The organism is Spirosoma utsteinense (genome assembly GCF_014282275.1).
Classification (GTDB): Bacteria; Bacteroidota; Bacteroidia; order Cytophagales; family Spirosomataceae; genus Spirosoma; species Spirosoma utsteinense.
In genome coordinates this window covers 1-57,671 of the sequence record NZ_VFIA01000017.1, presented here as the reverse complement: position 1 = coordinate 57,671, position 57,671 = coordinate 1, and the positions used below count along the sequence as shown (strand labels likewise).

Annotated in this window: 54 protein-coding genes (1 of these 54 running past the window's edge); 20 read left to right on the top strand and 34 right to left on the bottom strand. The window is 51.4% G+C overall.

Annotation, left to right across the window (positions count from 1 at the left end):
* Positions 1–904, top strand: the 3' portion of a protein-coding gene (locus FH603_RS14915; protein ID WP_186738330.1) for a GH3 family acyl-acid amido synthetase. It extends 617 nt beyond the left edge of the window; 904 of the gene's 1,521 nt are visible here — the last part of the coding sequence; its start codon lies beyond the left edge, outside the window; its stop codon occupies positions 902–904.
* Here the strand turns inward: FH603_RS14915 and FH603_RS14910 are convergent.
* Positions 899–1,531: an ImmA/IrrE family metallo-endopeptidase gene (locus tag FH603_RS14910; protein ID WP_186738329.1), complete on the bottom strand. Its 633-nt coding sequence runs from the start codon at positions 1,529–1,531 to the stop codon at positions 899–901. The genes FH603_RS14915 and FH603_RS14910 overlap by 6 nt on opposite strands.
* Positions 1,532–1,803: 272 nt before the next feature.
* Positions 1,804–3,294: an aminotransferase-like domain-containing protein gene (locus FH603_RS14905; protein WP_186738328.1), complete on the bottom strand. Its 1,491-nt coding sequence runs from the start codon at positions 3,292–3,294 to the stop codon at positions 1,804–1,806.
* 83 nt (positions 3,295–3,377) lie between these two features.
* Between FH603_RS14905 and FH603_RS14900 the strand changes: the two genes are divergently transcribed.
* The 4 genes from FH603_RS14900 to FH603_RS14885 all read left to right on the top strand — a co-directional run bounded on the left by FH603_RS14900 (position 3,378) and on the right by FH603_RS14885 (position 5,682).
* On the top strand, positions 3,378–4,007 hold the full coding sequence (locus FH603_RS14900; protein ID WP_186738327.1) for a pyridoxamine 5'-phosphate oxidase family protein: 630 nt from the start codon (positions 3,378–3,380) through the stop codon (positions 4,005–4,007).
* A gap of 253 nt (positions 4,008–4,260) precedes the next feature.
* Complete coding sequence (locus FH603_RS14895; protein WP_186738326.1) at positions 4,261–4,710, top strand: GNAT family N-acetyltransferase; 450 nt, start codon at positions 4,261–4,263, stop codon at positions 4,708–4,710.
* A 38-nt stretch (positions 4,711–4,748) separates the two neighbouring features.
* Positions 4,749–5,369, top strand: coding sequence for an FMN-binding negative transcriptional regulator (locus tag FH603_RS14890; RefSeq protein WP_186738325.1), 621 nt, complete (start codon positions 4,749–4,751; stop codon positions 5,367–5,369).
* Between the two features lie 7 nt (positions 5,370–5,376).
* Complete coding sequence (locus FH603_RS14885; RefSeq protein WP_186738324.1) at positions 5,377–5,682, top strand: DUF3817 domain-containing protein; 306 nt, start codon at positions 5,377–5,379, stop codon at positions 5,680–5,682.
* A gap of 46 nt (positions 5,683–5,728) precedes the next feature.
* On the opposite strand, the gene FH603_RS14880 is transcribed toward FH603_RS14885, so the two are convergent.
* From FH603_RS14880 to FH603_RS14865, 4 genes are all read right to left on the bottom strand, one after another.
* Complete coding sequence (locus FH603_RS14880) at positions 5,729–6,586, bottom strand: universal stress protein (RefSeq protein WP_186738323.1); 858 nt, start codon at positions 6,584–6,586, stop codon at positions 5,729–5,731.
* Positions 6,587–6,719: 133 nt separating this feature from the next.
* On the bottom strand, positions 6,720–7,454 hold the full coding sequence (locus FH603_RS14875) for a universal stress protein (protein ID WP_186738322.1): 735 nt from the start codon (positions 7,452–7,454) through the stop codon (positions 6,720–6,722).
* A 362-nt stretch (positions 7,455–7,816) separates the two neighbouring features.
* The gene (locus tag FH603_RS14870; RefSeq protein ID WP_235985245.1) at positions 7,817–8,320 is read right to left on the bottom strand and encodes a MarR family winged helix-turn-helix transcriptional regulator; all 504 of its coding nucleotides are present in this window, start codon (positions 8,318–8,320) and stop codon (positions 7,817–7,819) included.
* 162 nt (positions 8,321–8,482) lie between these two features.
* The gene (locus FH603_RS14865) at positions 8,483–9,445 is read right to left on the bottom strand and encodes an SPFH domain-containing protein (RefSeq protein WP_186738321.1); all 963 of its coding nucleotides are present in this window, start codon (positions 9,443–9,445) and stop codon (positions 8,483–8,485) included.
* Between the two features lie 167 nt (positions 9,446–9,612).
* Here FH603_RS14865 and FH603_RS14860 point away from each other — a divergent pair, with 167 nt between their 5' ends.
* Positions 9,613–11,142 (top strand): M20/M25/M40 family metallo-hydrolase, encoded by a 1,530-nt coding sequence (locus tag FH603_RS14860; RefSeq protein WP_186738320.1) that lies wholly within the window; start codon positions 9,613–9,615, stop codon positions 11,140–11,142.
* A gap of 153 nt (positions 11,143–11,295) precedes the next feature.
* Here the strand turns inward: FH603_RS14860 and FH603_RS14855 are convergent, their stop codons facing one another.
* Together FH603_RS14855 and FH603_RS14850 are read right to left on the bottom strand one after the other, a co-directional pair.
* Positions 11,296–12,495, bottom strand: coding sequence for an MFS transporter (locus tag FH603_RS14855; protein WP_186738319.1), 1,200 nt, complete (start codon positions 12,493–12,495; stop codon positions 11,296–11,298).
* Between the two features lie 362 nt (positions 12,496–12,857).
* On the bottom strand, positions 12,858–14,600 hold the full coding sequence (locus tag FH603_RS14850) for a serine hydrolase (protein ID WP_186738318.1): 1,743 nt from the start codon (positions 14,598–14,600) through the stop codon (positions 12,858–12,860).
* Between the two features lie 217 nt (positions 14,601–14,817).
* On the opposite strand from FH603_RS14850, the gene FH603_RS14845 reads away from it, so the two are divergent.
* Positions 14,818–15,474 (top strand): class I SAM-dependent methyltransferase, encoded by a 657-nt coding sequence (locus tag FH603_RS14845; RefSeq protein ID WP_186738317.1) that lies wholly within the window; start codon positions 14,818–14,820, stop codon positions 15,472–15,474.
* Positions 15,475–15,579: 105 nt separating this feature from the next.
* On the opposite strand, the gene polA is transcribed toward FH603_RS14845, so the two are convergent.
* The 4 genes from polA to FH603_RS14825 form a co-directional block, all read right to left on the bottom strand.
* Positions 15,580–18,681, bottom strand: coding sequence for a DNA polymerase I (gene polA / locus FH603_RS14840; protein ID WP_186738316.1), 3,102 nt, complete (start codon positions 18,679–18,681; stop codon positions 15,580–15,582).
* 274 nt (positions 18,682–18,955) lie between these two features.
* Positions 18,956–19,939 carry a fasciclin domain-containing protein gene (locus FH603_RS14835; protein ID WP_186738315.1) on the bottom strand — a complete coding sequence of 328 codons (984 nt, stop codon included), beginning with the start codon at positions 19,937–19,939 and terminating at the stop codon, positions 18,956–18,958.
* Between the two features lie 156 nt (positions 19,940–20,095).
* Complete coding sequence (locus FH603_RS14830; protein WP_186738314.1) at positions 20,096–21,088, bottom strand: fasciclin domain-containing protein; 993 nt, start codon at positions 21,086–21,088, stop codon at positions 20,096–20,098.
* A 187-nt stretch (positions 21,089–21,275) separates the two neighbouring features.
* Positions 21,276–22,124 (bottom strand): sterol desaturase family protein, encoded by an 849-nt coding sequence (locus tag FH603_RS14825; protein WP_186738313.1) that lies wholly within the window; start codon positions 22,122–22,124, stop codon positions 21,276–21,278.
* A 207-nt stretch (positions 22,125–22,331) separates the two neighbouring features.
* Between FH603_RS14825 and FH603_RS14820 the strand changes: the two genes are divergently transcribed.
* Positions 22,332–22,850 carry an acyl-CoA thioesterase gene (locus tag FH603_RS14820; RefSeq protein ID WP_186738312.1) on the top strand — a complete coding sequence of 173 codons (519 nt, stop codon included), beginning with the start codon at positions 22,332–22,334 and terminating at the stop codon, positions 22,848–22,850.
* A gap of 106 nt (positions 22,851–22,956) precedes the next feature.
* Here the strand turns inward: FH603_RS14820 and FH603_RS14815 are convergent, their stop codons facing one another.
* The 6 genes from FH603_RS14815 to aat all read right to left on the bottom strand — a co-directional run bounded on the left by FH603_RS14815 (position 22,957) and on the right by aat (position 28,583).
* Positions 22,957–23,433, bottom strand: a complete 477-nt coding sequence (locus tag FH603_RS14815; protein ID WP_186738311.1) for a nuclear transport factor 2 family protein — start codon at positions 23,431–23,433, stop codon at positions 22,957–22,959.
* Positions 23,434–23,535: 102 nt separating this feature from the next.
* Positions 23,536–24,858: a serine hydrolase domain-containing protein gene (locus tag FH603_RS14810; protein ID WP_186738310.1), complete on the bottom strand. Its 1,323-nt coding sequence runs from the start codon at positions 24,856–24,858 to the stop codon at positions 23,536–23,538.
* 36 nt (positions 24,859–24,894) lie between these two features.
* Positions 24,895–25,389: a hypothetical protein gene (locus FH603_RS14805; protein WP_186738309.1), complete on the bottom strand. Its 495-nt coding sequence runs from the start codon at positions 25,387–25,389 to the stop codon at positions 24,895–24,897.
* 125 nt (positions 25,390–25,514) lie between these two features.
* Positions 25,515–26,765, bottom strand: coding sequence for a glutamate-5-semialdehyde dehydrogenase (locus FH603_RS14800; RefSeq protein WP_186738308.1), 1,251 nt, complete (start codon positions 26,763–26,765; stop codon positions 25,515–25,517).
* A gap of 37 nt (positions 26,766–26,802) precedes the next feature.
* The gene (gene proB, locus FH603_RS14795) at positions 26,803–27,837 is read right to left on the bottom strand and encodes a glutamate 5-kinase (protein ID WP_186738307.1); all 1,035 of its coding nucleotides are present in this window, start codon (positions 27,835–27,837) and stop codon (positions 26,803–26,805) included.
* A 116-nt stretch (positions 27,838–27,953) separates the two neighbouring features.
* Complete coding sequence (aat, locus tag FH603_RS14790) at positions 27,954–28,583, bottom strand: leucyl/phenylalanyl-tRNA--protein transferase (protein ID WP_186738306.1); 630 nt, start codon at positions 28,581–28,583, stop codon at positions 27,954–27,956.
* Positions 28,584–28,785: 202 nt separating this feature from the next.
* Between aat and FH603_RS14785 the strand changes: the two genes are divergently transcribed.
* The 3 genes from FH603_RS14785 (at position 28,786) to FH603_RS14775 (ending at position 32,246) form a co-directional block, all read left to right on the top strand.
* A complete protein-coding gene (locus FH603_RS14785) occupies positions 28,786–29,403 on the top strand; it encodes an LEA/WHy family protein (protein ID WP_186738305.1) in 618 nt (205 codons plus the stop codon).
* A 32-nt stretch (positions 29,404–29,435) separates the two neighbouring features.
* On the top strand, positions 29,436–31,136 hold the full coding sequence (locus tag FH603_RS14780) for a hypothetical protein (protein WP_186738304.1): 1,701 nt from the start codon (positions 29,436–29,438) through the stop codon (positions 31,134–31,136).
* Positions 31,137–31,208: 72 nt separating this feature from the next.
* Positions 31,209–32,246 (top strand): DUF6807 domain-containing protein, encoded by a 1,038-nt coding sequence (locus tag FH603_RS14775; protein WP_186738303.1) that lies wholly within the window; start codon positions 31,209–31,211, stop codon positions 32,244–32,246.
* A 109-nt stretch (positions 32,247–32,355) separates the two neighbouring features.
* On the opposite strand, the gene FH603_RS14770 is transcribed toward FH603_RS14775, so the two are convergent.
* The gene (locus tag FH603_RS14770; RefSeq protein WP_186738302.1) at positions 32,356–32,751 is read right to left on the bottom strand and encodes a hypothetical protein; all 396 of its coding nucleotides are present in this window, start codon (positions 32,749–32,751) and stop codon (positions 32,356–32,358) included.
* 228 nt (positions 32,752–32,979) lie between these two features.
* On the opposite strand from FH603_RS14770, the gene FH603_RS14765 reads away from it, so the two are divergent.
* Both FH603_RS14765 and FH603_RS14760 read left to right on the top strand, forming a co-directional pair.
* Entirely contained in the window at positions 32,980–34,488 is a 1,509-nt protein-coding gene (locus FH603_RS14765) for a 4Fe-4S binding protein (RefSeq protein WP_186738301.1), read from the top strand.
* A gap of 100 nt (positions 34,489–34,588) precedes the next feature.
* Positions 34,589–35,281, top strand: a complete 693-nt coding sequence (locus tag FH603_RS14760) for a type 1 glutamine amidotransferase domain-containing protein (RefSeq protein WP_186738300.1) — start codon at positions 34,589–34,591, stop codon at positions 35,279–35,281.
* Positions 35,282–35,342: 61 nt separating this feature from the next.
* On the opposite strand, the gene rfbC is transcribed toward FH603_RS14760, so the two are convergent.
* Complete coding sequence (gene rfbC, locus FH603_RS14755) at positions 35,343–35,888, bottom strand: dTDP-4-dehydrorhamnose 3,5-epimerase (protein WP_186738299.1); 546 nt, start codon at positions 35,886–35,888, stop codon at positions 35,343–35,345.
* Positions 35,889–36,001: 113 nt separating this feature from the next.
* Between rfbC and pyrF the strand changes: the two genes are divergently transcribed.
* The gene (gene pyrF / locus FH603_RS14750) at positions 36,002–36,886 is read left to right on the top strand and encodes an orotidine-5'-phosphate decarboxylase (RefSeq protein WP_186738298.1); all 885 of its coding nucleotides are present in this window, start codon (positions 36,002–36,004) and stop codon (positions 36,884–36,886) included.
* 4 nt (positions 36,887–36,890) lie between these two features.
* Here pyrF and FH603_RS14745 read toward each other — a convergent pair whose 3' ends face one another.
* The gene (locus tag FH603_RS14745; protein ID WP_186738297.1) at positions 36,891–37,211 is read right to left on the bottom strand and encodes a heavy metal-binding domain-containing protein; all 321 of its coding nucleotides are present in this window, start codon (positions 37,209–37,211) and stop codon (positions 36,891–36,893) included.
* Between the two features lie 342 nt (positions 37,212–37,553).
* Between FH603_RS14745 and FH603_RS14740 the strand changes: the two genes are divergently transcribed.
* Positions 37,554–38,063, top strand: coding sequence for a lipocalin family protein (locus FH603_RS14740; protein WP_186738296.1), 510 nt, complete (start codon positions 37,554–37,556; stop codon positions 38,061–38,063).
* Positions 38,064–38,111: 48 nt separating this feature from the next.
* Here FH603_RS14740 and FH603_RS14735 read toward each other — a convergent pair whose 3' ends face one another.
* From FH603_RS14735 to FH603_RS14715, 5 genes are all read right to left on the bottom strand, one after another.
* Entirely contained in the window at positions 38,112–38,828 is a 717-nt protein-coding gene (locus tag FH603_RS14735; RefSeq protein ID WP_186738295.1) for a uracil-DNA glycosylase family protein, read from the bottom strand.
* A complete protein-coding gene (locus tag FH603_RS14730) occupies positions 38,825–39,628 on the bottom strand; it encodes a serine hydrolase (protein ID WP_186738294.1) in 804 nt (267 codons plus the stop codon). Before FH603_RS14730 ends, FH603_RS14735 begins: the two co-directional genes overlap by 4 nt.
* A 246-nt stretch (positions 39,629–39,874) precedes the next feature.
* Complete coding sequence (locus tag FH603_RS14725) at positions 39,875–40,978, bottom strand: vWA domain-containing protein (protein WP_186738293.1); 1,104 nt, start codon at positions 40,976–40,978, stop codon at positions 39,875–39,877.
* A 173-nt stretch (positions 40,979–41,151) separates the two neighbouring features.
* Positions 41,152–43,053: a CocE/NonD family hydrolase gene (locus FH603_RS14720; protein ID WP_186738292.1), complete on the bottom strand. Its 1,902-nt coding sequence runs from the start codon at positions 43,051–43,053 to the stop codon at positions 41,152–41,154.
* A 321-nt stretch (positions 43,054–43,374) separates the two neighbouring features.
* Complete coding sequence (locus FH603_RS14715) at positions 43,375–44,298, bottom strand: aspartate carbamoyltransferase catalytic subunit (protein WP_186738291.1); 924 nt, start codon at positions 44,296–44,298, stop codon at positions 43,375–43,377.
* A 172-nt stretch (positions 44,299–44,470) separates the two neighbouring features.
* On the opposite strand from FH603_RS14715, the gene FH603_RS14710 reads away from it, so the two are divergent.
* Positions 44,471–44,839 (top strand): DHCW motif cupin fold protein, encoded by a 369-nt coding sequence (locus FH603_RS14710; protein ID WP_186738290.1) that lies wholly within the window; start codon positions 44,471–44,473, stop codon positions 44,837–44,839.
* 50 nt (positions 44,840–44,889) lie between these two features.
* Here FH603_RS14710 and FH603_RS14705 read toward each other — a convergent pair whose 3' ends face one another.
* On the bottom strand, positions 44,890–45,321 hold the full coding sequence (locus tag FH603_RS14705; protein ID WP_186738289.1) for a DUF1810 domain-containing protein: 432 nt from the start codon (positions 45,319–45,321) through the stop codon (positions 44,890–44,892).
* Positions 45,322–45,372: 51 nt separating this feature from the next.
* Positions 45,373–46,860, bottom strand: a complete 1,488-nt coding sequence (locus tag FH603_RS14700; RefSeq protein ID WP_186738288.1) for a helix-turn-helix domain-containing protein — start codon at positions 46,858–46,860, stop codon at positions 45,373–45,375.
* Positions 46,861–47,006: 146 nt separating this feature from the next.
* Here FH603_RS14700 and pckA point away from each other — a divergent pair, with 146 nt between their 5' ends.
* Both pckA and fbp read left to right on the top strand, forming a co-directional pair.
* A complete protein-coding gene (gene pckA, locus FH603_RS14695) occupies positions 47,007–48,623 on the top strand; it encodes a phosphoenolpyruvate carboxykinase (ATP) (RefSeq protein ID WP_186738287.1) in 1,617 nt (538 codons plus the stop codon).
* Complete coding sequence (fbp, locus tag FH603_RS14690; protein WP_186738286.1) at positions 48,620–49,639, top strand: class 1 fructose-bisphosphatase; 1,020 nt, start codon at positions 48,620–48,622, stop codon at positions 49,637–49,639. Before pckA ends, fbp begins: the two co-directional genes overlap by 4 nt.
* A 117-nt stretch (positions 49,640–49,756) precedes the next feature.
* Here fbp and FH603_RS14685 read toward each other — a convergent pair whose 3' ends face one another.
* The 5 genes from FH603_RS14685 to accC all read right to left on the bottom strand — a co-directional run bounded on the left by FH603_RS14685 (position 49,757) and on the right by accC (position 55,188).
* Positions 49,757–50,365, bottom strand: coding sequence for a YceI family protein (locus FH603_RS14685; RefSeq protein WP_186738285.1), 609 nt, complete (start codon positions 50,363–50,365; stop codon positions 49,757–49,759).
* A gap of 49 nt (positions 50,366–50,414) precedes the next feature.
* Positions 50,415–50,870: a MarR family winged helix-turn-helix transcriptional regulator gene (locus tag FH603_RS14680; RefSeq protein ID WP_186738284.1), complete on the bottom strand. Its 456-nt coding sequence runs from the start codon at positions 50,868–50,870 to the stop codon at positions 50,415–50,417.
* Between the two features lie 81 nt (positions 50,871–50,951).
* On the bottom strand, positions 50,952–52,916 hold the full coding sequence (locus tag FH603_RS14675; protein ID WP_186738283.1) for a BamA/TamA family outer membrane protein: 1,965 nt from the start codon (positions 52,914–52,916) through the stop codon (positions 50,952–50,954).
* A gap of 167 nt (positions 52,917–53,083) precedes the next feature.
* Positions 53,084–53,611: a GNAT family N-acetyltransferase gene (locus tag FH603_RS14670; RefSeq protein WP_186738282.1), complete on the bottom strand. Its 528-nt coding sequence runs from the start codon at positions 53,609–53,611 to the stop codon at positions 53,084–53,086.
* 71 nt (positions 53,612–53,682) lie between these two features.
* A complete protein-coding gene (gene accC / locus FH603_RS14665) occupies positions 53,683–55,188 on the bottom strand; it encodes an acetyl-CoA carboxylase biotin carboxylase subunit (RefSeq protein ID WP_186738281.1) in 1,506 nt (501 codons plus the stop codon).
* Between the two features lie 244 nt (positions 55,189–55,432).
* Between accC and FH603_RS14660 the strand changes: the two genes are divergently transcribed.
* Complete coding sequence (locus FH603_RS14660; protein WP_186738280.1) at positions 55,433–56,737, top strand: aminotransferase class I/II-fold pyridoxal phosphate-dependent enzyme; 1,305 nt, start codon at positions 55,433–55,435, stop codon at positions 56,735–56,737.
* A 145-nt stretch (positions 56,738–56,882) separates the two neighbouring features.
* Positions 56,883–57,068, top strand: coding sequence for a histone H1 (locus tag FH603_RS14655; RefSeq protein ID WP_186738387.1), 186 nt, complete (start codon positions 56,883–56,885; stop codon positions 57,066–57,068).
* 80 nt (positions 57,069–57,148) lie between these two features.
* Here FH603_RS14655 and FH603_RS14650 read toward each other — a convergent pair whose 3' ends face one another.
* A complete protein-coding gene (locus FH603_RS14650; protein ID WP_186738279.1) occupies positions 57,149–57,562 on the bottom strand; it encodes a MaoC family dehydratase in 414 nt (137 codons plus the stop codon).
* Positions 57,563–57,671: the final 109 nt, after the last annotated feature.

Below are 57,671 nucleotides of genomic sequence, written 5' to 3'. Positions count from 1 at the left end.
ACCCAACTGGGATATTGGAAGCCTGAGCGGAATTCCTTCCTGGATTGAGATGATGCTCAAAGAAGTAATCGCCCACAACCGGCTTTCAACTATCCACGACATCTGGCCAAATCTTCAGGTGTATACCTCAGGTGGGGTGGCATTTGAGCCCTATCGGAAAAGTCTGGAAACCCTGCTGGCCCGGCCCCTGACCTATATTGATACCTACCTGACGTCTGAAGGCTATCTGGCTACGCAGAAGCGGCCTGATACATCGTCGATGGCGCTGATCGTAGACAATGGGATCTTCTTTGAATTTGTCCCTTTCATTGATGAGAACATGGATGAAGACGGGCGGGTGAGGCCCGAAGCCGGGGTTCTTTCGCTGGAAGCGGCAGAAGAAAATGTGAACTACGTTTTGCTGATCTCCACCGTTTCCGGAACCTGGCGGTATATGATTGGCGATACCGTAATGATTACCGATAAGCAACGGGCCGAAATAAAAATTACCGGTCGGACAAAGCACTTTTTGAATGTTGTAGGTGAACAGTTGTCGGTTTATCAGATGAACCAGGCAATGCAGGTCATGCAGCAACAGTTCGATATAGAAATCAAGGAGTTTGTGGTCTCGGCAATCCGTAAAAACGGCGAGTATATTAACAAGTGGGTTATTGGCTCCAATAAAACCGTTGACAATCATGCCTTTGCTCTTGCGCTCGATCGGGAGTTATGTGAGACCAACAAGAACTACAACGTGGCGCGCAGCAAATCGTTGAAGGGTGTAGAAGCGGAGGTCATGCCTGTTGCGAATGTGTATCGATGGAGTGAAGAATTTAAAAAGCTGGGTGGTCAGGCAAAGATTCCGCGGGTAATGAAGGAAGAAGACTTTCTTGAATTCGAGCAGTACGTCACCGGGCTTTTATAAATCGGGTTTCGGCTTCAGCCGTTCCTCTTCCAGTTTTTTCACCTGGTCTACAATCGCTTCCGGAGACACATACAACCGGGCAATCTTGTCTTTGTACGCCTGGGGCAGGTGGGCATGATTGAGAATAAACCGTTTTGTCTCGATCAGGTACTGGCCAAGGCCGTGATCGACAGCGAACTTATCGGCTATTTGTTCAACGCTTTTTACGTAACTGGGGGAGAAGACATACCCGATGCCAAAGCCGATCATTCCCATATTGCTTCGACGTTCGTAATCCATGATATGACCTAACTCGTGACCAATCCAGCCAATCATGATCGTATCGGGAATTTGATGGATGGGAATCGCGGTATGCGTCAGTTTGAACAACGAACTGATGTTAATGCGGTACGTTCGGTGCTTCCGTTGATTCAATAAAGTACTGAAAACAGGCTGGGCCTGCATCACCGACGATTTGATGGAGCGTTTGAAAATAAAATCAATATACGTTTCTTTTAACTCCGGATAAAACGATAAAGCAGTCAGGGTATTTTTCTCAATAACTGCCGGTATTTTTTTATTTGTCCTAAACTCGTCAAGCTCGGGTGTTACACCGAAATTCTGGGTATTCGTGTTGAGTGTAGACATAAATAATACAGGAGAATTCTGCGAAAAACTATATGTATTGACAACGCTTCATTTAGTAATTAGTTTGGGCAATGACAGGCTATCGATGGATTCGTCGGCAACCTTCAGCACCGTGAACAAGTCGGTACCGACTTATTCACGGTGCTGAAGGTTGCACACTCTACAAGTATAGTCAATGAGCGGCCTTTACAAAACGGTATGCCCTGAACGACTTACGGAGGACGGCGCTGTCAGGCTAGGCGGACGGCTTTGACGACAAAAGTAGTAGATCACTAAAGTGATAGAATAGCGGTCTTTAGAATGGATACACTTCGTTCCAGTTCATCCTCCGTACTCGACGCAAAGCCAAGCCGGGTGCCATTCAGGGCTTGGCCCGGGGGATTGTGGGTCAGTCCATTTGACAGATAAAGCCCGCTTCGACCGGCCCGATCACTTAAGGTGGTCATGTCGATAGCCGGATCGAATGTGGCCCACACGGCCAACCCCCCATCCGGTTTCGTAAACTGTATCACATTGCCAACTTCTGTAGCCAGCAGGTCGCAGAAGTGGTCGCGCCGGGCGTGGTATGTACGTAACGCTTTGCGAAAATGCCGCTTGAGATCGCCGGTCTTGAATAAATGTCCCACGGCAAATTCGAGCATCGTATCGCCCTGGCGATCGATGATGCGCCGAAGCCGCGCCAGCTCGTCGATCAGCTCGGTTGGCGCTACCACATAGCCGATCCGAAAGGCGTGTGCTACCGACTTTGTGAGCGAGCCAATATAAACGACCATACCCTGATGATCGCTACTGGCCAGGGGCAGGATCGGGCGGCTGAGGTAATGAAAATCGTAGTCATAATCATCTTCCAGGATAGCGAAGCCGTATTGTTCGGCTAGTTGCAACAAGCGAACGCGCCGGTTTGGCCGTAGTGTCACTGTAGTAGGGTAGTGGTGATGGGGCGTTACGGCTACAAGTCGGATCGGCATTTTCCCGGCCAGCGCAGCTAGTGCGTCAACATCAATACCGTGCTTATCAACCGGAATTGACAGGACCGTAGCGCCTGCTTTCCGAAAATTCATGGTGCCCCCCGCCCAGGTGGTTTCTCCCGTTACGACCACATCACCGGGCCGTAATAACACCTGGCTGGTGAGATGCAGGCCCATAATGCTGCCTCGTGTGATGAGTATGTTATTGGGTGTGGTATGCAAACCGCGTGTTTCGTTCAGGTACATCGACAACTGTTCCCGTAGGAGCAAATGTCCCTTGGTGTCGGCGTAGCCAAAATGCTGTTGCGGATTGCCCCATCGGAAATAGGAACGATAGGCCCGGCCCAGTTCGGCGAGTGGGGCCAGGCGGACATCCGGAAAGCCATCGTCCAGCCGAAGCCCTCCCGTATTGGTCAGCACTGGCCGGTTTAAAAACGATACTGACTCAAAGGCGTAACCGGGTCGACGGGTACCCGTCGCCTGACCGACATGGGGATCACTGGCCAGGTCAGTTGGGAGGGCCTGTAGATTGACCTCCGGCAGATGGCTGGCGACAAACGTGCCGCTACCGGGCTGACTCTCGAGCCATCCCTGCGCGACCGCTTCGTCATAAGCGGCTACGATGGTTTGCCGGTTAACCGAAAGCAGGCTGGCTAACTGGCGACTCCCCGGCAAACGCTGTCCAGCCGACAACGTGCCCGCCCGGATCAGTTGGGCAAACTGATCGCTCAGCTGAAGAAACACGGGTGTGTCTGACGACTTGTCGACGATGAGCAGCGACTTATACGGAATCATAACCGGACTAGCTAGTTTGTGAGAACTGGATGGTTCAGGCAGGCCGGTAAAACACAACATTTGTGCTACCAAAAGCAACACTTATGCAAACATCCCGTACCATTCCCAGTCGGCTAGCCAAACGGGCTCACTATGATGCCGACACCGTCCATGCCATTCTGGACGAGGCTTTGTTCTGTACCGTTAGCTACGTGATGAACGATCAGCCAATGGCTATCCCCACCGCCCACGCCCGAAAGAACGACGAAATCTACATACACGGCTCGGTAGGCAGTCATTTTATCCGACAGATTCAGCAGGGTGGAACCGTCTGTATCTCGGTTATGCTGACCGACGGACTGGTGCTGGCCAAATCGGCTTTTCATCACTCGGTTAATTACCGGTCTGTCATTCTGTTTGGTACCGCCCGCACCGTGACCGGGGAGGCCGAAAAAATGGAGGCCCTCGCCCTTATTACCGATCACCTTGTTCCGGGACGCTGGGACGACCTGCGCCCGACCACCGATAGCGAACTGCGAAAGACAACGGTGCTGGCTTTTTCGCTGGCCGAGTCGTCGGCCAAAGTCCGTACGGGTGGCCCCAGCGACGATCCTGAAGATGCCGACCTGCCAACCTGGTCGGGTGTGGTTCCAATGCAAACCGTCCGGCTGGCACCCGTTCCGGCCACCGGGAGTGAACCGCCTGTGGCCTTGCCTGCTTATCTTCAGTCCTGAAGTTTTAGGCATCGAACCTGTGTAGGATTTCACGTTGGCCCGTGTTTCATTCAGCCAGGCGGTCGGTAGTAGCCTGGACGGCCACGTCCGGGTAAGCTTATTCCCAGTTCATTCCCGGACGTAGCCGTCCAGGCTACTACCGACCTCGTCCTGCCAGTAATCCTAAACAGATTCATCTATTGGGTGTACTCTTTTGAGGAATGTTATCCCGTATTCAGACCAGACAACAACAACTTGACCTGAGGAAATGAACATGCATATAAGACCGTATAGGCCCGGTGATGCCGACCCATTATTGGCCATCTTCCGGAAAAACATACCTGAATCATTCGGACAGAATGAAATTGATGCCTATGCGACCTTTCTGCCAGTCAATACCGATCCGTATTTTGTGGCTGAGTACGAGGGCGAGGTGGCCGGTGCCTGTGGGTACTACCTGATCCGGGAAGGTAACGTAGCCCGAATCTGCTGGATTCTGGCCGACCCTTACCGGCGGGGATCAGGGGTGGGCAGTGCGCTGCTACGACATGTTCTGAACCAGATTTCGACGCATCCAGCGGTGAACTTGATTGAGTGCGAAACGTCGCAGGTTGCGTACCGGTTCTTCGAGAAGTTCGACTTCACGCTCCACTACGCCAAGCCAGATCACTGGGCACCCGGCCTCGATTTATACTTCATGTCGCGGGAGCCAAAAGGCGTTTGAACAGTTTCCCCTTATGTTAGCTTGCTTACCAGTCAGTTATGTACATACCCAACCAATTTCAGGAGACCGACCGTACTGTATTGTACCAGTTTATTCGTGACAATCCGTTTGCGCTGCTGGTCGCCAACGGCTCCACCAACGAAGCCCCCCTGGCCACGCATCTGCCCATCGAGCTTCATACTGATGCAAGGGGTGAATGGCAACTGGTTGGTCATCTGGCAAAAGCAAACCCGCAGTCGAAACGGCTGGGTAGCGAAACACCGGCACTGGCCGTTTTTTCGGGACCGCATGCCTATATTTCTTCGTCCTGGTACGACCACGTCAATGTGCCAACCTGGAACTACCTGTCCGTACAGGTCACCGGCCTAACCCGCTTGCTCGACAGCGATGAAACCCTGGAGTTACTGCGACAACAGGTGGATCGGTATGAGGTTGATTCCCGGTGTCCGGTATCAGTAGCGAGTATGACCGAAGCGTATGTCCGAAAAGAAATGCGGGGCGTCGTAGCTTTCTCGATGCAGATCGGCACTATTCAGGGAGCAGCCAAACTGAGCCAGAACCGCGATGACAAAAATCACGCAGCTATCGTCGATGCCTTGACGCAGCAGAACGACTTCAATGCAAATCGGGTTGCAGAAGAAATGATCAAACGACGGTAATTATACTATGAATTTACTCAGCACCCAGCTGGGCCGTTTACGGCTTCTGGCCTTTACCGAAGGCGTTTCCTTTCTAATTCTGCTTTTTGTGACGATGCCACTGAAATACGCTTTTGGAACGCCTGGTCCCAACAAAGTATTTGGCATGGTACATGGATTGCTGTTCGTACTGTATGTACTGGCCGTTGTTCAGGTGAAAATCGAAAAAGACTGGTCAATAAAAAAAACCTTGCTGGCCCTGGTCGCTTCTGTCGTTCCGTTCGGCACCTTCTGGGCCGACGTAAAGCTGTTTCGCGAGGAAGAACGATCGTAAGCCATTATAAGGTGAATCTGGGCAATGCATACCAGACTCCCTCAGGCTATAAAACCGTTTCTGCATGAAAAACCAGGACGGGTATATGAAGGTGCGTTAGCATCCGGTCGGTCAGGCTTGGATTCAACAGTCCGGAAAGAAAGTCCCGTTCACGGGTAGTCATCACGAGCAGGTCGGCGGGGTGAGTGGTTAAGTAGGTCTCAATACCACCGCTTACCGTACGGGCATCAACAGTGTCGACCGGCAGGGGAGCAGTCCCGTACGCTTCCTGTAACTGCTGAAGCAGTGGCTCGTCGGCATTGATATTAGGTTGGTTTTCGGCTTGTACCCGCAAAACCCGTAGCGTCGCCCCAAAGGTGTTGGCTATTTCCACTACCTGACCAAACGTTTCCTGCTGGTCGAACTCCAATGGTGTAGTAAACACAATTGTTTGTAGCTGGGCCAGATGCCCGGCCGCTTCAGTTTCCCGGGCGGGAACGACCAGCACCGGACAGTTGGCTCCCCGGGCTACGCTGGTCGCTGCGGTCCCGACAATTCGATCGAAGAAATTCGTCAAATGACCGCGCCCCGTAATGATCAGATCGGCGTTGTAGGTGTCAGCTGCCGACAAAATCGCTTCTTTAACTGCCCCCCTCAATAAGTCGGTCTGGCAGTTGATGCCTTCTGCTTGTAGCTGATGGGCCAGTTTGGTCAACTGGTCGTGGCTGATGGGTTCCAGATCCAGACTGGCACTGGAACCCATACCCAATTCGCCTGCAACGGGCAATGTTGTGTCGGGAATAGCCAGTTGCTGTACGTGTACTACGACCAGGGTTGCGTTATACTGCCGGGCGAACAAGCGGGCCCAGTTGAGCGCAGCAACCGTTGACTGGCTAAAATCGGTTGGAAAGAGGATGGTTTTCATGATGGTGGAAAGTTTGCCTTAAGCGGTAAAACAAAAACAACAGGCCAGTCTACCCAGACAGCCTGTTGTCTATTTATTATCAGTTGTAGGGACCTGTTCACACAGGCACACAGGACGCATTCGTCCCTGTCCGCTACTTGGGTGTTGGATAGACCAGCACAGGAATATCGGATTTTTCGACCAGTGCGGTAGTCCGGTTGGGGTGGAGCAGATTGTCCAGAAAACCCGACTGTGGATAAAGCTGCATCACGATCAGGTCGGCCGTAGCGTTTTCCAGCCGGTCGTCGGTCAGAACCGTCAACGTAGCATCGAAGGCCTCCACCAGCGAGTCTGTCTGGGCCGATACATCGCTTTGCGTAGTTCGTGACTGCATGGCATAGGCAATTGTCCGTACCTGTGCGGGTATAGTAACCGTCTGGTCGCCAATAGTACGCGTGGGTACCACCAGAACCGGGCAAAGAGCTTCGCCTGCCACGTCGGAGACGGCGCTGCCCGCCAGCCGGTCGAAAAACGAGCTCAGGTCAGAACGGCCCATGATGATCAGATCGGCGCTACTGGCACGGGCTACCTCCAGAATTTCGTCTTCGGCCGAACCAATGCGCCAGTCGGTTAAAACGGATAGTCCCTGCTCCTGCAATTCGGCTGCGAGTTCGGTCAATCGCTGTCGGCTGATTTCTTCAATTTCCTGCGAAGCGGCAATACCCATTCCTGGATCGCCGAGCGTTGGCAGGGTCGAATCGGGTATCATGGGTTGAAACACATGCAGTAAGGTAATTGTCGCGCCGGTTTTGCGCGCAAAAAGCCGTGCCCAGCTCAGAGCAGTAGCATTGTTGGACGAAAAGTCCGTGGGGAAAAGCAGGTTAGTCATTGTTGATTTGGTGGTATAATAGACCGAACTACAAATTACAACCTGTAAACGGCGAACAATGTTAGCGTATAGTTAGCCAGGATGGCGGAAGGCACCGGTTAAAATGAATAAATACGGAGAATAAGATGAATCTATGCTTTCGTTCACCTTCCGGGTTGATTGGCTATTAGTAACGATACGGGAAATTATAGGTGTATGTACTACTAACTACCTGCCGAGGAAGTTTGTAACGCAGTAATGTTCTGGCGGTACAGGTAGCTTTCGCTGAGGCCTGAGGGTAATACGTATCTGTCAGGGAGTACAGTCGGGCTTATTCAGAGAAGGTGTACGTACGTGGATAAATCCGAGAAGCTGGACTTGTCTTATTGGGGAAAGTGGGTGCCTGTATTTCTGACCTTGTCGAGTAAAATATTGAGTAATACGAGTTCGCTGGGTTCCAGATGAGCGAGAAGATTATTGATTTCTGAGACTCGTTCTTCTATTCTGGCCAGCAAATCAAGTCCTTTTTGAGTGATGTTCACATCGACCGATCGTTTGTCAATGGCCGATGGCTGACAGTCGATCAGTTTTTTCTTTTGAAGCTTTTCGGTGATCCGCGACACGTTCGATGATTTGTCCATCATACGCTCTCTAATGGTGTTAAGGCTAACTGCGTTGCCTTTTTGCCCGCGTAGAATACGGAGAATGTTGTGCTGAGGCCAGGTAACCCCGAAGGATTTAAAGAAATCGCTATGCCGTGTCTTGAGCCAGGTAGCTGTATAGATCAGGTTTATGCCTGCTTTCGACAGTTCATTCCGAAACGTAGCCTGTTGGATATCGTCTTCAATGCGATGATACTGATCATTGATGCTCATTGGATAAGCCATGCCTCATTAGCGGATAGAAATTAAGCACACAAACTTACTGTTTATAGAAACGTTTTGCCAGTTGTGTATATATAGACTGGTACATAATTGACGCAAAAGGGGCATAAATGAAATGAAAATCAACTTAATTCCCTTTTGCGTCAATATACTTACGGACATCGATCAGGTGTTGCGGGATGTGGCCGGGTTAGTGAGGGAAGCTACTTCGGGTACTTTATTGAGCTTTTCTATCGCCAGAAGCTGCTTCATCGTTTTCTCCATACCATCGGTTGAGCCATCCAGAAAAATAACGTTGCCTTTGCTATTTTCGGCAAAGTGCTTCACCGCTTCGGTCCAGATCGAGAACAGAATCAGCGACGCGTCAAGGTCAGCTTCGTTCATTACTTTAGCTGATTCGGCCATACCTTTTGCCACTTCTTCGCGGAACAGTGCCACACCTTGCCCACGAAGCTGGGCCGCCGTTTTTTCGGCTTCGGCGGAGATCTTTATGGCGTTTCCTTCGGCTTCGGCGGCTTTCGTTTTCGTAATCAGCAGTGCCTGACCTTCGTTCTCGGCGGCAGCTTTCAGGTTCGACGATGCTACCACCTGCGCCATCGAACGCATAATGACCTCGTCGAACGCAATGTCGTTCAGTTGCAGGTCGGTCAGGTGATAGCCCCAACTCTCCAGCAGTGTATCGAGCTGGTACTTCACGTGTTCGATGATTTCAGAGCGTAGGGCCAGAATTTCGGACTGTCGTTTGGTGGCTACAAAGCTACGGATCGAGCCTTCGATGGTTCGGATAAGGGCCTGCATGAAGGAGGCTTCATCGATGAATTTAAACGCCACATTCTTGATCGTCTCTTCGCCCTGGTTCAGCACCGAATACACCAGCATCGCCTTGAAATTTACGTTGGCCTGATCGGCCGTGATGGCCTGAAAAGCCAGCTCAACGGATCGGTTCTGGATCGAAATACGCCGGTAGATCATTTCAACGAACGGGATCTTGAAATTCAGGCCCGGACCCATGACGCGGGTATACTTCCCGAAAATAGTTATGACCGCTACTGTGCCCTGCTGAACAATGGCAATAGACAGGAAGAGAACTAGTAATCCCAGTACCAGGAAAACAACCGTAAGAATCATTGTACAATTTAGTTTAGGATGGTAATGCCAACCTACGTCCTTTTTTGGACACCGCCTTATAAAACCGGATGACCGGTCGTGAATCTGTAGTAGGGGCTTTTTTTAAGGGTATTATGTCGAATCATGGCCCTGAGTGTGTACATTCGGTTTCAACCTGGATACGATACATGAGGAACACCGCTTTACTTCTTATTACTTTATTCATTGTGGGTAAAGTACACGCCCAGAGCGAACTTACGCTGAAAACCCGCACGTACCGCCAGCAGAACGAACGGAAACTGATGGATGAGTTTTTAGGCCTGCTCGCCATACCGAATGTTGTGTATGACACCGCAGGCATTCAGAAAACAGCTGCTTACATAGCCGATATGCTGAAGCGACGCGGTATAGAGCCGCAATTGCTCGAAGGCCGGACCAAAGGCGTACCGCCAGCCGTTTATGGCGAAGTCAGGGTGCCCGGCGCTACCAAAACCATCGTGTTCTACGCGCATTACGATGGTCAGCCGGTGAATCCCAATCAATGGGCCGATGGCCTCAAACCGTTCGAACCAGCCTTGTATAGCGACGCACTGGATGCGGGCGGACAGCCGGTAGCCATGCCTAAAGCTGGCGACCCCATCAACCCGAACTGGCGTTTGTATGGCCGCAGCACCTCCGACGACAAGGCAGGGGTCTTCACCATTCTGGCCGCTTACGATGCGCTGAAGAACATGAATAGCAAGCCTACCGCCAACCTCAAGTTCTTCTTTGAAGGGGAGGAGGAAGCGGGTTCCACTCACTTGAACGAGATTCTGGAACGGCACAAAGAAAAATTGAAAAGCGACCTATGGATCATCTGCGACGGGCCTGTGCATCAGACAGGCCGTAAACAGGTGCTTTTTGGGGTGCGGGGCGACGTGAATATGGAGCTAAAGGTATATGCTTCCAAACGCCCCCTTCATAGCGGCCACTATGGTAACTGGGCTCCCAACCCGGCTATGATGCTGGCAAAGCTGCTGTCATCGATGAAAGACGATGATGGAAACGTGCTCATCAAGGGTTTCTACGACGATGTAACCCCACTGACCGATCTGGAAAAACAGGCATTGGCCCGGATACCGGCGGTCGACGAGCAGCTACGTCAGGAGTTGGGCTTTACCAAAGCCGAAGGGGGTGGTAAAACCCTGGCCGACCTGCTCATGCGGCCATCGTTGAATATCAACGGCTTCTCGAGCGCTAATGTCGGTAAACTGGCGGCCAACGTCATTCCCATCTCGGCAACGGCAGCGCTCGACCTCCGGCTGGTACTGGGGAACGACGCCCAGCGGCAGGTCCAGAAAGTAATCGATCACGTTAAAGCACAGGGATACTACGTCACACAAGCAGAAAGTATAACCGACGAAGAGCGGGCCAGGTATCCAAAAATTGCCCGGATCGTTGCCAAATCGGGCTACAACGCCCAGCGGACGCCCATGAATTTGCCAATTGCGCAGACCGTTGCCAAAGCGGTTCAGTCGACAGTGAAAGGCGATATTGTGTTACAACCAAGCCTGGGTGGAAGTTTGCCCCTGTACCTGTTCGACCAGATTCTGAAAACGCCGACGATTACTGTTCCTATTGCCAACCACGACAATAACCAGCACGCCGAAAACGAAAACCTTCGCATCCAGAACCTGTGGGACGGTCTGGAAACGTACGTGGCGCTGATGAGGCTGTGAGGAAAAAAAGTCGTAGTAGTCAGTAAGTCGTAAGTGGCAGGGTAGCCAGAGCAAATCGGCAAACCGGCGCAATGGGGTAAGCCTGGGTTGAGTGAGTAATGCTAAGGGAAACTTGTCCATCAGCATTACTCACAGGAAAAATCCAGCACTCGCCTACTGTTCGGCAACCAGTTCATAACTGGAAACTTCTTCTTTTTCTGTAACGCCTTTTTCTTTCTGCCGGAAGTAGACAACCATAGCCAGCAGAAAACCGGCAAAGGCCAGCGCAGCGCCCACCCACTCAGGCGAGGCATAACCCAGGCCAGCGGCAATCGGCAATCCGCCCAGGTAAGCACCCAGCGCGTTGCCCATGTTAAATCCGGCCTGACTAACCGACGACGCCAGCATTTCGGAGCCCTTTGCCGCCCGGATCATTAAAATCTGTATCGGTGCGCCCAGCGAGAATGCAATGGCACCGGTAATGAAGGTCATGATCAGCAACGGTATTTGATACTGAGCCACAAAATAGACACCGATCAGGCTAAAGGTCATCAGCAATAAAAATAGCGCCGTTGCTTTACTGGGTGAAATCAGGTCGGCGGTTCGGCCAGAGATCAGGTTACCGGTTGCCATGCCCAGACCCGCCAGAATCAGTATCCAGGTAATCTGGCTGCTGCCAAAATGAGCTACTTCGGTCAAAAGGGGAGCGATGTAGCTGAACCAGGCAAACAAACCGCCGGTGCCGATGGCCGTAATACCCAGAATAAGCCAGGGCTCTACCCGCGCAAAAAGTTTCAGGTCTTTGCGCAGATTGGATTCCCCCACCACCGGCATCACTGGAAGCAGTTTCTGGATACAAAACATAGTAGCCAGGCCCACAGCGGCAATGATGATAAACGTTATGCGCCAACTCATCGTGTGGCCAATATAAGTACCCAGTGGCACGCCAATGATATTGGCCACGGTAAGTCCGGCAAACATCATCGAAATGGCATAGGCTTCTTTTCCTTTACCCGCCAACCGACTGGCAACTACAGCCCCGACACCAAAAAACGCCCCATGCGGCAACCCGGACAACAGGCGGGTAAGCATCATGATTTCATAATTGGGTGCGAAGGCTGACAACGCATTGCAAAACGTAAACAGAGCCATCAGACCCAGCAGAATTTTCTTAGGCGGATAATTCCCGGCAATACCAACCAGCAAAGGAGCGCCCAGCACCACACCCAGTGCATAGGACGAAATCAGATGACCAGCAACGGGAATAGAAATTTGGAGGGAACTGGCCACATCGGGCAATATGCCCATGATGACAAACTCGGTCATGCCGATACCGAAGCCCCCAATGGCGAGAGGTAACAGACTTTTTTTCATTTGCAGCGTACTATTTACTGTCAGCGCGTGAGTTCTTTCAACAGCGAAAGCTCACTGTAAGCCACCGTTGAGAATTGCTTACTCTATCATGCAAATAGAAAAAGTGCAAAAATGTTCCCTATTCTCTAAATGTTCTAATTTATTAGCCAGTCGGTACAATTTATAGCTGATGACTAACTAGTAACACGCCCCCGTTTGCTAAATGCCCTGTTTAAACGTTTAAATGGATACATAAAAAATGAGATCGAACCATATCGGAGCTCTGCTGAGGCTATTGACAATGACCAAAAAAATAACGGCGAATACTATTTCTATTAAATAGTATTCGCCGTTACCTTAGAATTATTCAATTTATTAAACAATCAGCGAAGTCGCTTACCGGGCATATCCTGCCCGTTCTGGTGCAGAACAAGTTGCTCTACCTCGCCTTTTTCATTACTGGAAAAAGTCACCTGAGCCTCAACGACTTTCAGGTAGAATTTGGTTTTTGACTCGGGAAACAGCTCGAACATGGGTTGCCCGGTAGCCTGCCCGAACAGTTTATCACCTTTTTTGATAATCGCAATGGAGAAGGCGGGAGACAGCTGATAGTTACCGACATACGACGCTAACGTTGCCGAATCGACCGCAACAACAACCTCTTTAGGAGCCTCTACAGATTCCCCTAACTCCTTCAACATATCGAAACCATTGGTATTGCGGGGGTTGAGTGCCACCGATTTCTTATAATCCTGTATAGCAGCATCTTTATCACCCATTGCCTTATACGCTTCGCCCCGGCTGTCATACACGTTGTAGGAGTTTGGGTAGGCTTCTGCATTAAGGGTAAAAACGGCAAGAGCCTCTTTGGTTTTCCCGTCGCGCAGTAACTCATACCCCACACCATTGACGGCCTCCTCACTCACACTATATGCTTTATCGGCCTTCCAGGCTGTGAATTTCTGTTTCGTTTTTTCCAGTGGATCTGATTGTAATGACTGCCGAAGCAAGTCAGCAATGGGCTTTTTGGGAGCTACGATCGGCTGGTCATACAGGATGCGAAGAATGTTCCGGCGTATGTCGCTGAGAGGAGCGCCCCCGGTATTGTTCAGCAGTACAACCAGCTGTTTGTCTTTTGGAAGGCGACTGATTATTGTGTTGAAGCCGTTGATACCGCCCGTATGTTCAATGAGCAACAGGCTGTCTTTCAGCTCTCCTATCTTCGCATTTTTAACGCCCCAGCCGTAGGCATAATAATCCAGAAACGGCGTGTACATGGTTGCTTTTGCGCTCGCCGACAGCAGTTTATCTGTATACAGCGCCTGATCCCACCGGTACAGATCCTCTACGGTCGAGTACATAGAACCGGCGGCATACGGAATCGTCATATCCAGGTAAGGTGAATTGACATAGCCACCATTTTTCTTTTCATAACCCGTTGCCCGTTTTGGTAATATAGGACTGAATAAATCGTAGCCGGTATTCGACAGTTGAGCGGGCTTAAGAATGTTCTCGGTGAGCGCATCGGCGTAGGATTTCCCCGTCACTTTTTCGATGATAACGCCTAATAAAAAATAACCGGAGTTACTGTACGAAAACTTGGTGCCAGGCTCAAAATCCAGCGGCATGCTATCAAATTTCTTCGCGAAGCCTTCGGGCGTAACCGGGTCGCGGCTCAGGGTCTCGAAAAACTTCGGTAAGTTGGTGTAGTTGGGAATACCTGACGTATGGGTCAGTAACTGGTGAATAGTAATCTTGTCGCCCGTTGCTTTCGGGTAGTCGGGCAGATAATCTGTGACTTTTCCGGCTAGTTTTAGCTTGCCTTTCTCGACCAGTTGCACGATGAGCATAGCCGTAAACTGCTTGGTAACGGAGCCCAGCCGGAATTTGGTATCGGGCGCATTCGGGATGTTCCATTCCATGTTAGCCATCCCGTAACCTTTCTTAAAAATCACCTGTCCTTTTTCGGCTACCAGCACCGAACCGTTAAACTGACGGTTGGTAACGTATTGCTGAACGAGCGCATCAATTTTAGCCGCTTTGCTTTGGGCAAACGTCGTTGACGTAGCTAGCAGGATGACCATAATGGCCAGACTTATAGCCCTTTGTATGGGTGTACATTTCATAAAAAATGAGGGAAAGGTGATCTTTTGTCAAGATTAGCACTTTCTATTCCTCGACTTTAAGAAAAGTGATTTGTCGGTTTATTGCCCGGATAAATGGCAAGACCAGGCCGGGGTTATATGGCGACAGAAAAGCCGGTAGTGACTTGACCAAAATGCTCTCGTCTGACAAACGGCTTATATTAAATACACCTCATTTGGTCTTGTTTCTTTTTTATTCATGGAAAACCACACCTTGGTAGAGCAACTGTACGATCAAACGTATTTCGATTATCAACGCGAAATGGGAAAATTTGGCGGCTGGGCCAACGCATCCATTTTTGCTTCTTATATAAAACCCACAGACAAACTAATCGACTTTGGCTGTGGGGGGGGGTATCTGTTGCAGCAGCTAACTTGTGCCGAAAAAATTGGTATCGAAATCAATGAGCAAGCCCGTCAGATAGCGACTGAAAATGGCATATCTACGGTTCATTTTATTAGTGATGTGGCCGATGGCTGGGCTGATGTGATCATTTCCTGCCACGCCCTGGAACATACCTCACGCCCGCTGGACGAAATTACCTTTCTTAAAGAAAAGCTTAAACCGGGTGGATTGATTGTATTTGTAGCTCCTTCCGAAGGTGTTTATAATGCGTTCGATCCGCAAAACCCCGACCATCATTTATACACCTGGAGCCCGATGTGCCTGGGTAATCTATTTCAACAGGCCGGTTTTTCTGTGCTCGAATCCAAAGCGATTATCCACCTCTGGCCGCCCCACTACAGACTTATCGCGAAAATGGGCAGAGCTGTATTTGATATTTGTTGTCGGATCTATGGCTTTCTCAAGTCGCCGAAACTGTCGCAAAGTCGGGTGGTAGCCCGAAAAGTATAGCTTTTGGGTGAAGGGATGGAATTCCGTCCCTTCACCCAAAAGCTATTATTGCCTTGGCAATATGATGATCACATATTCGCACTATAACACGCAATATCTTTATCATTAATGCGCTACCAGCCAGTTTTCGCCGGTACCGATACCTGTATCCATTTTAACACCCATTGGAATGGCGTTCTTCATGATACGGTCCACATTTTCCCGCAGGAAATCAAGCTCATCGCGGTGGGCGTCGAAGACGAGTTCGTCATGCACGGTCAGGATCATTTTTGACTTCAACTGCTCCCGGCGCATGAACTCGTGAATCTGGATCATGGCGATCTTGAGCATATCGGCTGCGCTGCCCTGGATGGGGGCGTTGACGGCATTTCGTTCGGCAAACATCCGGTCGGTCACGTTGCGCGAATTGATATCGCGCAGGTACCGGCGTCGGCCCAGAATCGTCTCGGCATAGCCAAATCCGCGCGCCTTTTCAACGCATTGGTCGATGTAGTCTTTCACCGCCGGGAAGCCGGCAAAATACTCGTCGATGATCGTCGCTGCCTCTTTGCGGGGAATCTTCAGCCGCTGACTGAGGCCGAACGAAGAAATACCGTAGATGATGCCGAAGTTGATGGTCTTGGCCTTCCGGCGCATGTCGCCGGTCACCTCTTCCAACCCGACATGGAATACCTTGCTGGCCGTCTGGGTGTGAATATCGACGTTGTTATTGAAGGCGTCGAGCATGGTCTGATCACCACTGAAGGCGGCCATGATCCGTAATTCGATCTGCGAATAGTCGGCCGACATAATCAGAAATTCTGGTCCTCGGGGGACAAACGCTTTCCGTATCTCCTGACCACGGATTGTCCTGATCGGAATATTCTGCAGGTTCGGATTCGCCGATGATAGCCGCCCCGTAGAGGCTACCGCCTGGTTAAATGAGGTATGAATTCGGCCGGTACGCTTACTGATCAGCAGGGGCAGCGCATCGACGTAGGTATTTTTAAGCTTGATCAGTTCGCGGTAATCCAGAATCTTACGGGCAATCTCGTGTTCGGCTTCGAGCTTCGACAAAATCTCCTCCCCCGTAGCGTATTGGCCGGTTTTGGTCTTTTTTGCGTTCTTGTCAAGCTTGAGTTTGTCAAACAGAATCTCACCGAGTTGCTTTGGCGAACCCACATTGAACGATTCGCCCGCGATGTCGAAAATCTCCTGCTGCACCAGCCGCATGTCGGTTTCAAGCGTTGCCGACAGTTCAGCCAGGGCGTTGGTATCCAGGGTAATCCCTTCGAGTTCGAGGTCGGTCAGCACCTGAACGAGTGGCATCTCAACCTGATCGAAGAGTTTATGAAGGTTATCTTTTTCAAGACGGGGTGCAAACGCTTCTTTCAGCTGTAGTGTAATATCGGCGTCTTCGCCCGCATACTCCACGACTTTTTGGACATCTACGTCGCGCATAGTCAGCTGACCTTTCCCTTTTTTTCCAATCAGGGACTCAATCTCAACCGGACTATAGTTGAGGTAAGTCATAGCCATCATGTCCATGTTATGGCGCATTTCGGGCTCTATCAGGTAGTGGGCAATCATGGTATCGAACAGTTTCCCCTGTACTTCCACGCCGTACTTTTTCAGCATCAGCAAGTCGTACTTTAAATTCTGTCCGATCTTCTCAATCGCGGGGTTTTCGAAAACAGGCTTGAACTGATCGACAATCGCCTGGGCTTCAGAACGGTCGGCAGGAACCGGCACGTAAAAGGCTTCGCCCACCCGGTACGAAAAAGACATGCCTACCAGGTCAGCTTCGACGGGGTCAATGGCTGTCGTTTCTGAGTCGAAGCAAATACTTGTTTGCAGAGACAGGTACTCGATCAGACTAGCCCGTAGGTCGGGGGTATCAATAAGCCGGTAGTCGTGCTTGACCGATAGTATCGTTTTCCGGCGCTCAGGCTGGTTCTCATCAATTTCGTAGTCCGGATAAACGTCCAGATAGGCCGGGGCCTCAGTCTCTGTAACCTCTTTGCCAACGGCATCGTCGGTGGCAACGGTGTCGGTTACCTCATCAGGCGTTGCTGCTGTAGCCGAAGCGGCCGGGGTTGTGACCTTTGTTTTCCGGGGCTTCTTTGCTTTGTCTCCAGTGACTGCGGACGGGTCAGGTGTAATCGCTGAAGCCGGGCTGGCTGCCGAATCGAAATCGAACGGTAAATCGTCGGCACCCGATGGTTTAGCCGCGCTCATGTTCGGGAATGGCAGGAACGCCGGCGTATCACCACCTGGCGAGTCGAACAGGTTCATCTGAGACGGTTGCCCGTTCTGAAACGCTTCGGGTAGGGGCTTCTCGTCATAGGTGCCACCCAGCAACCGTGTTTTCATCTGCCGAAACTCCAGTTCATCCAAAAGGGCCGCCAGGCGGGGTTTGTCGTATTCGGTATGGCGCAGGCGGTCCTCTTCGAACGCGACAGGCACATCCAGATGGATCGTTGCCAACTGCTTCGACAGCATACCCTGCTGCCCGAAGTTGATGACGTTCTCTTTCAGTTTACCCTTCAGCTGATCGGCATTGGCGATCAGGTTCTCGACCGAGCCGAAGTCAGCGATTAATTTCTGAGCGGTTTTTTCGCCAACCCCGGGTATCCCCGGAATATTATCGACCGAATCGCCCATCAGTCCAAGCATGTCAGTCACCTGCTCGATTCGTTCGATCTGCCACCGTTCCAGTATTTCCTGAACGCCCAGTTTCTCCGCCGGTTTGCCCATGAAGGCAGGCTTATAAATATGGACGTGCTCTTCAACCAGTTGCCCATAGTCTTTATCAGGTGTCATCATATACACCTCAAAACCGGCCATGGATGCTTTCTTGGCAATAGTCCCGATAATATCATCGGCTTCGTAGCCGTCCATAATCAGCATCGGAATGTGCATGGCCTCGATGATCTGCTTGATGTAGGGGGTGGCTATGCTGATATCCTCGGGCTGCGACTGCCGGGTAGCTTTGTACATTGGGAACTGCTCGTGCCGGAACGTTTTTTTTGACGAATCGAAGGCAACGCCAATGTGGGTGGGTTTTTCTTTGGTGAGTACCTCGATCATGGCATTCATGAAGCCAAAAACGGCTGAGGTATTCAGCCCGCGCGACGAGACACGGGGGGATTTGCTGAAGGCAAAATGAGCGCGGTAAATGAGGGCCAGCGCATCTAACAAAAACAGTTTCTTGGTTGGTTTAGCCATTCGATGGAAGCAGAAATCAAGGGGCAAAGGTCGGCAGTTCGACGCACAAAAACGTCCCTGAACGTGACAAATTAATCGTACACTGGGGTCACGATTTACTATAAACACAACAGCCCGGCCAGGGTTTTGATTCCGGTCGGGCTGATGGAGAAAACCTAAACCCTGCCAGTGGTCGAAGACCCTGGTAGTGGTTGATTAGTATACCATACGCTATCACTACCTCAACCACTACCAGGGTCTTCGACCACTGGCAGGGTTTACTGTATCAACTAATTTAGGGTAGCAATACCCGGTCAATCTTGTGAATGACGCCGTTGGTAGCGCTGATGTCAGCCGTTGTTACGTTCGACGCGGTTCCGTTATTCCCCCGGCCGGTAACCGTTACCGCCGTTGGCGTAACGCCTACTGCCACCGTTCCTGTCTGGAATGTCGTGATAGTAGCTCCATTGGTGAGCGTTGGCGAGTAGGCACGGACACCGGGTATAACGTGATAAGTCAATATGCTGGTCAATGTGGCTTCTGGCGCGGCACTGATGGATGCTATAGTTGGAAAGCCGGCCGCCCGAAACGCACTATTCGTTGGGGCAAAAACCGTTAGTGCCGTTGTACCACCCAGCGCTCCTGTTACAGCCGGACCACCGCGCAAGGCAGCGGCTACCAGATAACTCAATGTTGTGTCGGCTTGAGCAACGGCCAGAATGCTGCCCGCTGGTGGCATAAGCACCCGGTCAATAACATGGATAATGCCATTGCTGGCCTGTACGTCGGCTAATACTACGCGTGCTCCGTTTACCGAAACACCTGTTCCTGAAGTCGACGTAACCTTGCTAACATAGGCCGTACCGTTTGCCGTAAGGGCTGTTGGCTGCGCCGTTTGTCCGGCAGAGATAGCTGAAGCAGACAATGACCCGCTTGCCACATGGTAAAGCAAGATATTGGTTAGCGTAGCTACTGGTACGGCATCAAATGCAGCTGCGTTGGCAAAACCGGCTGCCCGGAAAGCATCATCACTAGGGGCAAACACCGTGAAAGGACCTGTACCTGACAGGGTGCTGCCTAACCCCGCCCGCGTAACGGCGGCAGAAAGCAGTGTGAACTGAGGGTTCGATGTAACCAGCTCTGTAATGGTCTGCGCGGTCGGTACTGTTATCGGATTTTCCTCGTCTTTACAGGCTGTAAAGGCCACCGTCAAGGCGAAGAATGAGGCAATAAGGAGGCCAGGCGTCCGGCGATTGCTTGATGGATGATTGATAAACATAATAGTTTGAGTTGGTTTATTGAAAGAACGTGCAGTTGTAGCTGCCATTGTACTTATTTTCCAGAACCTACTATTAGCTATTTTGTTTAACAGAAACCATGCAAACTTCCACAAAAATAATTATCCTGGTTAAATGACTGTGTAGGTGAACAACAACTAGGGAAGAAGTACCCGGTCTATTTTATGAATGACGCCATTGGTAGCGTTGATATCGGTGGTGATCGTTCGGGGTATTTCTGTTCCATTGCCCCGGCTCTTGATCATCAATGAATTAGTAGTGCTGCTGGTAACGGTTAACGAACTGCCGCCAACAGTAGACACAATGGCTCCCCGGACTAGTGTTGGCGAGTAGGCACGGGCATTGGGCAGTAAGTGGTTGGTGATGATACTCGTTACCGCTGCTACGCTAGCCAGCCTGATAGCGGTTGTATCTGATACACCAGCCGCTCGAAAAGCAGCATTGGTAGGCGCAAAGGCCGTTACCGGTGTTGTTCCTGTTCCACTCAGGGAACTCGTAACTGTAGGCCCGGCCCGCTCGGCCAGCGCAACGAATAAACTGAGCGACGTATCAGCCCGGGCAATGGCCAGAACAGAACCCGCCGGTTGTGCCAACAGTTTGTCGATAATGTGAATGCGTCCATTTCTGGCCAGGACGTCCGTTTGCAGAATCCGTGATCCGTTAACCGAAACCCCTGTCCCTGTTGTGGATGCCACCCGGCTGGTGTAAACTGTGCCATTGACAGAAAGCGATGTCGGTTGCGCGAGTTGTCCAACCGCGATCGCCGACGCCGGTACAGAGCCGTTGACCACGTGGTACTGCAAAAGTTGACGCAGTGTCGTATCCGGAGTCGCATTGATTGCAGCTACGGTAGCCAGGCCAGCTGCCCGGAAGGCGTCGTCACTTGGCGCAAAGACGGTGTAGGGACCTGTTCCTGATAGCGTCGTAGTCAGGCCAGCCCGGTTCAGAGCCGCGGTAAGTAAAGTAAACTGGCTGCTCGTCGAAAGCAGTTGAGCGATGGTCTGGGGCGTAGGTAAGGTAATTGGGTCCTGCTGATTTTTGCAGGCCAGGATCACAAGGGCAGGAACAAGTAATGAGCAGGTTATACGGGTAAAGGTGCGACGATTTATTCCAGGTAAATTAGTAAACATAGACAGGCGATTTATTAATCAGCAGGCAAATTAGTATAAATGAATTTAAGCTTATATCGGGAGGAAGAACCTTAGTCTATATTTTGATTAATTTTTTGCAAATAGCCCGAATAGATAGGGTATGACGCCCTAACAGACCCTGAAATCTCACCCGGTTCAGGATAGAACACATCCGGTTATAGCCTGATTATACCCGCTCGGGCTCCGGTTTCGTTTCACTCACTGGTTGCCGGTAGGGCTGAAACGGGATTTTTAACAGACGGCCAATGTGCGAATGTTCACGCGGGTCGGGGTGGGTGTCGATCCCATACTGTACATCGCGGCCTGGCATCTCATGATAGGTGCCGAACAACCGATCCCAATAAGGGAAAATGTTGCCGTAGTTCGTATTCGTTACAGGCAACCTATAATGATGGTGGACATGGTGCATGTTTGGGGTTACAATCAGCAGTCCCAGCAGCCGGTCGGCCCAGCGGGGTAGTTCGATGTTGGCGTGGTTGAACTGCGAAAGCGCTACCGAAAAAGCCTGATACATAAAGACGAGCCACATTGGCGCACCCGTCACCAACACGGCCAGCATGGTAAATCCGAACCGGATAACACTTTCGCCGGGGTGGTGGCGGTTAGCTGTTGTGGTGTCAACGTAGGTGTCAGTATGGTGGATAAGGTGGAAACTCCACATCCATTTTACTTTATGTTCGGTAAAATGGGCCAGCCAGGCACCAATCAGGTCGAGGGCCAGCAGCCCGACAATGGCTTCGGCCCAAAGTGGCCAGTTGACCCATTGTACTAAACCAACGCCGTGCTGAACCGTCCAGTCGCTGGTACGAAGCAGCAATACGGCCATGACGAAATTGACGACGATCGTTGTTATCGTAAAGAAAAAATTGATGCCTGCATGGTGAGTTTTGCGGTAGTTGAATTGAAACAGCGGAACGGCGCTCTCGATCACCCAGAATAGGGTAATGCCCCCTATTAAAATCAGGCTGCGGTGCAACGAAGGAATGTGTTCAAAGTAATCGACGATACGTTCCATTGTTTCGCTCTATTTATTTGTGTTATTGTACAAATATACAAAACAGAAGCGGTATCGTTTCGGAGCCATACTATCGGAGATGCGGCTGGAGAACCTGTCAGGAAGGGGTAAACTTGACCATGAATTTGCCCGTTTCGGTTTTCGGTGGTTGGTTTGCACCTGATCCGGCTAAACGGGTCACCGATTAGTGCTAACTGCTTACTGAAAATGCCCCAACCTAAATACGCCCGCGAATCGGCAACGGTTATGACCGAAATGGTGCTGCCCAACGACACCAACACGCTCAACAATCTGATGGGCGGGCGCCTGTTACACTTCATGGACATTGCGGCTGCCATTGCCGCCCAGAAACATTCGAACCGCATTGTTGTCACAGCCTCCGTCGACAACGTATCATTCGCCGAGCCCATTCGATTGGGTAATATTGTCACGATGAAAGCCCAGGTGACGCGGGCATTCAGTTCATCGATGGAAGTATTCATCGAGGTATGGGCCGAAGATATACCGGCTGGCATTCGGGTAAGTACCAATAGTGCCTTCTACACTTTTGTTGCCGTCGACCAGAGCGGCCGCCCTATCGAGGTGCCTGCTGTTGTGCCCGAAAGCGATGAAGAAAAAGACCGTTACGCCAGCGCTCTCCGCCGTCGTCAGCTTCGTCTGGTACTCGCCGGGCGTATGAACCCCCAGGATGCGAAGGAGTTACGGGAATATTTGAAAGTGGAATAGGGGAGGGGAAGAGGAAGAGAGGGAGGAAAGGGAGGAAGGAGGAAAGGAGCGCGCGCACGCGTTCACTTCCTCCCTTTCCTCCTTCCTCCCCCTCTTCCTTCCCTCTTTAATTCGCCAGCTTTATCGACTGCCAGGCGACCATCTGCCACTGTTTGCCGTTCCGAACGTACACGTCGGTATAGCGAAGGTGGGTGTTGATCGTCTCGCCGTTGTTGTTTGCCTTGATCAGGCAAACGCCGTTGATAACGGCCGTTTTTCCATAGACACGAACCTTCAGCTCCTGAACGTCAATGGCATCGTACTTCGATTTTCCGTCGCGGATCGACTGGATGTACGACTGTTTGTTGTCGGTATTTCCGTTGGAGTGGGTGTAGGTCATGTCGTTAGCCAGGACCTGGTCCAGCACGGCGTAGTCCTTGCTCACCTGGGCTCCAAAACGCTGCCGCTCCGTGTCAGCAACCGCTTTTTCATCGGCCGACATTGCCACCGAGGCTGATGTGGCCGAGGCCGACGGAGAAACCGGTGTTTGAGCGCGCGTGAGTTGAACGGACAAAATCAGGCAAAGGGTCAGTAAGGATTTCATGGCTTAACGGGCATTAGTGGTCAGATGGAGCCGCCAGCAATCATACGATTCAGGATGTGATGCGTACTGACAGACAGTGAGTGGTAAAGAGTGGCCATCGCTTTATTTACCGTTCGGCTCGTTCATTTCCAAAATAGCCTGATAGACCAGCACTTTAAATTTATCGTTCAGATCGCCAAAACTGTTGGGCACTTTCTGGGTGTAGAGTAGTGCTACAACCTTTTCTTTGGGGTCGACCCAGTAGGTTGTACCAAAAAAACCGCCCCAATCGAATGTTCCCTCCGACGCGGGCAGGCGGGCCGCGCTCTTCTCTGAGGTGATGGCGAAACCGAGTCCGAATTTGTTGATGCCCTGGTTCAGGTCACCGATCTGGTTGGTGGTAATAAGTCGTACTGTCGTCGGGCTCAGGAATCGCTTACCCCCATATTCACCGCCGTTGAGCATCATTTGCAGAAAAATAGCATAGTCGGACATCGTACCCGACAGGCCGGCTCCCCCCGAAAAATACGTGCCTGCTTCTTTCGGGTAATCTTCCGATATACCTCCCTGAGCTGGTAAGCGCCGAACCACTTTCGTTGAGTCTTCGGTATAAACCCGGGTAAGCCGGTCCTGCTTTGCCTTGGGTAGATAGAAAAACGTATCGTTCATGCCCAATGGCTCTAACAAGCGCGTTCGCAGATACTGGTCGAGCGACTGACCGGAAAGTACTTCAATCAGATAGCCGATAACATCGGTGCTGAGGCCATAAGTCCAGCGGTCGCCGGGGTTGTGCATGAGCGGCAGGGCGGCCAGCCGGGGAATCGTTTCGGCCAGGGTGCCCGAGGGCGTACCAATACCACTTGGGATTCTGTTTTTTGCGTAGATCGCAACGGCTTCTTTGGTGCCGATCGTGGGGTAACTGATCCCCGATGTGTGGGTAAGTAATTGCCGGATGGTAATCTCCCGTTTGGCCGGAACGCTCGTATAGGAAGAATCCTTCTCGTTAAACTTATCCAGTACCTTGGGATTTTTGAACGCCGGAATGTATTTCGAAATGGGGTCATCGAGCAGAAACTTGCCCTCTTCGAACAGCATCATCAACCCGATACTGGTGATGGCCTTCGTTTGTGATGCAATCCGGAAAATGGCGTCCCGTTTCAGGGGTGTTTTCGTCGTTATATCGTCCTGGCCGTAGGCTTTATGGTAAACGATCCGGCCATTTCTGGCCACCAGTACCGAAACGCCTGCCTGCCTGCCTTTCGTAATGTATTCATTAATGACGGCATCCATTCGCTGAAGTCGGGCCGCACTCATCCCAACGGATTCGGGTGGGGCTTCCTGCAAAACAGGATGGGCATGAGCGGTAACAGGACGGGTAGGGGGTATTTGGGCTGTGGCGGAAAGAAAAAAACCGGCCATCAGGCCGGTTAACATGTATGATTTCATGAATATACCGGAGGTTAGGATCCGGTGCTAATGTAGCTATTTCTTCGTTGCCGTAATGCTGCCTCGACGGCTTAGCGTCTGGCCAGCCTGCAATGTTTCGGCAACGGTATTCAGCAGGAAATCTTTTTCTGCAAACTGGCCCGTAGCCGTATAGTTAGCCGTGTAGGTCGTGCCATCATATACCAAAGGTTCGCTTTGCTTATCGATCACCTTAAAGGCATTGTCGGTAAGTTCAGCGGTTAGTTTCTGGCTGGACGTGTTATTGAACAGCATGTCAATATAAAACTGCCCGATCACTTCACTTTTGGTAATGGTGACTGTCACCGTCCCGGATTCACGCTTCGACTCCAGGCTGTTATTAAGAAAATTGGAAGCCTGATAGCCACCTTCATAAACACCAACATACTGATCACGTGGATCGACATCACCCCCACCAATACCCGATTTTTTGCAGGCGGTGGTCAACGAAGCAAGAACAACAACGGCCAGCAGCGCGTTGCGGAATGAACGAATGGCATAAGGAGTAGCCATAATAATGGGAATGGGTTAAGTTTTTTATACTGTCTATCAAACGCCGTGCCGGGTTCGTGAAGTATAAATAGTTTTGAAGGACTGGCCCAAAATTCAGGTCTGTCGAGGAAAACGGTCTTTTTGCCCTACCAGCGTACCTGACCGTCGCCGATAATGATCCATTTTTCGGTCACCAGCTTCTCTAGTGCGAACGGGCCACGGGCGTGCAGTTTCTGGGTCGAAATGCCAATCTCGGCACCCAGCCCAAAGACACCTCCGTCGGTGAACCGCGTCGATGCGTTGGCGTAAACAGAGGCTGCATCCACTTCGGCTAAAAACCGGTCGATAATGGACTGGTCCTGCGAGAGGATGGCTTCGGAGTGGCGCGAGGAGTAGGTCTGGATATGCGACAGGGCCTCATCGGGTCCGGCTACTACTTTAACGGCAATTTTATAGTCCAGGAATTCCCGGCCAAAGTCGTCCGGCCCGGCGGGCTGTAAATTGGCATAACCCGCCTGTTCGAAAATTTCGTAAGCTGTTTCATCGGCAAATACCTCAACGTTCCACGTCAGGAAATCGGCCGTTAGCATCGGCAGAAACTGTTCGGCAATAGATTCGTCTACCAGCAGGCAGTCGAGCGAGTTACACACCGACGGCCGCGACACCCGGGCGTTGACAACAATGGCGACAGCCTTATTCAGTTCGGCCGAGGCTTCAACATAGGTATGACATACACCCGCACCCGTTTCGATGGTTGGCACGAGGGAATTTTTGCGAACGAACTGGATCAGCGAGTCGGAGCCACGGGGAATGATGATGTCTATATAACGGACCGCCGTGAGTAGCTCGTTGACCACGGCCCGATCGGGCGGGAGCAGGGTTACGGCGGCTTTCGGCACATCGAATTCGGCCAGCACGGTCTGTATCAGGCCCACCAGATAGCGGTTCGAGAAATCCGCTTCTTTGCCGCCCTTGAGCACACAGGCATTGCCCGACCGCAGGCACAGCGATGCCACATCGACCGTTACGTTTGGCCGCGCTTCATAAATAACCCCCACCACGCCCAGTGGCACCGTGATTTTTTTGAGTGTCAGTCCCTGCTCAATGGTACGGTCGATCAGCACTTCACCCGCCGGGTCGGGCAGCACGGCCACATCACGCAGGCTCTGCGCCAGTCCACTAACGCGGTCTTCGGTGAGTTTGAGCCGGTCGTATTTTGGATCGGCCGGGTCCATGCGGTCGAGGTCTTTCTGGTTTTCGGTCACAATAGCGGCCGTATGATCCGTTAACACATCGGCCAGTCGGTTGAGGAGGTCGGTCTTAAGGGCTGGACTAAGCCGCCGGACAACGGCCGATGCCTGCTTGGTAGCCTGTAGGAGGGGGGTAATGGGAGTCATGGTTACGGGAAGGTTAGTTGGATATGGATCTAGTAGCCTATAAAAGTACGATGTCGTTGGCGTTGGCTACTTCAACGTTTTGTTGGGTAAGCTGCTGCGACAACGTTTCTGACGAAATCCGGGTTCGGGCTACGGCAACGGGGGAGTCGGTCTCGTCCCAGATCTCGACCATCTCACCGGCGGCAAAATCGCCCAGCACGGCTTTAACGCCTACCGCCAGCAAACTCCGTCGCTGGCCGAGCGCCCGTACTGCACCCGCATCTACCCGAACGCGCCCCACTACCAAACTGCCACTGGCCAGCCAGCGATTCCGGGCCGATAGTGATGTGTCGGATGGGATAAACTCGGTGCCGGTTTCGCCCTGTAAAGCGCGTCTCAGGTTATCGGGTTCATTGAGTCCGAAAATGACGACCCGAATGCCCATACGCGTAGCCAGTTTGGCAAAGGTCAGTTTGGAGGCCATCCCGCCAAGACCCAGTGACGACTTGTCGGTGCGGACCACGCCGAAAACCCGTTCGTCGAAGGCAGTCACCTGCCGAATGGTCTGGCCGTCGGTATCGAGCAGGCCACCTACCGATGTGCATAGCATAAGGGCCTGAGCGCCAAAACCAACCGCAATAAGCGTAGCCAGTTCGTCATTGTCCGAAAATTTCAGTTCCCGGTTGCTGACAACATCGTTCTCATTGGCAATGGGAATGATATTGTTGGCCCATAATTCCTCATAGGTTTGTTTAAGTTGCAGGAACTGGTCGCGGTTGGCGAAGTGATGCCGTTCACACAAACTTTGGGCAATGGAAATACCGTAGATGGAAAAGAAGCGCGAATACTGGTTCAGCAGCATCAGGTTGCCCACGGCCGCAGCGGCCTTGCGTTGGGTAATGTCTCCCCGATAGTCGCGAATCAGGGCTTTTCCAGCGCCAACCGCCCCCGACGATACCAGCACAATTCGATAGTGGGCATGCAGTGCGGCTACCTGCCGGGCAATATCGACCATAACCGGTTCATTGGGTTCGCCCGTGGGTTTGGTTATCGATGCTGTTCCGAATTTAAGAACAAGTACAGGTTTTGTCATTCGACAAAGGTAGGACTTGTGCGTTTACGGTTGGTAAAGGAGTGGCTTTCTGTCGCCGAGCGGGATCGGAGCTTCGGGGGTACCGCTGCCGATAAGGGTAAAAAGCCGTATGTGAGTTATTTCCTCTCCTGACTGCTGAACAGGTGGTCCAGCACAGGTTCAGTAAAGCGAGCCTTCCGCCGAACAGCCGCTTTAAGTTGCTTCAAATAGTCGGCCTTAGGGATTTCAATGGCTCCATATCGGCGAACGTTGTCGTTGATGAACTGCGTATCGAGCAGCGTAAAGTGCTGTTCACGCAAAATCAGGATCAATTGATGAAAGGCTACTTTGGACGCATTGCTCACATGGTGGAACATAGACTCGCCAAAAAAGGCCGCTCCCAGCGCGACGCCATACAGGCCGCCTACCAGACGGTTATCCTGATAGGTTTCAACGCTGTGGGCCAGACCCAGTCGGTGCAGTTCGGTATAGGCTTCAATGATCTCCTCCGAAATCCAGACGCTGTCGTCGGTCGAGCGGGGGGCCGAGCAGTAGCGCATTACCTGCTCAAAATCGGCGTTGATACGAATTTCGAACAGGTTTTTATTAAGAATTTGACGCAGCGACTTAGCCGGTTTATAGGTATCGATTGGAATGACGGCGCGCGGGTCTGGCGCGTACCAGTACAGCGTACCGTCTGCGTCGGCCATCGGAAAGATGCCGTTGATGTACCCATAAATCAGGTCGTCGGCGGTCAGCTTGCTCATCAATGGGTTGGGGATGTACTCAGGACAAAGATAGAAAAATAGTTGACAAGCCAATGATGGATAATAGTCTGGCCGCTTTGTTGGCTTCCGCCGGAAGATCGCCGAAGACCATCGGTTGCCGATGGTCTTCGTAAAGGCGAATTAAACCAAACCCTTTACAAGCGGTCTGACGTTTATAAAACAAACGATTTAGCTTTGCACCATGAAAAAAGGACTTGTTGCCATATTGCTGGCGTTGCCACTGCTATTTAGCCAGTGTGGCGTTAATAAACAGATATCACAAGCCAAAACCCTTGGCGACTGCCGGTATAGCATCGCATCGGCCGATAGTGTGTACCTGGCTGGTACGGATGTGCGGCAGTTTAAAAAGCTGGAGGATATCAACCCGGCCCGTTTTCCCCGTTTAGCAGCTGGTCTGCTGACGCGGAATATACCCCTCGATGCGCGTATCAATCTCGATATTATTAACCCAACCAATAAACTGGCTGGCATTAACCAACTGGAATACCGCATTGTACTGGCTGGGCAGGAGTTGTTTACAGGTTTCCTGAATCAGCGCATCGAAGTGCAGCCCGGCGGGGGGAAAGCAACGGTACCCGTTCGGTTGAACGCCAATGCGTATCAGTTATTTACGGACCCTAAAACCCGCGATGCATTTATGCAATTGGTTCAGAACCTTTCCGGGGCTGCCGATGCACAGCCGTCGAAGTTAACCATCCGGATTAAACCAACGCTGGATCTGGGTGGAAAACAGGTCAACTACCCGGGCTATATCACCATCAATCAGGATGTAACGAACAAAATTCTGCTGGGACGGTAGCCATCAGGTAATAAGGTTGATGGTCAAAGCCCATGGAGAATTTAGCTCGCTCTTTTATTCTACTTGGTCTTTGGAGTAAATTAAATGCTTCGATTAAGTTATTTGTACTGATCGGTCCTTTTCTGGTTCTGGTATTAGTGCTGGTTTTTTGGAGTGAGAATGTCATTTTTCACGATGACTATGCGTTGCTGGGCTTTTTGGTCGACTGGACTGATCCCGCCCTGTCATGGGGAAACAAACTTCATCGGCTTGTTGAACCTCATAACCACCACCGTCTGGTTTACGACCGGCTTGTGACCCTGGCTACCTATTATCTGACAGGAAAGATCAATGTTACGATCATGATTGTTCTGGGTAATATGGCCCTGCTGGGTATTGTATGGCGGCTCTGGACGCTGTTTCGGGACATGAAACTGCCCGTATGGTATTTTACGCCTGTTCCCTTTTGGATGCTCAACCTCCAATCGCACGAGAACATGCTCTGGGGAATGGCGGCTCTTCAAAACTTTACGGTGGTCTGGCTGATGATGGAAGCACTGCACCGGCTGCTTCGTCGTGATGCCCTTACTAGTGCGTTACTGTTGAGTATAGCCGCTCTCTTTACGAGCGGAAACGGGCTGATGGTGGCTGCCGTAGGTACCCTGATTGTGGGCTGGCAATGGACTTGGCGAACCGATGGGTGGTTGTGGATAGGGGGTATGGGTCTGGCGCTTATCCTCTTTTTCTGGGGCTACGATCCGGCCCCACCCGTCGGGAGCCTTCTGGACGTTGTGCCCAGGCTGCTGATGGTACTAGGTGCGTCGCTGACCAATCAGGCCCGGTTTGGGTCGGCTATGGTAGGGGGGATACTGGTTCTTTTAACGTGGATGTCAGCGTTTGTTCTTATCAACCAAACTCGTAACCGGCAAATAAAGGCGAACTGGCAAACAGATACGTTTAGCGAACTGCTGGCCATTACAGCCATTGTGCTGGGTACTGCCATTATCCTGGGTATTAGCCGCCCACTTGATGAACTGCTCCGGGATCGGTATCGAATCTATTCCCATCTCGCTTTCAGTCTTACCTATCTGCTTGGTCTACTACTGATTACCCCCCCGTTTCGGTCTATATGGGCTGTACTGGCTGGATCGGCAGCCGTTACGATGTATGGGATTAGCGCCTATGCAAAAATTCCGGAATTGATAAATCTGCGTCAGAATCGACAGTTAGATGCCTTTAATGTTCGGTTTTACGGCACAACTCTACCACCTCCCTATTATGCTGAAAGTAACCGCAAAGTCTTAAAACAGGCGCAGGAGCGGGGGGTTCTGAAATACCCGGATATTTGGTCCGATCCGGCACACTGGAAATTGCTGCCGTTTCGGTGCCGGATAATCGTAGAACCTTTTAAAGACCTACATCCAACCGTATTTGTTGCAAAAAACAATCACTTCTTACGAGTGCATAGCGCCCCCGCCTTCTTCCCCCGCCGAACACCGTTGAGTAGTGATGTTTGCCTTATTGCTGAATCGGCCTCAGGTCGGCGATATGCCCTTCCCGCTATGGTCATGTTGAACAAAAAACTGGATTTTCTTACCACCGGGCGCTATCTGAAAAACGAACGGATCTCTGAGTTTCAGAAGGCTGTACTTCCGCCTGGACTTTATCGATTAGGTTTACTATTTACCCACAACAATGACGTGGATGGTTTTGCCAGGAGCCGACAAACCTTCGTTGTATCGCCACTCGATTGATTCGGCCGGTAGTGGGTAAAAACAGGAAGCTTTATTGCTTTGGGCTTGCAGATATCACTCAATCTTCGTCCCATGTTTCGACTCGTACTCGCTTTGTTTCTGACAGCGCATCTATCCACTGGCCAGGTCGCTAAGAACCGTATTCAACTTACACACAACGAGGCTGCCAAAACAGTGACCGTTACCGTCGATGGTAAACCGTTTACGGCCTATATCTACCCCGGCCCAACCGTCCTGAAAAAGCCGGTGCTCTACCCAATTCTGTCGGCGGGTGGAAATCCTATCACCCGGGGCTGGCCGCTCGACCCCCGGCCCGGTGAGCGTATCGACCATCCGCACCACGTTGGCCTGTGGTTTAACTACGGCGATGTAAACGGACATGATTTCTGGAATAACTCAACTGAAGTTGGCCCGGAGCACAAAGGACCTTTCGGCACTATAGTGCACACAGGTGTGAAATCAATGAAAAACGGCAACGGCCAGGCTGAGTTGACCGTTACGGCCGACTGGCTCGATAAAGATGGTAAAGCGATGCTGCAGGAAACCACACAATACGTGTTTGGTGCCCGGGCTAACGAGCGGACCATCGACCGGATTATCACTTTGAAGGCGCTGGACAAGGCTGTTTCGTTTAAGGACAACAAAGAAGGAATGATTGCCCTTCGCGTTGCCCGCGAACTCGAACACCCATCGACGAAGCCGGAGGTATTTACGGATGCTAAAGGCGTGGCTACGGCCGTTCCGGTGTTGAACAACGAAGGCGTAACCGGCCGCTATGTAAGTAGCGAGGGTGTAGTGGGCGACGCCGTTTGGGGCACACGGGCTAAATGGGTTAACCTGACCGGAACGATACATGGCGAGGCTGTTTCGGTCGTTATGCTCGACCATGCCAAGAATATCGGTTACCCTACCTACTGGCATGCCCGCGGATATGGTTTGTATGCCGCTAATCCGATGGCCCCCTCTATCTTTTCCAACGGGAAAGAACCCGCCATGAATTACACCTTACCAGCGGGTAGTTCGGTAATATTCCGATATCGGGTCGTGGTGGCTTCGGGTAACCTTACCGACAAGACGATTGCCGAACGGGCAAGTACATTCGGTCGTTAAGTTGAGGGATAACTAAAGCAAACAGCCACCTACTGCCCTTAACGTCAGAATGCCCGAAACTGACAGTCAGTTTCGGGCATTCCTGTTTAGAAAGAAGTCAGAGATGGGGTTAGTTCAAATGTACCAGCGCTGACCGGTATACCCGCCCTTCCAGTGACGACACCCACGACCGAAGCGTATCATTTTCGCCCGCTGCCCGTCCAAGCTCCGTGTCGATCTGGCGTAGCAGAAAGAACAGCTGATGAACATGCAGCCATTGCTGGTGCAGGCGCTCAGCATCGGCGGCCGAACGGGGCTGTTGACGGGCTTCCTGCGTTAGCTGGCGCAGGCTCATTTTAAGGTGATAGCGCAGCATCATCAGGCGGCTGGCCATTGGTAATTCGGCAGGACTGCGCTCCATATGCGATATGCCTTTAGCGAGCATGTTGTTGCGCTGTTGAAGCTGATCCGAAACAATCATCCAGGCATGTTCGGCCCGAAGCGATTCATAACTGATAGTTCTCATAGGATGTAGTACGATACGGTTTAAAACAAATGTACTGAAATGACACATAAATGATTCTGCATAATCATGATATTGCAAAACTTTAATTTGCCTTACGATCTGTATGCCAATGATTAGATCAGAATAGTGCAATCAGGGTTTAATGGCCATTAAAGGAAATCTGTCGGCCAACCGACAGCGTATCTATGCCGGATTCCTTACCTTTCGATTCTATTAATAAACTTCGTTATGCTCGCCTTGCAACGACTGGGACTTACGCTGTTCACGGCCGGATTTGCCATCTGGATCTTTACGCTGACGCTGGGCCAGTTTCAACTGACCAGCTCCGGTATCGATAACGTGGTCAAGCCCGAACACCGGGCTATTATTCATGATCGAACGGCGTTCATGCTCAATAAAATGTATGACAGTAATATCGCTTTTGTTCGCGATTTCCGTGGGGCTGTCAATCGGTATAACGACGAGTGGCGGGCTCAAAAGGCCTGGGATAAGGTGATCAACGATGACTATGTGTTCGATATCACCAAAACATCTTCCCTGGGTATGCTCACCGGGGCGGGTCATTCGTGGCTTTGGTTCTGGCTAAGTATGGGTATGGCGGCCGCTGGTGGGCTACTCTATTCAATGGCCGGGCTCAAACGACTTCCCGGTATAAAGAATAATTTTCAGTACCGCCATCCGGCTACCAACCGGGGCTGGATCGGAATCGCATTCGGTCTGTTTCTGGTCGGGTTTTACATCGCGCTCTATTTTTACCCCGAATACATGACCAACTGGGTACTGCTGGTAGACCCCATCAGCCGGGCTCTCAATGCTGGCCACGCCAGCCGTTGGTTCCTGTACGGATTTTTATATACCCTTGTTATTTTGGTAATGGGTGTTCGGATGCTGATCAACTACCGCCACAGCCGGTATCAGCAACTACGGACGATATCGGTCATGTTTTTTCAGGTGTCCTTTGCGTTCCTGATCCCGGAGATCATGCAGCGCCTTAACCAGCCGTATCAGGACCTGAAAAATATCTGGCCGCTCGATTATACTTTCTTTTTCGATTATAAGATCAACGAAAAGTTACAGGCTGGTTCGCTGGGTATTTTTATGCTCGTCTGGGGTATTGCCCTGTCGTTGATAGCGGTGCCGGTGCTGACCTATTTCTTCGGAAAACGCTGGTACTGTTCCTGGGTATGCGGTTGCGGTGGGCTGGCCGAAACCTTGGGCGATCCCTACCGCCACCTGTCAGATAAGAGCCTGAAAGCGTGGAAATTTGAACGCGTCATTGTTCACGGCGTACTGGTGTTTGCGGTGGTGATGACGGGGCTGGTGCTCTACACCTATTTCAGCGGGCAGGGTACCGTGCTGGGTTTCCTGGATAGTTACGCTATCCGTTCCACCTATGGTTTTTACGTGGGGTCTATCTTCGCCGGGGTGGTGGGTACCGGCTTTTATCCCGTTATGGGAAACCGGGTCTGGTGTCGGTTTGGATGTCCGCTGGCGGCTTACCTGGGGCTGGTGCAGCGGTTCCGTTCCCGTTTTCGGATTACAACCAATGGAGGACAGTGTATCTCCTGCGGTAACTGTTCGGCTTATTGCGAGATGGGGATCGACGTACGGGCTTATGCTCAGCGCGGCCAGGACATTGTTCGGTCGTCCTGCGTAGGTTGCGGTATCTGTTCGGCCGTATGTCCGCGTGGTGTGCTGAACCTGGAAGTTGGGCCAGTTTCGACACGGAAGATTTGAAAAGTAAAAACGAATGCTGAATATTGGCAGTTGAATAGTAGGTGGTTACTGTTTGTTTACAGTCGAAGTTCATTAATCGGTCGTCAATAGTTTACTCAGAATGGATCCAATCTATCGCGCACTCATCGTTTGTACGAATCATACTGATTACCCAACCAGGCCACAAAAAACGGGTTTGTGGCTAAGTGAGGCTACTCATTTCTACGACGAGCTGGCCGACAGAAACCTGCCTTACGACATTGCCAGCCCTAAAGGTGGCCCGGTTCCTATTGACGAACGTAGCGTTGACCGGCGCGATACGGTCAATGAGAAGTGGTATAACGATCCTACATTTCGCCAGAAATTGGACCATTCACTGAAACTGGATGAAGTAAATCCAGCTGACTATCAGATCATTTATTTTACGGGTGGGCACGGCACCATGTGGGATTTCCCGGATAACCTGACGTTGCAGAGTATCACACGTCAGATCTATGAAAACGGGGGTATGGTGTCGGCTGTTTGCCACGGCGTCAGCGGGTTGCTGAACGTTAAATTGTCCGATGGGTCGCCACTGATCGGTAATCGGCAGATAACAGGATTCTCGAACATCGAGGAAAAGCTCGTTCGCTTGAATGACGAGGTTCCTTTTTTGCTCGAAGATGCGTTGCGGCAGAAAAATGCCCTGTACAGCAAAGGGTTTATTCCTTTTCTACCGTATATAGAAGTGGATGAACGGCTGGTCACAGGCCAAAACCCGCTATCAGCGCGAAAAGTAGGCCGTAAGGTGATGGAAGAAATGTATGAAAAGTAAAGGATGCAGCGTATACCGGGTGAATAATCATCCCGTATATACCCTACATCCTGTTGGCACCTTAAACGACCGCGTGCGGATATATGTCGCGCAGCGATTTCAACTCCTGGTCTTTCTCCGACACGATGGGATTGCTGATGCCCCAGTCGATATTCAGATCAGGGTCGTTCCAGAGAATACCTGATTCTGCCTGTTTGTTATATACGTTGGTGCATTTGTAACTGAACACACTGTCTTCGAGTGCCACAAATCCATGCCCGAACCCTTCGGGAATATAAGCCATATTTGCCAGTTTGGCATCCAGCAAAAACGTCTCGTAACGACCAAAGGTAGGCGAATTGGGGCGTAAATCGACAGCTACATCCAGCACCTGACCCGTTATGACCCGTACGAGCTTACCCTGGGCAAAGGGTTCGTTCTGTAGGTGTAGCCCGCGTAGTACGCCTTTTACCGAGAACGATTGGTTATCCTGCACAAAATCCATTGGCAGGCCCAGCGATGTAAAAAGCGATTTATTATACGACTCGAAAAAATAGCCGCGTTCATCGTCAAACACGCGTGGAATTAACTCAATCAGCCCTTCAATGGCCGTTTCCCGAACTTGCATACGTACTGCTTTTAAATAAGATGTCAGTAGACTTTGGTGGCAAATTTATGAAACTGATAGCGTAGTTCGTACTTTTGGCCGGACCATTTTAGCCTGTGGCTCGCCGATTGGGCATGACCTATACAGACCTTAGCGAACAAATTTTACGGAAACAGTCATACCTCTGTGTGGGTTTAGACACCGATCTGCGAAAATTACCTCACCATTTACTGACCGAACCAGATCCGGTATTTGCCTTTAACAAGGCCATTATTGACGCCACCGCCGATTTTGCCGTATCCTATAAACCTAACATTGCGTTCTACGAGGCTCAGGGACCACGAGGCTGGGAAAGCCTGCAGCGAACGCTGGAGTATATACCGGCCGATTGTTTTACCATTGCCGACGCCAAACGAGGTGATATCGGCAATACATCGGGCCTCTACGCCCGCACTTTTTTTGAGCCGCAGGCTGCCGGTCTGAATTTCGATTCGATTACGGTAGCGCCTTATATGGGCCGGGATTCGGTGATGCCGTTTCTGGACTATGAAGGCAAGTGGGTGATTTTACTGGCTTTGACGTCAAATCCCGGCAGCGCTGATTTTCAGCGACTGGTTACCACCAGCCAGTTAGATGGTGGTATGGCCGGAGGAGGGGGCGATTACATGTCGGAGAACGTAGCCATGGACCAGTTATATCAGACGGTAATAAAAACCGCTCAGACCTGGGCTGGGCCAGATCGGATGATGTTTGTGGTAGGTGCCACGCAAACCAGTGAGTTGAGCCGAATCCGCGAACTGGCTCCCGACCATTTCCTGCTCGTACCCGGTGTAGGAGCACAGGGGGGCTCGCTGGCCGAGGTGTCGCGCCGGGGGCTGACAAAGGCGGGCGGCCTGCTGGTCAACGCGTCGCGTAGTATCCTGTATGCATCCGATGGGCTGGATTTTGCCGCTCAGGCCCGAACAGAAGCTCAGACGCTCCAGAAGGAGATGGCCCTTTACCTGGCTGAGCGCGTGTAATAGGTTACTCGATAATGACGGCTGTACCATTGGCACTGACCATGAGCATGGAGCCGCTGCCGCCGATAGTCTGATAATCGAGGTCAACACCAACAATCGCGTTGGCACCCAGTCGGGTTGCCTGGTCGATCATTTCCTTAATGGCAATGCTTTTGGCTTCCCGCAAGCCCTGTTCGTAGGCCCCCGATCGGCCACCTACCACATCTGTAATGTTGGCGAAAAAATCTTTGACGAGGTTTGCGCCGATAATAGCCTCGCCGTTGACCAGACCGATGTAATTGGTAATACGTTTGCCCTCGATGTTAGGAGTAGTCGTAACAAGCATTTGCGTAGGTTAAAAGGTTGCGAATAGTCTACTAGTGCGGCCGCAAAGTTAGGCAGTTGGCCGGGACCAGATACAAGGCTACTATTTTATGGCGATAAAGCCGTACAATCGGCCCGTTTTGCCAGATTAATGGTCATCTACAGGGGGCAAACGGCTTATTCGAATTTATCAATTGATTGCATAATAGCCATCGACCTTGAAAATGGGTAGACTAAACGGGTCTGGCTGACCCTGTCAGAGCCGTTTATGCAGTAGCTCAACCGTTGACTCAAAAAGAAGCCAGGCCACTTCTGTTTATCTACAATTTTGCTCCAGGATTCCACCTGTTTAAAAATGTATACCATGAAAAATTTGATTTCAGAGCGCCCGATGGCCTGGATGCTGGTTATGGCAATGCCACTCTGGTTTGGTAGTTGTAAAAAAGACGCTGGTGAAACAGTCACACCAACGGCTACCTCTATCGAAGGTAATTATAAAGTGAGTGCGCTAAAAGTAAATCCCAAGGTGCAGGGATTTGAGGACTTGTTACCCGTATACTCGCTATTGATTGGTACGACCTGCTTGTCCGACATTACTGTTTCGTTCAAAAGTGGGGGTGTTGTCAGTACAGATTCTCCGGCTTCATGCCAGTCGAATAGTGACGATATTGCAAATGCTACCGGTATAGATAGCAATAGTAAATGGGTGTCGAGTGGAACAAAGCTGACCATTACCGACAGCGATCAGACAACGACTACGTATGACGTCTCCTTCTCCGGTGCCAATATGCAGCTGGCCTGGCAGGAGGACGATATAGATGCCACTGGCAAACCCTTTAAGCAGGGGTATACTATGGAACTGAAACGCTTGTAGCCGTTGGGAGTACCGGCCCCGGCTCCTGAAACCGCAACGCTGATTCTCTTATACCGTCTCCACACATTCGTGAAACGTAGCGATATACCGTTCCAGGTAAACAGGTACGTCTTTCGCTTTATATTGTAAAATGTAGCGTGGGTGATCAAGGGTAACGATACGGTCGAAAAAGCCTACCTGCTCGTTCAGCCGACGCAGGTAGGTTTCGTTCTTGCGGCCCAGACAAACGGCTACCCGACGGTCATAACCAAAACTCGTCTGCTTCCGAACCGTCTCCGTTATGGCGGGCCAGAGTGCATTGGTGGTAGCGCGGTCGTCATAAAAATTATAATTTTTGGGACCTCCCGGTCGACCATCATCCCGCCTGGGGCCGTCTTTGGTCAGCGCCAGGGGAAACAGCGAGGTCAGAAAGAACTTACCATAGAATGCGCCCGCTCCACCAAAAGCGTCTACCACCTGATAGATAAACCGGCTCGACAGTTCCGGTGTGTCGCGAAGGGAGTTGGCGATGCCACAGTACCGGCGGAGATTTTGGGGTGTGGTGAACGAAATGCCGGTTACGCCTGCTCCAAACCGACCGGGATTGATGCCCATCACAAACACGCGGGGGCGGTTGTCGCTATAGAAGGTTGAGTAAAACTGGCTAACGATCTGCTGGACATCGGTCAACTGGTAGGGGTTCATGATCCCAATACCCAGTGGTAGGTTAACCGGGGCCTGGAGAGTGTTATAATACGCAATAGCACGGTCTGCGAAGGTGTTCATGGGCGTGAGAAATAAGTATAACAGATCAGCGCTATCTCAGCAATGATTCGTTCGGCATCGGACGTCGGAATACCTTCTACAAATACAGACGCCAGGAACGGTTTAGCCGCGTAGACAATGCCAACGTCGCCCCGAACGTAGGCCAGCGTTCCGGTTTTGTGTGCAATTACTGTCCCTTTAGGAAGCTGCCCCGGCAGGGTAACCCGGTCCTCATTCTGTTTCAGGATAGTAAGCATTTGCGAACACAAGGCAGGCGTTGCTACCTCGTTGCGATAGATCTTACTCAGAAGAACATTCATTTCACGGGCTGTTACGTAGTTTTCGCGTCCCTGCCGGACGGCCAGCGTATCCATCATCACCCGGTTTAGCTGGCTTTGGCTCAGGCCCACCGTCCGCATCCGCCGGTTGATCGTGTCCATCCCAAGTTCATTGATGAAAATGTTGGTAGCGGTATTGTCACTATAGATCATCATCAGCCGAAGCAGGTCCCGATAGGCAACCCGACTGCGGTGGGAGTAGGTCTTCAGCACACCATCGCCCCCCACTTTTTCGGCGTCTGTCAGAATATGAATCTCGTCCAGATCGAGCTGGTTGGCCTTGACCTGCTCCATCACTTCGAGCATGATGGGCAGTTTGATAACACTGGCCGAAGGAACCGGTTTGTCGGCCTGGTAGGCAAACGTGATACGGTCGTTAGTCAGTGATTCTACGGCCAGACTTACTTTAGCACCGGCCGGAAGCTGATGCAAATAGGTTGTTAGTGAGTCGTTCAGTGGCTGTGCCGTAAGGGGCAGGGTCATGCTGAGAAACAAAAAGAAAGTCGGAACGGCTATTCCGACTTTCCTGAATATGGCTGAATGTATTGAGTTTGTCAATTCGCCGGGTTTTTCGTGGGACGAATGTGGTTTTGCGGGTAAACCGCGGAACCCACGGATGAACCGCGGAACCCACGGATAAACCGCAGAACCCACGGATGAACCGCAGAACCCACGGATGAACCGCGGAACCCACGGATGAACCGCGGAACCCACGGATTTATCCGTGGGCTATTTAATATTCTTGCGTCGGTTTCGCTGGAAATCTTCGAACATCATATTTCCAAGACCTTGTAGCCCACTGTAATAGGCGCGGCCGTTGTTCACTTTCGTAAACTCCTGCACAAACTGTTTCAGGTATGGATCGCTCGCAATCATGAACGTCGTAACCGGAATCTCCAGCCGACGCGCCTGAGCGGCAAGGGTTAGCGTCTTGCTGACTACCTTCCGGTCCAGTCCAAACGAATTCTTGTAATACTTGATACCTTCTTTCAGGCAGGTTGGTTTGCCGTCGGTGATCATGAAGATCTGCTTGTTCTTATTTTTCCGTCTGCGCAACAAGTCCATAGCAAGTTCAAGACCAGCTACCGTGTTCGTATGGTAAGGGCCAACTTCCAGGTAGGGAAGTTCTTTTGCCTGAATCTGCCAGGCGTCATTCCCAAAAACTACAATGTCGAGCGTATCTTTTGGGTATTTGATTTTGATGAGTTCGACCAGGGCAAGAGCCACTTTTTTGGCCGGTGTAATCCGGTCCTCGCCGTACAGAATCATGGAGTGGCTGATGTCGATCATCAGGACCGTCGATGTCTGGGTTTTCTGCTCTTTCTGAGTTACCTCCAGATCGCGTTCCATGAGCGTAAAGTCATCGACGCCACTGTTTATCTGGGCGTTGCGAATCGATTCGGTCATCGAAATCTGCTCCAGCGAATCACCGAACTGGTACGTCCGCATGTCGCTGCTCAGTTCATCGCCGGTGCCGGTGTAAGGCGTCTGGTGGTTGCCGCCCGACTTGGAGCGTTCCAGCTTGCCAAATATCTCTTCGAGGGCCGACCGCCGGATGGTCTGCTCGCTTTTGGGCGTCATCACAATCTTGCCCTGCTCATTCGACTCTGTCAGGTAGCCCTTTTCTTTGAGCTCATCGAAAAAGTTACCAATGCCGTACTTGTCGTCAGTAAGACCATACTGCCGGTCGAGCTGGCTCATCCATGACATAGCCTGCTCTACGTCGCCGGAAGTCAATAAGAGAAGTTGCTGGAAAATGTTGAGCAGTTGATCGAACTTGTTGCCCTCTTTCTGCTCGGGTGGTATAAAGTCGGAAAATTGAAAGCCTTTCATTTATCTGTTGTTTTCAATGTAGAAACGCAACCCATGTCTGGTCAAGTGTCAGCAAAGGGCTGCGGGTAGTTGAACGCGCGGTTCGCCAGTTCAGTCAATAGCGGTTGTGACGTGCCCATGGACACCGCCCAGAGAACAGCATGATTCGGGGATTTGTTCGGTTCTGGTCCCGTCTATTTCTTCACCAGCGGTAAGCGGATTTGTGACGGGTAGCCGGCCGTATGAAACACCTTGTTGTTAGCCACCACACCCTTCGACTCATCGTAATTTTTACCGCCTGTGTTCAGGTTTCGTTCGAAACGGGGAAAGTTACTGCTCGATACTTCAACCCGAATCTGGTGGCCCGGTGCAAAGAAGTTACTCGTTGCCATCGGACTCAGCGTGAGTTTGTACACCTTCCCGTTTTCCATCATCACCTGTTTATCGAAACCCTCCCGATAGCGGGCGCGCAGGATGGTTTCGTCGAGGTTATACGCCCGTCCATCGGGGTACACATCGATGAGCTTCACGGTGAAATCGGTGTCTTTCGCGTCAGAACCTACGTAAAGCGTCGTTTCAACCGAACCGCTCAGTTCTACGCCCTCGGCAAACGGCTCGGTAGTATAGACCAGAATATCCTGCCGCGTTTCCATCTGGTGCTGATCGAAGGCACCTCCCTGAATGGCCGTGCCTGTGCAGCATACGTTTCCCCCATAGGAAGGAACGGGATAAGCTGGATCGTAGGCGAAGGCATCGGCTTTCTGGCTGTTAGCGGGGGGCGTTGGGGTAAGCTTCCCGTCGCCGTAAAGACTATTGGCGCGGCCACCACTCGACAGGTAATAGGTAGTCATGGCAGCTTCTGCCGGGGGCCAGGTGTCGGATGTCTGCCACTTGTTTGAGCCCATGGTGTAATACCGAACGCGGGGAGTCTTGGTCAGCACATCGTTCTTTTCTCCCTTCAGCCAGTAGTCGAACCAGCCATAAATAAGGCCATCATAGTCTAGTCGGGCATCACCAACGTTACGTTCACCTACTACCGTGTTCTCGGTAGCCCGTTTATAGGCGCAGTGCAGGGTAGGGGCGATAACCAGGAACTGGGCATCGCGCATGGCGGCATCGGTTGCGTTTTTACGAACGTGGTTAAACAAGGCCAGATTCGGGCTGCTCGACACGTCATACCAGGATACAAACCAGTAGCTGGGCTTGTTAAATGGCATGTTGTCCTGGTAAAGTCCGCCCTTGCTCCAGTCAGGATCAGTAGGCTGGCGAACGATCATCTTCTCGTAAATACCTTTCTGGCCGTTCGCCTGTTTGATGATATCCTGCACGGGCAGGTGGCGTAACCCCTGTGCCCAGTCTACTTTAGGCATCTCGGGAGCCAGGTCGTAGAAGCGGGAAGCTCTGGTCAAATCCTCACTGGTTGCTGTTTTGGAAAAAAGGGGCCGGGCAGCGTCGGTTTGCGTGCCGTAGAGCCAGGTGGTAAACAGCATTTGCTGAGCGCCACCCCGGTACCAGTTGCCCTGTTCCATGAAGGGTCCCACCCGCCCTACACCCGCGCCAAAGCCCATAGGTACCATGGCTGCGTGGGCCGGATGATCGAGTGCTGCTACGGCCATCTGCCACTCCGCTGTCGATGAGCAGCCCAGCGTGCCGATTTTTCCATTCGACCAGGGTTGCTGTTTCATCCATGCAAAGGCGTCGAAACCATCGGTCGTCGGCGGGCCGAGGATATCCCAGTCTCCTTCAGAAAAAAACTTGCCCCGTTCGTTCTGCACGACGTAGGCATACCCGCGTTTGACCGCATCGAGAGCGGCCTGGTAAGTACCGCCCCGTTGTTCCCCGTCGCCCCAGTTGTTGAAATTGTAAGGTGTTTTAGAAAAGATAATAGGGACGGGGGCGTTTGTCTTTGGCCGATAAATATCAGTCGCCAGCCGGACCCCGTCACGCATGGGCATCATCACTTTCTGTTCAATAGTAGCAAGCTGCTGGAGTTGCTGCAATACGTCGGCGGGGGCTGATGGTTGAGCCCACAAGGTACGGGCTGCACACAGAAAAAAAGCCAGCATGAGGGCTGGGAATGAATTTCGGACGTTCATGTAGGCTGAAAACGAGATGGTGAAACGGCTATTCTTTCGATCGAATGGGTAGCTGATAAAGCTACGGCATTTGATCGAGAATCAAGAACGATACGCCTGTTTTCGGGCTGAATCCAGTAGATTATACGTGCTATTGAGTCACTGACCTCGTGTGAATACCGAAAGACTGCGCATAGTTAAGCCAACCAAAGCTTACCCGCACGGATACTCATTCAGAGAGGAGTATGCCGCCCCCGTCTCACAAGCCTCTTTACAATGGTTCTTGATGGCATACCTGATCACTTCGTTCGCGGATCAAACGAAGGTCAGTGAGAAGTCCGGTTATAGCTGAGCCAGCAGATACAGCACCGCCATGCGCACCGCCACGCCATTTTCGACCTGATCGAGGATGATACTATGACTCGAATCGGCCGCGTCGGAGGTGAGCTCGACGCCCCGGTTAATAGGGCCGGGGTGCATCAGTACAATGGGCCGGTCGAGTTCATCGAGCATTTGCTTGGAGATACCAAAATAGAGCGAATACTCCCGCAGAGAAGGGAAATACTTGATCTGCTGCCGCTCCAGCTGAATCCGTAATACGTTGGCTACATCGCACCACGCCAATGCCGCCCGTACGTCGTGGCCCACCCGTACACCCAGACTTTCAATATGCTTGGGAATGAGCGTTTTGGGTCCACATACCATAACTTCAGCCCCCTGTTTTTGTAAACAGAAAATATTGGACAACGCCACACGGGAGTGGGTGATGTCGCCAATTATGGCTATCCGTTTACCGGCTACGTCGCCGAGCGCCGAACGAATCGAGAAGGAATCGAGCAGCGCCTGTGTAGGATGCTCGTGGGTACCGTCGCCGGCATTGACGACATTGGCTTTGATGTGCTTCGTGAGGTAGTGCGGGGCACCGGGACTGCTATGGCGCATGACGACCATATCGACTTTCATGGCCAGGATATTATTGACCGTATCCAGCAGTGTTTCGCCTTTCTTAACTGACGATCCGGAAGCCGAAAAGTTAACGACATCCGCTGATAGCCGCTTTTCGGCCAGTTCGAACGAAAGTCGGGTACGGGTCGAATTCTCGAAGAAAACATTGGCAATCGTTACATCACGCAGTGACGGGACTTTTTTGATCGGCCGGTTGATGACTTCTTTAAACTGTCCTGCCGTATCCAGAATTAACTGAATGTCGGACTCGGTCAGGTCTTTGATGCCCACCAGATGGCGGACGCTGAGAGATTGGGCCATGAGGGGTAACGCAGGGACTAAAATTGGGCAAAGATAGCATCAGTCCTTACTTATTTCAGAGAATGCCTGGCCAATATCAGTTGTTTAATTGACAAGAGCGAGTCAACTTTGCCGGGTGAGCCAGGCCCGTTTCGTCAACACGGTCCTACTTGGCCCCTGCCTACCCGAAAATATGCATACCTCTTCCATTCCTTTTCAAGTTACCGACTGGGCTGAAGTTCCCGCTACGGAGTACCCTGGCGAAATAGGGACAGCCCACTGGCGCACCCTTAAATTTGGGTCGCTTCGGGTTCGTTTAGTCGATTATTCCGCCAGTTACCTCTCCGATCATTGGTGCAAACGGGGACATATCATGTTCGTTGTCTCCGGTGTGCTGGAACTAGAGCTGGCCGATGGCCAGGTGTTCCGGTTAACCCAGGGGATGTCTTTTGAAGTGTCAGACCAGGAAAGTGTTCACCGAACCCGCACCGGTACCGATACGGGTGCTACACTGTTCATCGTAGATGGTGGCTTCCTGATGGGCGAGTCGACGGGTTTGTAATCGGAACAGGTAACCTTTTTTTCCATCCCAACCGGTCGCCTTTGAGCCGATTACGACCTAATGTTTAGCAGCCTAAGCGTTTGGGGGTCCGGGCTACCCTGGTAGTACCTGGCCAGGACGGCACCAAAGACCGGGTCGGTGGGCTTCAGCAGGTTGAACAGAGTCATACTCGATCTCACCTTCAAATCGTCCGGATTACCCAGAATCTGATTGGCTGTTTTACCCTCTACACTTAGCAGCGCGTTCGCAATCTCGGTGAGCCGGGCTCCTAAAACCGGGTGGTCCAGGTATGATCTAGCTTCCTGCAGGTCTTTTATCGCGTAAAATCGCGCCATCTCGCTATACCCTAACCCGGCTATCTGTGGGAAAATAAACCACACCCAATGGGTTTGTTTTCGACCCTTTCTTATTTCATCCAATGCCTTGGTATAGTATGTTTCCTGGGCCTCCAGGAACCGATTCAGGGTATCGTCTGCCTGCATGGTGATAGCTCTTTACCTGTAATTCGTTATCCACGTTGTATGTGATCGATTTCAGTCAAACCGCAATCGTTCGATTGTTGTTTGGGTATTCTTTATCTGTTGTTCCCGAATCAGGTTGACTGGCTCTGCCGCCCGCTCCCTACAGTCGGGGATAGGGCACCGTTCACATGTTTCGCCAACGAGCGTAGTTGGTATTGCCGGATCATCCAGGTAGTGGAATACGCTGCGCAACTGGTCGGTGATGGGTAGGCCAATATTGATGCTGCTGTTTGTGGTGGTAGGGGGAGACGATTTGGCAATCGACATAACGAAATAGGCGTTGCCACTGGTTGAAAAAGTAATGCGCTGCGCCCGGCAAATAGGCTTACCATCCCATTGTCCGCTTTGCTGCTGTTGCCGGAGTTCATTCAGAATAGAAACCGATACCTGCCGTCGGCAGTAATGCTCGTCACGGGCGGTACCGTGAGGGGTGTGAAGTTTACTCAGGTGCAGCTCTTTGGTAAGCTGAAACTTTAAATTGTCCCGTTGATTGAACCGCAGGAAGAATAATTCTTTAAGCCCAAAATGACTCGTCAGCAGGTTCGTCATCCGTAAAAGGAACATTTCGGGGGTTACCGTTCGAGGTTTCATCGCTGCCAGCAACCATTCGTTTTCCCAGTTGGGTTGGGCAACCAGATCCAGTAACTCAAGGAGCAACGCCTGGCGCGGAATCAGGATGGCGCGGGCAAAATACGAAGCCCGGAAGTTATTCAGGACCTCGTCGAACGAACGGGCTTCCAGTACCGACGATTCGAGTGGGCGCACCGTCAGGCGAAGTTGATGATAGCCTACTTCGCGTGCCAGCGTGAAAGCCCGCTGTTCTGGTGAAAGCTTGTTGTTAAGTAGCAGTTTATTTTTCTCTGGCAGGTAAACGGACCGCAGCGACGATAAATCGGGGTAAGCTGCGTCATCATAGGCTTCGATCGTGCAACCGTATTCCTGAACGAGGACGTCTGACAACCAGTTTGTAGATTCTTCCGGAGGGGTAGGCAGGGGATGACTGGCCAGAAATTCGTCAGCCTCCAGCTCCAGGTCTTCAAAGTAATTATCGTGCATGGCCTGGTAAGTCCGAAGCACGGAGAAATAAAACTGCTCGACTTTCAGGTCATAATTCCGGCCTATCTCAATTAACGTGCTGATGAAAGCACTCAATTTGGCGGGCGCACTCGCCATAACTTCGAGAAAATAGCCCGGTTCTATACCGAATAGATCGAACGGTAATTCACTGAGAATATTCGAATTGAGTAGTTCGACTACCGGTTCAAGCTGCTTGCTGACCTTTAGTGAAATCAGCGTATCGTAATCGGTCTCCAGCGCTTTGGCAATGGCAAACACCTTCTCCGTTTTTGGGTACTTTTTCCCCTTCTCGATCTCATTCAGGTAAGATGGCGACAGGCCGGTGCGACTTGCCAGGTCATAAGTCGATAAGCCACGGTCGTTTCGTAGCTGCCTGAGTTTAAGGCCAAAAATGAGTCTTACTTTATCCCGGTCGGTTGTCATAGGACAAAATTACTATTCCACCGGTAAAATCCAGAAAATAGATAAAATTTAGCGATTCAATAATAATTAGCGAACGTTCGCTAATTATTATTGAATCGCTGTTTATATTTCGTACGAAATCAATTCTCACCAAAATCTACCAGAGTATGATCGTTGAAAACGTACGTTCCCACGCCGATACAATCGCCGGTGATCAAAGCGATAGGGCCTTGAAATTCCTGAAAATCAGTGATGTCGCGGAGTTAAACTTCCAGCTTTCACCGGCTGAGTTGGTTGAGCGGGCACTCCTTAACCGTGAAGGACAGCTTACCAATACAGGAGCGCTGATGTGCACAACGGGCCGGTTTACCGGTCGGTCGCCAAAAGACCGATATATCGTTCGTGACAGTAGGACTGATTCCCGCGTTGACTGGGGTGCTGTCAACAGGCCATTCGATGAAAAGCAATTTGATCGGCTACACCGTAAAATGTGCCACTTTGTCGAGTACCAACGCGTATATGTTCGCTATGCCGTAGCCGGGGCCGACCCACGCTATCAACTTAAACTCTGTATACTGACGACATCGGCCTGGCAAAATCTGTTCTGTGCCAACATGTTTCTGCGGCCAACAGAGGAAGAAATTGCCTTGTTCGAGCCCGATTTTACCATTCTGGCCGTGCCGGAGTTTCTGGCACATCCCAACGAGGATGGGACCCGTGGCGAAAACTTTACGGTCCTTAATCTATCGAAGCGGGTGATTCTTATTGGGGGAACAGGGTATGCGGGGGAGATAAAAAAGGGGGTGTTTTCGGCGCTCAACTTTCTGCTTCCTGCCCAGGGTGTACTACCTATGCATTGTTCGGCCAATGTGGGTACCAATGCCCATACGGGTGAGCCAGCCGTGGCCCTCTTCTTCGGGTTGTCTGGAACAGGTAAAACAACCCTCTCGGCCGATCCTGAACGTGGATTGATCGGTGATGACGAACACGGCTGGAGCGACGAGGGGGTATATAATTTTGAAGGGGGCTGTTATGCCAAAGTCATCGATCTGACCCGCTTGCGTGAACAGCAGATTTACGATGCTATCCGCTACGGTGCTATCGTTGAAAACACCCGCTTCTTGCCCAACACGCATGTAGTTGATTATGCAGATTCCTCGATCACTGAAAATACGCGTACCGCCTACCCAATCGACTTTATCGAACAGGCTGTTAGTCCATCGATAGGCGGGCATCCTCACACTATTTTCTTTTTGACCTGTGATGCGTTTGGCGTATTACCACCTATTTCCAGGCTTACCCCCGTGCAGGCGATGGATTATTTCGTGCTGGGCTATACTGCTAAAGTAGCCGGAACCGAAATGGGCGTTACTGAACCACAGGCTACCTTCTCGGCCTGCTTTGGCGCTGCGTTCATGCCGCTTCATCCCACTGAGTACGCACGAATGCTGGGTCAGAAAATTCATAGCCATGGCGTGAATGTCTGGCTAGTAAATACCGGCTGGACGGGTGGTGGTTACGGGGTAGGACAGCGAATGAAACTGGAGTATACCCGGACCATGATTCGGGCGGCTCTGTCAGGCGCACTGGCTGCCGTATCGTTCGTGGAGCACCCGGTTTTCGGGCTTTCGATGCCCACGTCCTGCCCCGGTGTACCCACCGATCTGCTCGATCCCCGGCAAACGTGGGTCGATCCGTTGGCTTATGATGAAAAAGCAGAAGTCCTGCACGCACTTTTTGTTGAAAAACGGCAACCATTCGCTATCCCTCCAATCACTTTATGATAACCCTATCCAACGAGAGACCGGGGGAAACTAAGTCCCCGGAGCGTCCAGACCTGGCCTTGCCCGTCGGGACCACACTGGACCGGTACATTTTGCATCGGCAAAGTGCATTCCGGTATGCAACCGGCGAGTTGTCGCAACTGTTGCGGGATATTGCGCTGGCGAGCAAGATCATACATCGGGAAATAAACCGGGCGGGCCTGATGGACATTACCGGGTCGGCCGGCTCAGGAAATATCCAGGGCGAGACGCAGCAGAAGCTCGATGTAGTGGCTAATATCCGGTTTATCCGGGCGCTGAAAAACGGCGGTGAAGTCTGCGCTATTATTTCGGAGGAGGATGACGATATTATCCACACCGGTAATAGTCAGGCTAAATATGTTGTCGCCATTGACCCGCTCGACGGTTCCTCAAACATTGATGTCAACGTGTCGATCGGGACTATTTTTTCTATTTACAGGCGGGTGTCGCCGGTTGGTACGGAAGCTACAGAAGCCGATTTTCTGCAAGGTGGCCGACAGCAGATCGCAGCCGGCTATATTCTTTATGGTTCATCGACACTGCTGGTTTTCACGACAGGCAGCGGGGTAAGCGGGTTTACGTATGATATCTCCCTGGGCGAGTACATTCTCTCCCATGCCGACCTTAGGCAACCCGAAGCCGGGTTTATTTTCTCCTGCAACGATGGGAACGTCGACGACTATCCTGTGTCTGTGCAGCGGTATCTGTTCCGCTGTAAGCAGCAGCGATTAACGGGCCGGTACATTGGCTCACTGGTAGCCGATTTTCACCGTAATCTCATCAAAGGCGGTATCTACCTGTATCCGCCAACGCTCAAAGCGCCCGCTGGGAAACTCCGGCTCCTGTATGAATGCTACCCAATGGCTTTTATCGCTGAACAGGCGGGTGGCAAGGCCACCAACGGCTTGCAACCCATACTGGATATTGTCCCCGTTTCACTTCACCAGCGATCTGTTCTTTACATCGGCTCCCGTACAATGGTCGAGGAGGTATAAGGTACAGGTAACAGGAAACTTCGTTCGCGAACCGGCGGGCAAAACCTCAACTGGTAGACACAAAAAATCCCCGGCACCGTTGGGTGCCGGGGAGGGCGGTGGAATACGGAACGAAGCTTATTTCGACGCAACCAGTTTCATTTCAACCGTAAAATCATCGTAGATAGCTTTGTCGCCAATGTTCTCGAAGAACGATTTGGAGCCATAACGGATATCGTATTTCGTACGGTCGAGGGTAGCTTTGCCATCGGCAGTGATCGTGTTACCCGTCATTTTTACGGTAGCGGGGAACGTTACAGCGTTGGTAATGCCCTTAATGGTCATGTTGCCAGTGATGTCATAAATGTCGCCACCTTTAGGCGTAACTTTCGTCACTTTAAACGTAGACGTTGGGAATTTCGTCGTGTTAAAGAAATCCTCCGACTTCATGTGGCCAATGAACTTTGCGTTGTAGCTCGCGTCGGTCAGGTCAGTGTTAACCATGCTGTTCATATCGAACGTAAACGTACCACCCGATAGCTTCCCGCCATCGACGGTCATCGTACCATCGCTCAACTTTATCGTGCCGCTGTGCTCACCGGTTACTTTTTTGCCATTCCAGTTTAGAATGCTTTTCTGGGTGTCGACTTTATAAGCTGTTGCTTTTTTGCCGGGGCCTACAAAGGCCGATGCGCTGACCATCACCGCTACGGCGACTAAACCAGCCAGAAACTGACGTGTTTTCATGGTGTTTTTTTTGAGAGATTGTATATGGTTGACTTGGTAATGCTATTTGTTAGGCCCTTAACCGGTCGAGCAACTGGCTGAGGTAGTTGGCTTCCTCTTCCGTCAACTTGTCGGCCTGCGTCAGATCCCATTTTGCCTGATGCGTATCCAGCCGTTTGAGCAGCGCTAACCCCTGGTCGGTGATAACGACGTCAACAGCCCGGCGATCGCTCGGACACTCGGTCCGCAATACGAGTTTCTTGGCAACTAATTTGTCGACCAGTCGGGAAGCGTTAGACATTTTATCGAGCATACGCTCAGTTATGTCACTTACCTTGACCGGGTTTGGATGCTGGCCGCGCAGAATCCGTAATACGTTATATTGTTGCAACGTTAGCCCAAACGGTTTCAGTACCCGCATCTGGCTGTCGGCCACCCAGTTGCTGGTATACATTAAGTTGACCATCACCCGATGATAGGGCGTCTTAAACGGGGTGGTCTGTTTGATGTCGGCTTCGATAGACATGCTGCAAATATAATGCAATAACATTTAATGTATCAACATTATATACAAATTTATTTTATTTTTCTCGACGAAGAATCATTGTTACCGGTAGGGAATGATCAGTGGAGCCGATAAATCAAAGTCGCGGAACCGTAGGGCAGGTATACCTTCGAATGAATTTCGGAACGGGGATGTGTTGCCCGGAATATTGGGATAATAAGAGAGTCGGATCTGGAAGCTGTTAAAGGTAAGGTTCTCGTTCCGGAGCCTGAATCCAATTCCATATCCCTGGTATAAAGGGCCGCGCAACAGGGAGCGGTCAGAAAAGCTAACCAGTCCAATGTTGGCAAAAGAGATAAAAGCTACCCGGAAGCCAATCAGGCTTAACCGGGAGAACAAAATGTTTTCGTAGTTGATAAGCCAGCGTTGGGTGCCCCGAAGGGCGTCGCTGTTGATGCCAATGCCATCGGTGTTGATGCCGCTGCCGTTGCTTCCCAACGTGATATACTCGTTCTCGAACCGATTGATGCCGGTAGTGAAACGGGTATTGAAAAAATGGCGCAGGTTGCCCCACTTAGTTTTCAGAAGTGGACTGAAGTAGTTTGATTCGAACGATATCACACTCTGCTCAATGCCTTTGGTGCGGATGTAACCGCCCAGGCTAACCAACGTATACACGTAACCGATTCGCCTGACGTATTTGCCCTGCGAAAAATTCAGTCCTGTATACAAACGTTGACCCAGTTCGGCATTATCGAACCCAATAACGCCCGCCACCGATTCGCCGATGGGTACGTCCTCTGTCCGGCCAAAGCCGTAGATAAGCACATCGCGTATGTATTTACGCCGGGAAAAACCTACGCTGAAGAGTGTCGTGCGGCTATCCTGATAGCGCTGGTTGGTGTCGGCCGTAACGTCGGGACGGCCTGTATATTCGTAGTTAGTATTACGAATCGCGATAATCAACCGCGACCGGCCTTTCTCGTCGGAGTCTTTCTGTCCGTAAAACAGCCGAAACGAACGGCCGAACCAAACGTCGGAGTAGTTGTAGCGTAGGGGGGCTACCAGAACGCTGTCTGTGCGGGTAATGACCCGATCGTTGACGCGGGTATGATTGATTTCAATAGATCCGGCGTATTTAGTGTCGGGGGTCAGGAATGGCCGTGACAACCGGATAGCGCCTTGTTTCAGGTCGCGTAAATACAATAATTCCGCCTGAGCGGTCAGAAATGTTTTGCCAATGAACGGAACCGTATAACGGCCCCGGTATTCAGCCTTCTGTCGGGGATCGTCGCCATTGTAAGTCACCTGGCTGTATAGCTGGTGGCCCAGACCCTGTAAGTTACGCTGCTCAAAACCAAGGCTGAAGCGGTTGAGAGCACCCACTCCGCCCGTGGGCAGCAGCGACCAGACATCCTGTGTTATTACGTATACATCGACAAACTGGCGGCTTCCTTCCCGGGGCAACACTAAAATTCGGGCATCATGAAAAATCGACGTGCTGCGCAGGAGTCGCTCATTGTCGCGCAGTACGTTGGGACTAACTTCATCTCCTTCTTTAAACAGAAGGTATGATCGGCGAATGACGCTTTCGCGGGTGTTGACATGGACCCGGTTTCCCGTCCGCTCGATCCAGTTGCCCGCTTGCCGGAGGGTATCGTACACCGAATGTCCGAATACGCCAAGGCGCTGGATGTAGATGGTACCAATAATACGCCCTTCAAAGGGCACGAACGGATTGACCTCTATCTGGTTGACTTCGCCCGTCCGGACGCGGCTGTTGTATACATCCCTAAATACAGCATCGTAGAGCTGGCGGGTGATCCGCCGTTTGTACATACCTGTTTTAAGGCGTGTATAAAAGACGCTGTCACGCTGCATCAATATACTATCGGCAATGGCGGTCGATGTGGGGGTTGCCAGTGAATCGGTAGCGCCCCGTTTGGGTTGCCTGCGGGTTGTATCGGTCTGGCCCAGAGCGATGGTACTGCATACAGCATATAGCAACAAGCCTGCCTGGCCGGAGCGAAGCAGGTGTCTATAGGCACGGTTATACAGTTGACTCATTGCGTAAGTAGGTGCGAGTTAGAAGCATCCCGTTGCCAATGGTTTAAATAGGGCTTAAACCATTTGTTGATCGCTAACTATACGGTTTATTAATGCCGGTATAGCACGTCCAGTATCGGTGAAAGATAAAATCTACTAACATTGACACGCCCAAATACGTGCACTCACTAATGTAACGGTTTATAGAGCCAATAATCCCGCTGACGTTCGGCACCAAATTGGAAATAGTGGTAGCCAAACGGAGAAAAGCCCATTTTATGGTAAAACGACCGGGCTGTTTCATTCCGCTCCCATACGCCCAGCCAGACAGCCTCGTAGCCAGCCGACCGCGCCCAATCGAGGCAGAAGTTCATCAGTAACCTTCCCTGACCTCGTCCTACGTGGCTTTGCAGAAGGTAGATACGCTGAATCTCGATGGCCTTGTGTCGGTACGCAGCCGGCATCTGGCGCGGAGGGGCCTGCCGACGAAGTTTGGCATACCCAGCGGGTGCACCATCGTCGGTTTCAGCGAGAAAGAACCAGGACCGGGGATGGGCCAGTTCGGTTTCGAGTATTGGCTGCGTAAGGGTCGATTGAAGGTATTCTTCGACTAAATCAGCCGGGTTATGGGGCGGCCCAAACGCTTCGCGCCCCGTTGTTGTAGCGAGTTCGGAAAGCACGGCCGCATCGGCCAGGGTAGCGGGTCGAATAATCAACGTAATGATGGATTAGCGGCTAAGTGATGAACGTATGTCTGGAGTCACGTCAAAAAGCGACTCCAGACGTGTTAGGCTCTGGCTCTGTTGGTTTTCCACTTAGTCCGCGATACCGGTACCGCATCGGCTGAGCCTGTAGTGGGCCCCGGTTTCGAGTTATTCATCAGGTAAGCGGCCAGAACGGCTGCCAGTTCGGATTCTGTGGCATCAGGGGCTGGGGTTAGTTTGTCGGGGGTGAAGTACTTACTAACGAAACCGGTGTCGAACTGCCCGCTGCGGAACGCTTCGTGCTCCATCACAAACCGGGCAAATGGCAATGTAGTCTGTACCCCCGAGATCTGGTATTCATCGATGGCCCGGATCATTTTCTGAATGGCTTCAGCGCGGGTGTCGCCGTAGGTGATCAGTTTGGCGATCATGGGATCATAGTAGATGGGAATTGCCATACCCTGCTCAAAGCCGTCATCGACCCGAACACCGTTCCCCTGCGGCCTGACATACGTATCGAGCGTACCCACGTCCGGGAGGAAGTTGTTCGCCGGATCTTCGGCATAAACGCGTACTTCCACGGCATGCCCTTTTATTTCCAGGTCTTCCTGTCGTATGGTCAGGGCTTTTCCTTCGGCAATGTAAATCATCTGCTTCACGAGGTCTATACCCGTAATCTGTTCGGTAACGGGGTGCTCGACCTGAAGGCGGGTGTTCATCTCCAGGAAGTAAAAGTCCAGCTTGTCATTGACGATGAACTCGACCGTACCCGCTCCATAGTAGCCACAGGCCCGGGCTACGGCAACAGCCGCCTGGCCCATTGCTTCCCGTATCTCGGGCGTGAGGATAGCCGAAGGGGCTTCTTCAACCACCTTCTGATGCCGACGCTGTACCGAACATTCCCGTTCGAAGAGGTGAATAATATTGCCGTGCTGATCGCCCAGTACCTGAATTTCGACGTGGCGGGGGGAGGTTACGTATTTCTCGATAAACACCGATCCGTCACCAAAGGCCGAGATGGCCTCGCTGACAGCCCGGTCCATCTGTTCGTCAAATTCGGCGTCGTTTTCCACGACACGCATGCCTTTACCACCCCCGCCGGCACTAGCTTTGATAAGGATAGGATAGCCAATCTGAGCTGAAATAACCCGGGCTTCTGTCCGGTCGGTAATGGCCGACGGGGTGCCCGGGACCATAGGAATGTCATAAGCGGCAACGGCTGCTTTGGCCGCCAGCTTGCTTCCCATGATCTCGATAGCCTCGGGCGATGGCCCTACAAAGATCAAACCGGCTTCGCGTACCAGCCGGGCAAAATTGGCGTTCTCGGAAAGAAAACCATAACCAGGGTGAATGGCATCGACGTTAAGCTGACGGCATACATCGATGATAATGTCGGCGCGCAGGTAGGATTCTGACGAGGGAGCTGGTCCTACACACACGGCTTCGTCGGCATAGCGGACATGGAGAGCGTTACGGTCGGCTTCGGAATAAATCGCTACAGTTTTAATACCCATTTCGCGGGCCGTGCGCATGATTCTCAAGGCTATTTCGCCCCGATTAGCGATCAGCAATTTGTTGATTGTTGGCATGATACGGTAGAACGTTCAGTCGGCAGAATATGTTGGCCTAGGCACCGACTTGGTGAATTAACAGGCCGATTTACGCAAATAAGCCGTAATAAGTACCTGTATGAAGATCATTTTGTCAAAACCCTTCATACTGAGTGAGTCACGCTGAATTTCGTTTAATCAATTTGTACTACAAGAACTTAGGCGTATTTTTGCACTTACCGCGTAACAAACAGGGTATTAGCCCGCTAAATTATACCAATAAGTGGATTTATTTGAGAAACTGCGCACCAATCTAGGTCCTATCGGCTCGCCATCACGGGAGTTCAACGGTCACCATTATTTTGCATTTCCTAAACTCGAAGGAGAACTTGGGCCGCACATGCGGTTCCGGGGGAAAGAGGTGCTGAACTGGAGCCTCAACAACTACCTCGGCCTGGCCAACCATCCTGAAATCCGTAAGGCTGATGCCGAAGCGTCGGCACAGTGGGGGCTCGCCTATCCTATGGGTGCCCGCATGATGTCGGGCAACAGCGATCTTCACGAGCAATTCGAGAAGGAACTGGCCACTTTTGTAGGGAAAGAAGATTCATTCCTGCTTAACTATGGGTATCAGGGGGTGATGTCGGCTATTGAAGCGGTTGTCGATCACCGTGACGTAATCGTTTACGATGCTGAGTGTCACGCCTGCCTCATCGATGGTATCCGGCTTCACAAAGCCAAGATGGGTGAGTACTACAAGTTCAACCATAATGACATGGCCAGCCTGGAGAAAAACCTTCAGCGGGCAACCCGAAAAGCTGCGGAGAAAGGCGGTAGCATTCTCGTTATTACCGAAGGCGTTTTCGGTATGTCGGGCAAAGTGGGTAGCCTGGACCAGATCGTGGCCATGAAAGATAAATATGAATTCCGCCTGCTGGTCGACGATGCCCACGGCTTCGGCACGATGGGCGAAACGGGTGCGGGTGTTGGTGAAATGCTGGGGTGCCAGGATGGTATCGATCTGTATTTCTCGACTTTCGCCAAGTCGATGGCTGCCATCGGCGCCTTCATTGCCGCCGACCACGACATCATCATGTATCTTAAGTACAACATGCGGTCGCAGACCTACGCCAAAGCGCTGCCGATGCCGTATGTGGTAGGTGGATTGAAGCGTCTGGATATGATCCGCAACTCTTCGGAGTTCCGCGATAAACTCTGGGCTAACGTTCGGGCTATGCAGAGTGGTCTGCGCGAGCGGGGTTTCAATATTGGCGAAACAGAGTCGCCGGTAACGCCCGTACTGTTACAAAACCTCAAGGGTGGCGTGCCGGAAGTGACCGCTCTGATCCGTGACTTACGCGAAAATCTTGGCATATTCTGTTCCATCGTCGTATACCCGGTGGTGCCTAAAGAAATTGTTATGTTGCGCATCATTCCAACGGCCGCTCATACGCTCGAAGACGTGCAGGTCACGCTCGATGCCTTCTCGTTGGTGGCTGATAAGCTGGAACGGGGCGTATATCTTCAAAATAAGGCCGAAATTGCCCCAGAAACGCTGGAAGTATCGGCTGAAGCAGCCAGTGAGTAGTGTTTTGGGTCAAAAGTTGCATTTTTCAGCTATTTTTTTGGCCCATCTATTGCGCTGTATGGTAGAATGACTAAATTTCAGCCGTAAAACCGCGTTTTTAGCGGAATTTGGGCATTTTTTCAACCTTAAACCCATGCACATTGCTATGGCACGCTTCGATGAAGTAAAGAATTTGGTTATGTCGCTCGAAGGTGATTTCGAGAAATTTTACGACAAGAAAAACCAGGCTGCCGGTACCCGTGTTCGTAAAGGAATGCAGGATTTAAAGACACTGGCGCAGGCCATTCGGTCAGAAGTCCAGGATACCAAGAACAGCGCCGAAAAAGAGTAAGCAGCAGGTCGGTCCTTGGCCGAAACGATAAACACCCTCGTCAGTCAATCGATCTGACGAGGGTGTTTTCGTTTAGAGCATCAAATTTTTTCGCGGTGCATGAGGGTTGCTACACCCCGAGTGGTAACTTTTCCGGTTTGCAGGTCGCGCAGCTCGCCAAGAATTTCGGCGGTATGCTTATCGGGGTTGAGCGACTTCACGGTAAAGACTGCTTCATAATCGGTATCGACAAACATAGGGCGCAAAAACTCCAGCGTCTGGCCCAGGTAAACAGATCCGTAGCCAGGAAATTCGGTGCCGAGTACTTTGGTGAACACACTGGCTCCCAGCATACCGTGAATAATGGGTCGTTTGAAAGGTGTTGTGGCCGCAAAGTCAGCGTCGAGGTGAAGCGGGTTATTGTCGCCCGTTACGCGGGCAAAATCGATAACGTCGGCCTGCGAGAAACGAAATGCATACCGGTGGACGGCATCAAGGGCAAAATCCGTAATCATGATGAATGATGAATGATGAATGATGAATGATGAATGATGAATGATGAATGATGAATGATGAATGATGAATGATGAATGATGAATGATGAATGATGAATGATGAATGATG

Coding starts and splice junctions, on each gene's coding strand:
- FH603_RS14735 (WP_186738295.1), bottom strand. CDS start 38,828: ATGAACACCTTCGCAGACCGTGCTATTGCGTATTATAACACTCTCCAG.
- FH603_RS14835 (WP_186738315.1), bottom strand. CDS start 19,939: ATGTTTATCAATCATCCATCAAGCAATCGCCGGACGCCTGGCCTCCTT.
- FH603_RS14800 (WP_186738308.1), bottom strand. CDS start 26,765: ATGACTCCCATTACCCCCCTCCTACAGGCTACCAAGCAGGCATCGGCC.
- FH603_RS14900 (WP_186738327.1), top strand. CDS start 3,378: ATGCAAACATCCCGTACCATTCCCAGTCGGCTAGCCAAACGGGCTCAC.
- pyrF (WP_186738298.1), top strand. CDS start 36,002: ATGACCTATACAGACCTTAGCGAACAAATTTTACGGAAACAGTCATAC.
- FH603_RS14650 (WP_186738279.1), bottom strand. CDS start 57,562: ATGATTACGGATTTTGCCCTTGATGCCGTCCACCGGTATGCATTTCGT.
- FH603_RS14685 (WP_186738285.1), bottom strand. CDS start 50,365: ATGAAAACACGTCAGTTTCTGGCTGGTTTAGTCGCCGTAGCGGTGATG.
- FH603_RS14880 (WP_186738323.1), bottom strand. CDS start 6,586: ATGAAAACCATCCTCTTTCCAACCGATTTTAGCCAGTCAACGGTTGCT.
- fbp (WP_186738286.1), top strand. CDS start 48,620: ATGATAACCCTATCCAACGAGAGACCGGGGGAAACTAAGTCCCCGGAG.
- rfbC (WP_186738299.1), bottom strand. CDS start 35,888: ATGCAAGTTCGGGAAACGGCCATTGAAGGGCTGATTGAGTTAATTCCA.
- FH603_RS14855 (WP_186738319.1), bottom strand. CDS start 12,495: ATGAAAAAAAGTCTGTTACCTCTCGCCATTGGGGGCTTCGGTATCGGC.
- FH603_RS14720 (WP_186738292.1), bottom strand. CDS start 43,053: ATGAACGTCCGAAATTCATTCCCAGCCCTCATGCTGGCTTTTTTTCTG.
- FH603_RS14850 (WP_186738318.1), bottom strand. CDS start 14,600: ATGAAATGTACACCCATACAAAGGGCTATAAGTCTGGCCATTATGGTC.
- FH603_RS14780 (WP_186738304.1), top strand. CDS start 29,436: ATGGAGAATTTAGCTCGCTCTTTTATTCTACTTGGTCTTTGGAGTAAA.
- FH603_RS14865 (WP_186738321.1), bottom strand. CDS start 9,445: ATGATTCTTACGGTTGTTTTCCTGGTACTGGGATTACTAGTTCTCTTC.
- FH603_RS14805 (WP_186738309.1), bottom strand. CDS start 25,389: ATGGCTACTCCTTATGCCATTCGTTCATTCCGCAACGCGCTGCTGGCC.
- FH603_RS14910 (WP_186738329.1), bottom strand. CDS start 1,531: ATGTCTACACTCAACACGAATACCCAGAATTTCGGTGTAACACCCGAG.
- polA (WP_186738316.1), bottom strand. CDS start 18,681: ATGGCTAAACCAACCAAGAAACTGTTTTTGTTAGATGCGCTGGCCCTC.
- proB (WP_186738307.1), bottom strand. CDS start 27,837: ATGACAAAACCTGTACTTGTTCTTAAATTCGGAACAGCATCGATAACC.
- FH603_RS14715 (WP_186738291.1), bottom strand. CDS start 44,298: ATGGCCCAATCTCTCAGCGTCCGCCATCTGGTGGGCATCAAAGACCTG.
- FH603_RS14680 (WP_186738284.1), bottom strand. CDS start 50,870: ATGTCTATCGAAGCCGACATCAAACAGACCACCCCGTTTAAGACGCCC.
- FH603_RS14775 (WP_186738303.1), top strand. CDS start 31,209: ATGTTTCGACTCGTACTCGCTTTGTTTCTGACAGCGCATCTATCCACT.
- pckA (WP_186738287.1), top strand. CDS start 47,007: ATGATCGTTGAAAACGTACGTTCCCACGCCGATACAATCGCCGGTGAT.
- FH603_RS14845 (WP_186738317.1), top strand. CDS start 14,818: ATGGAAAACCACACCTTGGTAGAGCAACTGTACGATCAAACGTATTTC.
- FH603_RS14860 (WP_186738320.1), top strand. CDS start 9,613: ATGAGGAACACCGCTTTACTTCTTATTACTTTATTCATTGTGGGTAAA.
- FH603_RS14825 (WP_186738313.1), bottom strand. CDS start 22,124: ATGGAACGTATCGTCGATTACTTTGAACACATTCCTTCGTTGCACCGC.
- FH603_RS14890 (WP_186738325.1), top strand. CDS start 4,749: ATGTACATACCCAACCAATTTCAGGAGACCGACCGTACTGTATTGTAC.
- FH603_RS14765 (WP_186738301.1), top strand. CDS start 32,980: ATGCTCGCCTTGCAACGACTGGGACTTACGCTGTTCACGGCCGGATTT.
- FH603_RS14885 (WP_186738324.1), top strand. CDS start 5,377: ATGAATTTACTCAGCACCCAGCTGGGCCGTTTACGGCTTCTGGCCTTT.
- FH603_RS14830 (WP_186738314.1), bottom strand. CDS start 21,088: ATGTTTACTAATTTACCTGGAATAAATCGTCGCACCTTTACCCGTATA.
- FH603_RS14700 (WP_186738288.1), bottom strand. CDS start 46,860: ATGACAACCGACCGGGATAAAGTAAGACTCATTTTTGGCCTTAAACTC.
- accC (WP_186738281.1), bottom strand. CDS start 55,188: ATGCCAACAATCAACAAATTGCTGATCGCTAATCGGGGCGAAATAGCC.
- FH603_RS14875 (WP_186738322.1), bottom strand. CDS start 7,454: ATGACTAACCTGCTTTTCCCCACGGACTTTTCGTCCAACAATGCTACT.
- FH603_RS14820 (WP_186738312.1), top strand. CDS start 22,332: ATGCCCCAACCTAAATACGCCCGCGAATCGGCAACGGTTATGACCGAA.
- FH603_RS14895 (WP_186738326.1), top strand. CDS start 4,261: ATGCATATAAGACCGTATAGGCCCGGTGATGCCGACCCATTATTGGCC.
- FH603_RS14725 (WP_186738293.1), bottom strand. CDS start 40,978: ATGAAAGGCTTTCAATTTTCCGACTTTATACCACCCGAGCAGAAAGAG.
- FH603_RS14905 (WP_186738328.1), bottom strand. CDS start 3,294: ATGATTCCGTATAAGTCGCTGCTCATCGTCGACAAGTCGTCAGACACA.
- FH603_RS14870 (WP_235985245.1), bottom strand. CDS start 8,320: ATGGCTTATCCAATGAGCATCAATGATCAGTATCATCGCATTGAAGAC.
- FH603_RS14770 (WP_186738302.1), bottom strand. CDS start 32,751: ATGAGAACTATCAGTTATGAATCGCTTCGGGCCGAACATGCCTGGATG.
- FH603_RS14745 (WP_186738297.1), bottom strand. CDS start 37,211: ATGCTTGTTACGACTACTCCTAACATCGAGGGCAAACGTATTACCAAT.
- FH603_RS14655 (WP_186738387.1), top strand. CDS start 56,883: ATGGCACGCTTCGATGAAGTAAAGAATTTGGTTATGTCGCTCGAAGGT.
- FH603_RS14675 (WP_186738283.1), bottom strand. CDS start 52,916: ATGAGTCAACTGTATAACCGTGCCTATAGACACCTGCTTCGCTCCGGC.
- FH603_RS14810 (WP_186738310.1), bottom strand. CDS start 24,858: ATGAAATCATACATGTTAACCGGCCTGATGGCCGGTTTTTTTCTTTCC.
- FH603_RS14730 (WP_186738294.1), bottom strand. CDS start 39,628: ATGACCCTGCCCCTTACGGCACAGCCACTGAACGACTCACTAACAACC.
- FH603_RS14705 (WP_186738289.1), bottom strand. CDS start 45,321: ATGCAGGCAGACGATACCCTGAATCGGTTCCTGGAGGCCCAGGAAACA.
- aat (WP_186738306.1), bottom strand. CDS start 28,583: ATGAGCAAGCTGACCGCCGACGACCTGATTTATGGGTACATCAACGGC.
- FH603_RS14815 (WP_186738311.1), bottom strand. CDS start 23,433: ATGAAATCCTTACTGACCCTTTGCCTGATTTTGTCCGTTCAACTCACG.
- FH603_RS14710 (WP_186738290.1), top strand. CDS start 44,471: ATGCATACCTCTTCCATTCCTTTTCAAGTTACCGACTGGGCTGAAGTT.
- FH603_RS14785 (WP_186738305.1), top strand. CDS start 28,786: ATGAAAAAAGGACTTGTTGCCATATTGCTGGCGTTGCCACTGCTATTT.
- FH603_RS14760 (WP_186738300.1), top strand. CDS start 34,589: ATGGATCCAATCTATCGCGCACTCATCGTTTGTACGAATCATACTGAT.
- FH603_RS14740 (WP_186738296.1), top strand. CDS start 37,554: ATGAAAAATTTGATTTCAGAGCGCCCGATGGCCTGGATGCTGGTTATG.